This is a genomic window from Streptomyces sp. NPDC056527, from assembly GCF_042794475.1.
Taxonomy (GTDB): domain Bacteria; phylum Actinomycetota; class Actinomycetes; order Streptomycetales; family Streptomycetaceae; genus Streptomyces.
The window spans coordinates 85,049-141,569 of the sequence record NZ_JBHTTQ010000009.1; the positions used below are offsets into that span (position 1 = coordinate 85,049).

The 56,521-nt window shown below is 72.1% G+C and carries 50 protein-coding genes; 29 read left to right on the top strand and 21 right to left on the bottom strand.

The window, feature by feature from the left end; all coding sequences use genetic code 11:
• Positions 1 to 144: 144 nt before the first annotated feature.
• The 5 genes from ACFQ7Q_RS07815 to ACFQ7Q_RS07835 all read right to left on the bottom strand — a co-directional run bounded on the left by ACFQ7Q_RS07815 (position 145) and on the right by ACFQ7Q_RS07835 (position 3,664).
• Positions 145 to 1,290 carry a DUF475 domain-containing protein gene (locus ACFQ7Q_RS07815; RefSeq protein WP_383551083.1) on the bottom strand — a complete coding sequence of 382 codons (1,146 nt, stop codon included), beginning with the start codon at positions 1,288 to 1,290 and terminating at the stop codon, positions 145 to 147.
• Between the two features lie 30 nt (positions 1,291 to 1,320).
• Positions 1,321 to 1,896 (bottom strand): TerD family protein, encoded by a 576-nt coding sequence (locus ACFQ7Q_RS07820; protein WP_383551085.1) that lies wholly within the window; start codon positions 1,894 to 1,896, stop codon positions 1,321 to 1,323.
• A gap of 98 nt (positions 1,897 to 1,994) precedes the next feature.
• Positions 1,995 to 2,570, bottom strand: coding sequence for a TerD family protein (locus ACFQ7Q_RS07825; RefSeq protein WP_376437728.1), 576 nt, complete (start codon positions 2,568 to 2,570; stop codon positions 1,995 to 1,997).
• A 113-nt stretch (positions 2,571 to 2,683) separates the two neighbouring features.
• Positions 2,684 to 3,142: a peroxiredoxin gene (locus ACFQ7Q_RS07830; protein ID WP_383551087.1), complete on the bottom strand. Its 459-nt coding sequence runs from the start codon at positions 3,140 to 3,142 to the stop codon at positions 2,684 to 2,686.
• A gap of 99 nt (positions 3,143 to 3,241) precedes the next feature.
• Positions 3,242 to 3,664, bottom strand: a complete 423-nt coding sequence (locus ACFQ7Q_RS07835; RefSeq protein ID WP_137989507.1) for a DUF3052 domain-containing protein — start codon at positions 3,662 to 3,664, stop codon at positions 3,242 to 3,244.
• Positions 3,665 to 4,064: 400 nt separating this feature from the next.
• Here ACFQ7Q_RS07835 and aceE point away from each other — a divergent pair, with 400 nt between their 5' ends.
• Positions 4,065 to 6,797, top strand: a complete 2,733-nt coding sequence (gene aceE, locus ACFQ7Q_RS07840) for a pyruvate dehydrogenase (acetyl-transferring), homodimeric type (protein WP_383551090.1) — start codon at positions 4,065 to 4,067, stop codon at positions 6,795 to 6,797.
• A 63-nt stretch (positions 6,798 to 6,860) separates the two neighbouring features.
• Positions 6,861 to 7,712 (top strand): ion channel, encoded by an 852-nt coding sequence (locus ACFQ7Q_RS07845; RefSeq protein ID WP_383551092.1) that lies wholly within the window; start codon positions 6,861 to 6,863, stop codon positions 7,710 to 7,712.
• Here ACFQ7Q_RS07845 and ACFQ7Q_RS07850 read toward each other — a convergent pair.
• Positions 7,693 to 8,085, bottom strand: a complete 393-nt coding sequence (locus tag ACFQ7Q_RS07850; RefSeq protein WP_383551195.1) for a peptidase inhibitor family I36 protein — start codon at positions 8,083 to 8,085, stop codon at positions 7,693 to 7,695. The genes ACFQ7Q_RS07845 and ACFQ7Q_RS07850 overlap by 20 nt on opposite strands.
• Before the next feature lie 284 nt (positions 8,086 to 8,369).
• Complete coding sequence (locus ACFQ7Q_RS07855) at positions 8,370 to 9,992, bottom strand: MFS transporter (protein WP_383551094.1); 1,623 nt, start codon at positions 9,990 to 9,992, stop codon at positions 8,370 to 8,372.
• Positions 9,993 to 10,118: 126 nt separating this feature from the next.
• Between ACFQ7Q_RS07855 and ACFQ7Q_RS07860 the strand changes: the two genes are divergently transcribed.
• From ACFQ7Q_RS07860 to ACFQ7Q_RS07890, 7 genes are all read left to right on the top strand, one after another.
• On the top strand, positions 10,119 to 10,751 hold the full coding sequence (locus ACFQ7Q_RS07860) for a TetR family transcriptional regulator (RefSeq protein WP_383551096.1): 633 nt from the start codon (positions 10,119 to 10,121) through the stop codon (positions 10,749 to 10,751).
• A gap of 223 nt (positions 10,752 to 10,974) precedes the next feature.
• Positions 10,975 to 12,186: an alpha/beta hydrolase gene (locus ACFQ7Q_RS07865; RefSeq protein WP_383551098.1), complete on the top strand. Its 1,212-nt coding sequence runs from the start codon at positions 10,975 to 10,977 to the stop codon at positions 12,184 to 12,186.
• A 65-nt stretch (positions 12,187 to 12,251) separates the two neighbouring features.
• Positions 12,252 to 13,163, top strand: coding sequence for a DUF4429 domain-containing protein (locus ACFQ7Q_RS07870; protein WP_383551100.1), 912 nt, complete (start codon positions 12,252 to 12,254; stop codon positions 13,161 to 13,163).
• 438 nt (positions 13,164 to 13,601) lie between these two features.
• Complete coding sequence (locus tag ACFQ7Q_RS07875; RefSeq protein ID WP_383551102.1) at positions 13,602 to 14,912, top strand: sensor histidine kinase; 1,311 nt, start codon at positions 13,602 to 13,604, stop codon at positions 14,910 to 14,912.
• Positions 14,909 to 15,595 carry a response regulator transcription factor gene (locus ACFQ7Q_RS07880; protein WP_329120956.1) on the top strand — a complete coding sequence of 229 codons (687 nt, stop codon included), beginning with the start codon at positions 14,909 to 14,911 and terminating at the stop codon, positions 15,593 to 15,595. Before ACFQ7Q_RS07875 ends, ACFQ7Q_RS07880 begins: the two co-directional genes overlap by 4 nt.
• 436 nt (positions 15,596 to 16,031) lie before the next feature.
• Positions 16,032 to 17,012: an alpha/beta hydrolase gene (locus ACFQ7Q_RS07885; protein ID WP_383551105.1), complete on the top strand. Its 981-nt coding sequence runs from the start codon at positions 16,032 to 16,034 to the stop codon at positions 17,010 to 17,012.
• Positions 17,009 to 18,205 carry an acyltransferase gene (locus ACFQ7Q_RS07890; protein ID WP_383551106.1) on the top strand — a complete coding sequence of 399 codons (1,197 nt, stop codon included), beginning with the start codon at positions 17,009 to 17,011 and terminating at the stop codon, positions 18,203 to 18,205. The genes ACFQ7Q_RS07885 and ACFQ7Q_RS07890 overlap by 4 nt, the downstream gene beginning before the upstream one ends.
• Before the next feature lie 29 nt (positions 18,206 to 18,234).
• Here the strand turns inward: ACFQ7Q_RS07890 and ACFQ7Q_RS07895 are convergent, their stop codons facing one another.
• Both ACFQ7Q_RS07895 and ACFQ7Q_RS07900 read right to left on the bottom strand, forming a co-directional pair.
• Positions 18,235 to 19,251 (bottom strand): aldo/keto reductase, encoded by a 1,017-nt coding sequence (locus ACFQ7Q_RS07895; RefSeq protein WP_383551109.1) that lies wholly within the window; start codon positions 19,249 to 19,251, stop codon positions 18,235 to 18,237.
• Complete coding sequence (locus ACFQ7Q_RS07900; RefSeq protein WP_383551111.1) at positions 19,248 to 19,652, bottom strand: MerR family transcriptional regulator; 405 nt, start codon at positions 19,650 to 19,652, stop codon at positions 19,248 to 19,250. The genes ACFQ7Q_RS07895 and ACFQ7Q_RS07900 overlap by 4 nt, the downstream gene beginning before the upstream one ends.
• A 52-nt stretch (positions 19,653 to 19,704) precedes the next feature.
• Between ACFQ7Q_RS07900 and ACFQ7Q_RS07905 the strand changes: the two genes are divergently transcribed.
• Positions 19,705 to 20,526, top strand: a complete 822-nt coding sequence (locus tag ACFQ7Q_RS07905) for a serine hydrolase domain-containing protein (RefSeq protein ID WP_383551113.1) — start codon at positions 19,705 to 19,707, stop codon at positions 20,524 to 20,526.
• Positions 20,527 to 20,594: 68 nt separating this feature from the next.
• Here ACFQ7Q_RS07905 and ACFQ7Q_RS07910 read toward each other — a convergent pair whose 3' ends face one another.
• The 5 genes from ACFQ7Q_RS07910 to ACFQ7Q_RS07930 form a co-directional block, all read right to left on the bottom strand.
• Positions 20,595 to 21,353: a hypothetical protein gene (locus tag ACFQ7Q_RS07910; RefSeq protein WP_383551115.1), complete on the bottom strand. Its 759-nt coding sequence runs from the start codon at positions 21,351 to 21,353 to the stop codon at positions 20,595 to 20,597.
• Positions 21,350 to 22,768, bottom strand: coding sequence for an ATP-binding protein (locus ACFQ7Q_RS07915; protein WP_383551117.1), 1,419 nt, complete (start codon positions 22,766 to 22,768; stop codon positions 21,350 to 21,352). The genes ACFQ7Q_RS07910 and ACFQ7Q_RS07915 overlap by 4 nt, the downstream gene beginning before the upstream one ends.
• A gap of 26 nt (positions 22,769 to 22,794) precedes the next feature.
• Entirely contained in the window at positions 22,795 to 23,478 is a 684-nt protein-coding gene (locus tag ACFQ7Q_RS07920; protein WP_383551119.1) for a response regulator, read from the bottom strand.
• Positions 23,479 to 23,545: 67 nt separating this feature from the next.
• Entirely contained in the window at positions 23,546 to 25,216 is a 1,671-nt protein-coding gene (murJ, locus tag ACFQ7Q_RS07925) for a murein biosynthesis integral membrane protein MurJ (protein ID WP_383551121.1), read from the bottom strand.
• Entirely contained in the window at positions 25,213 to 26,391 is a 1,179-nt protein-coding gene (locus ACFQ7Q_RS07930) for a lipid II:glycine glycyltransferase FemX (protein WP_383551123.1), read from the bottom strand. Before ACFQ7Q_RS07930 ends, murJ begins: the two co-directional genes overlap by 4 nt.
• Positions 26,392 to 26,581: 190 nt before the next feature.
• On the opposite strand from ACFQ7Q_RS07930, the gene ACFQ7Q_RS07935 reads away from it, so the two are divergent.
• On the top strand, positions 26,582 to 27,778 hold the full coding sequence (locus tag ACFQ7Q_RS07935; protein ID WP_383551125.1) for an Ig-like domain-containing protein: 1,197 nt from the start codon (positions 26,582 to 26,584) through the stop codon (positions 27,776 to 27,778).
• Between the two features lie 160 nt (positions 27,779 to 27,938).
• Here the strand turns inward: ACFQ7Q_RS07935 and ACFQ7Q_RS07940 are convergent, their stop codons facing one another.
• The gene (locus ACFQ7Q_RS07940) at positions 27,939 to 28,598 is read right to left on the bottom strand and encodes a pirin family protein (protein ID WP_383551127.1); all 660 of its coding nucleotides are present in this window, start codon (positions 28,596 to 28,598) and stop codon (positions 27,939 to 27,941) included.
• Between the two features lie 220 nt (positions 28,599 to 28,818).
• On the opposite strand from ACFQ7Q_RS07940, the gene fasR reads away from it, so the two are divergent.
• The 5 genes from fasR (at position 28,819) to fabF (ending at position 33,753) form a co-directional block, all read left to right on the top strand.
• On the top strand, positions 28,819 to 30,000 hold the full coding sequence (gene fasR / locus ACFQ7Q_RS07945; RefSeq protein WP_376437667.1) for a fatty acid biosynthesis transcriptional regulator FasR: 1,182 nt from the start codon (positions 28,819 to 28,821) through the stop codon (positions 29,998 to 30,000).
• An 89-nt stretch (positions 30,001 to 30,089) separates the two neighbouring features.
• Positions 30,090 to 31,058, top strand: coding sequence for an ACP S-malonyltransferase (locus ACFQ7Q_RS07950; protein ID WP_383551130.1), 969 nt, complete (start codon positions 30,090 to 30,092; stop codon positions 31,056 to 31,058).
• Positions 31,059 to 31,074: 16 nt separating this feature from the next.
• Positions 31,075 to 32,106, top strand: coding sequence for a ketoacyl-ACP synthase III (locus ACFQ7Q_RS07955; protein WP_383551132.1), 1,032 nt, complete (start codon positions 31,075 to 31,077; stop codon positions 32,104 to 32,106).
• Between the two features lie 56 nt (positions 32,107 to 32,162).
• Positions 32,163 to 32,411, top strand: coding sequence for an acyl carrier protein (locus tag ACFQ7Q_RS07960; RefSeq protein WP_362366823.1), 249 nt, complete (start codon positions 32,163 to 32,165; stop codon positions 32,409 to 32,411).
• A 79-nt stretch (positions 32,412 to 32,490) separates the two neighbouring features.
• Positions 32,491 to 33,753 (top strand): beta-ketoacyl-ACP synthase II, encoded by a 1,263-nt coding sequence (gene fabF / locus ACFQ7Q_RS07965; RefSeq protein WP_383551134.1) that lies wholly within the window; start codon positions 32,491 to 32,493, stop codon positions 33,751 to 33,753.
• A 117-nt stretch (positions 33,754 to 33,870) separates the two neighbouring features.
• Here fabF and ACFQ7Q_RS07970 read toward each other — a convergent pair whose 3' ends face one another.
• On the bottom strand, positions 33,871 to 34,365 hold the full coding sequence (locus ACFQ7Q_RS07970; RefSeq protein ID WP_137989482.1) for a DUF3145 domain-containing protein: 495 nt from the start codon (positions 34,363 to 34,365) through the stop codon (positions 33,871 to 33,873).
• Between the two features lie 261 nt (positions 34,366 to 34,626).
• Between ACFQ7Q_RS07970 and ACFQ7Q_RS07975 the strand changes: the two genes are divergently transcribed.
• Both ACFQ7Q_RS07975 and ACFQ7Q_RS07980 read left to right on the top strand, forming a co-directional pair.
• On the top strand, positions 34,627 to 35,526 hold the full coding sequence (locus ACFQ7Q_RS07975; protein ID WP_383551136.1) for an SGNH/GDSL hydrolase family protein: 900 nt from the start codon (positions 34,627 to 34,629) through the stop codon (positions 35,524 to 35,526).
• 11 nt (positions 35,527 to 35,537) lie between these two features.
• Positions 35,538 to 36,470 (top strand): aldose epimerase family protein, encoded by a 933-nt coding sequence (locus ACFQ7Q_RS07980; protein ID WP_383551138.1) that lies wholly within the window; start codon positions 35,538 to 35,540, stop codon positions 36,468 to 36,470.
• Positions 36,471 to 36,530: 60 nt separating this feature from the next.
• Here ACFQ7Q_RS07980 and ACFQ7Q_RS07985 read toward each other — a convergent pair whose 3' ends face one another.
• Entirely contained in the window at positions 36,531 to 39,002 is a 2,472-nt protein-coding gene (locus ACFQ7Q_RS07985; protein WP_383551140.1) for a glycoside hydrolase family 3 protein, read from the bottom strand.
• A 156-nt stretch (positions 39,003 to 39,158) separates the two neighbouring features.
• On the opposite strand from ACFQ7Q_RS07985, the gene ACFQ7Q_RS07990 reads away from it, so the two are divergent.
• The 3 genes from ACFQ7Q_RS07990 (at position 39,159) to ACFQ7Q_RS08000 (ending at position 41,809) form a co-directional block, all read left to right on the top strand.
• Entirely contained in the window at positions 39,159 to 39,728 is a 570-nt protein-coding gene (locus tag ACFQ7Q_RS07990; RefSeq protein ID WP_383551197.1) for a TetR/AcrR family transcriptional regulator, read from the top strand.
• Positions 39,729 to 39,806: 78 nt separating this feature from the next.
• A complete protein-coding gene (locus tag ACFQ7Q_RS07995) occupies positions 39,807 to 41,048 on the top strand; it encodes a pyroglutamyl peptidase (protein WP_383551199.1) in 1,242 nt (413 codons plus the stop codon).
• 47 nt (positions 41,049 to 41,095) lie between these two features.
• Entirely contained in the window at positions 41,096 to 41,809 is a 714-nt protein-coding gene (locus tag ACFQ7Q_RS08000; RefSeq protein ID WP_383551142.1) for a carbon-nitrogen hydrolase family protein, read from the top strand.
• 79 nt (positions 41,810 to 41,888) lie between these two features.
• On the opposite strand, the gene ACFQ7Q_RS08005 is transcribed toward ACFQ7Q_RS08000, so the two are convergent.
• Positions 41,889 to 42,713, bottom strand: a complete 825-nt coding sequence (locus ACFQ7Q_RS08005) for an EI24 domain-containing protein (RefSeq protein WP_383551144.1) — start codon at positions 42,711 to 42,713, stop codon at positions 41,889 to 41,891.
• A gap of 99 nt (positions 42,714 to 42,812) precedes the next feature.
• Between ACFQ7Q_RS08005 and ACFQ7Q_RS08010 the strand changes: the two genes are divergently transcribed.
• Entirely contained in the window at positions 42,813 to 45,365 is a 2,553-nt protein-coding gene (locus ACFQ7Q_RS08010) for a M14 family zinc carboxypeptidase (protein WP_383551146.1), read from the top strand.
• A gap of 72 nt (positions 45,366 to 45,437) precedes the next feature.
• Here the strand turns inward: ACFQ7Q_RS08010 and ACFQ7Q_RS08015 are convergent, their stop codons facing one another.
• On the bottom strand, positions 45,438 to 45,860 hold the full coding sequence (locus ACFQ7Q_RS08015) for an organic hydroperoxide resistance protein (RefSeq protein ID WP_352189301.1): 423 nt from the start codon (positions 45,858 to 45,860) through the stop codon (positions 45,438 to 45,440).
• 63 nt (positions 45,861 to 45,923) lie between these two features.
• Positions 45,924 to 46,943, bottom strand: a complete 1,020-nt coding sequence (locus ACFQ7Q_RS08020) for an NADP-dependent oxidoreductase (RefSeq protein WP_383551148.1) — start codon at positions 46,941 to 46,943, stop codon at positions 45,924 to 45,926.
• A 94-nt stretch (positions 46,944 to 47,037) separates the two neighbouring features.
• Here ACFQ7Q_RS08020 and ACFQ7Q_RS08025 point away from each other — a divergent pair, with 94 nt between their 5' ends.
• Entirely contained in the window at positions 47,038 to 47,472 is a 435-nt protein-coding gene (locus ACFQ7Q_RS08025; protein WP_383551150.1) for a MarR family winged helix-turn-helix transcriptional regulator, read from the top strand.
• A 25-nt stretch (positions 47,473 to 47,497) separates the two neighbouring features.
• Here ACFQ7Q_RS08025 and ACFQ7Q_RS08030 read toward each other — a convergent pair whose 3' ends face one another.
• Positions 47,498 to 48,319 carry a hypothetical protein gene (locus tag ACFQ7Q_RS08030; protein WP_383551152.1) on the bottom strand — a complete coding sequence of 274 codons (822 nt, stop codon included), beginning with the start codon at positions 48,317 to 48,319 and terminating at the stop codon, positions 47,498 to 47,500.
• A gap of 122 nt (positions 48,320 to 48,441) precedes the next feature.
• Here ACFQ7Q_RS08030 and ACFQ7Q_RS08035 point away from each other — a divergent pair, with 122 nt between their 5' ends.
• From ACFQ7Q_RS08035 to ACFQ7Q_RS08060, 6 genes are all read left to right on the top strand, one after another.
• Positions 48,442 to 48,993 (top strand): hypothetical protein, encoded by a 552-nt coding sequence (locus ACFQ7Q_RS08035; RefSeq protein ID WP_383551154.1) that lies wholly within the window; start codon positions 48,442 to 48,444, stop codon positions 48,991 to 48,993.
• 522 nt (positions 48,994 to 49,515) lie between these two features.
• Positions 49,516 to 50,559: a rod shape-determining protein gene (locus ACFQ7Q_RS08040; protein ID WP_383551156.1), complete on the top strand. Its 1,044-nt coding sequence runs from the start codon at positions 49,516 to 49,518 to the stop codon at positions 50,557 to 50,559.
• 36 nt (positions 50,560 to 50,595) lie between these two features.
• Positions 50,596 to 52,119, top strand: coding sequence for a GAF domain-containing protein (locus ACFQ7Q_RS08045; RefSeq protein WP_383551158.1), 1,524 nt, complete (start codon positions 50,596 to 50,598; stop codon positions 52,117 to 52,119).
• Between the two features lie 147 nt (positions 52,120 to 52,266).
• Positions 52,267 to 53,454, top strand: a complete 1,188-nt coding sequence (locus ACFQ7Q_RS08050) for an MFS transporter (protein ID WP_383551201.1) — start codon at positions 52,267 to 52,269, stop codon at positions 53,452 to 53,454.
• 49 nt (positions 53,455 to 53,503) lie between these two features.
• On the top strand, positions 53,504 to 54,973 hold the full coding sequence (locus ACFQ7Q_RS08055) for an acyl-CoA synthetase (protein WP_383551160.1): 1,470 nt from the start codon (positions 53,504 to 53,506) through the stop codon (positions 54,971 to 54,973).
• Entirely contained in the window at positions 54,966 to 56,417 is a 1,452-nt protein-coding gene (locus tag ACFQ7Q_RS08060) for a carboxyl transferase domain-containing protein (protein WP_383551162.1), read from the top strand. The genes ACFQ7Q_RS08055 and ACFQ7Q_RS08060 overlap by 8 nt, the downstream gene beginning before the upstream one ends.
• Positions 56,418 to 56,521 lie beyond the last annotated feature (104 nt).

Consider the following 56,521-nt stretch of genomic DNA (forward strand, 5'->3'; position numbering starts at 1 on the left):
TACTCAGGGGGCGCCCCCCCCCGCAAAGCGCCCGCCCAACACGCCCTTGGGCCCCCACCCCCCTCTTGCTCCAAGCACTCCGGGGGGGGGGGGGCGGGGGCCCCCGCCCCCCCCGCAGTGAAGCGTTCCTCGTTGCCGGGGGTGTCACACCCCGGAAGTCACCTCGGTCTTGCCCGAGGAGTCAGCTTTTCCCTCGGCCGCCGCCAAGGCCCTGTTGCGGCGGACGGAGGACCAGAAGGACCAGCCGATCAGGGCGACGCCGATGAGGCCGGTGATGACCTCGGGGATCTGGTAGCGGATGGAGATCATGAGGATCACCGCGAGCGCGCCGATGGCGTAGTGGGCGCCGTGCTCCAGGTAGACGTAGTCGTCGAGGGTGCCCTGGCGGACCAGGTAGACCGTCAGCGAACGGACGTACATCGCGCCGACGCCGAGGCCGAGCGCCATGAGGACGATGTCGTTGGTGATGGCGAAGGCGCCGATGACACCGTCGAAGGAGAACGACGCGTCGAGGACCTCGAGGTAGAGGAACATGAAGAAGGCGGCCTTGCCGGCGAGCTGCACGACGCCGACCTTCTTGCCGGAGCGCTTGGCCTCTTCCTCGGCCTCGTGCTCGCGCTCCTCCTCCTCCTCCAGCTTGTTCTCGAAGTAGCCGGAGAGACCGCCGACGACGAGGTACGTGATGAGGCCGAAGACGCCCGAGAGCAGGACGGTCGCCGCCTTGTCGACGTGCGTGCCGCCGTGCTGGTGCGCCTGGGTCGCGAAGGTCATGGCGCTGATCGCCAGGACGATCAGGGCGATGCAGACCGACAGCATGTCGACCTTGCCGAGCTTGGCCAGCGGGCGTTCCAGCCAGCCGAGCCACTTGATGTCGCGGTCCTCGAAGATGAAGTCGAGGAAGATCATCAGCAGGAACATGCCGCCGAAGGCCGCGATCGACGGATGTGCGTCGGTCACGAGCTGCTCGTAGCGCTCGGCGTCGTTGAGAGCGAGATCGACGGCCTCGATGGGGCCGATCTTGGCGCTGATCGCGACGATCACGACGGGGAAGACCAGGCGCATGCCGAAGACGGCGATGAGCACACCGATGGTGAGGAAGATCTTCTGCCAGAAGGCATTCATCTTCTTCAGGATTCCGGCGTTGACCACCGCATTGTCGAAGGACAGCGAGATCTCGAGGATGCACAGGATCGCGACGATCCCGAACGCTTCCCACCCCCCGTAGAGCACCGCTGCGACCAGACCGAGCGCCGTGATGGCGAACGACCAGCCGAAGGTTTTCAGAACCACTGTCTACCCCATCGTTTTAAGTACGCGGCTTTACGAAACGTTGACCCCGAAGTCTAGAGCGATGCCCCGCAGGCCGGACGCGTACCCCTGCCCCACCGCCCGGAACTTCCATTCGCCGCCATACCGGTACAGCTCACCGAAGATCATCGCGGTCTCGGTGGAGGCGTCCTCGGAGAGGTCGTAGCGGGCGAGCTCCTGGCCGTCCGCCTGGTTCACCACACGGATGAAGGCGTTGCTGACCTGGCCGAACGTCTGGCCCCTGTTGTCCGCCTCGTGGATCGAGACCGGGAAGATGATCTTGTCGCAGTGGACCGGGACCTTGGTGAGGTCCACGATGAGCGACTCGTCGTCGCCGTCACCCTCGCCGGTGAGGTTGTCCCCGGTGTGTTCGACGGATCCCTCGGGGCTCTTCAGGTTGTTGTAGAAGACGAAGTACTCGTCGCCGAGCACCCGTCCCGACTGGCACAGCAGGGCGCTGGCGTCGAGGTCGAAGGGCGCTCCGGTGGTGGAGCGCGCGTCCCAGCCGAGGCCGACCAGCACCTGGGTGAGGTTGGGTGCGGCCTTGGAGAGGGAGACGTTGCCTCCCTTGGCGAGCGTGACGCCCATGTGTGGTTCCTCCCCGGTGAGTGCTGCTCGTGGAGCAGATGAGGCACGTCCGGCGCCGCACGGAGTGTGCGGCGCCGGACGGATCAGACGTGCGTGACTCAGACGTTGACGCCGAAGTCCGCCGCGATACCCCGCAGGCCGGAGGCATAGCCCTGGCCCACGGCGCGGAACTTCCACTCCGCGCCGTTGCGGTACAGCTCGCCGAAGACCATGGCGGTCTCGGTCGAGGCGTCCTCGGAGAGGTCGTACCGGGCGATCTCGGCACCGCCGGCCTGGTTCACGACGCGGATGAACGCGTTGCGGACCTGGCCGAAGGACTGCTGGCGGTTCTCGGCGTCGTAGATCGACACCGGGAAGACGATCTTGGCTACATCGGCGGGCACCGTGGCCAGGCTGACCTTGACCTGCTCGTCGTCGCCCTCGCCCTCGCCGGTGAGGTTGTCACCGGTGTGCTCGACCGAGCCGTCGGCGCTCTTCAGGTTGTTGAAGAACACGAAGTCCTGGTCGTTGCGGACCTTGCCCTCCGCGCTGACCAGAATGGCGCTGGCGTCGAGGTCGAAGTCCGTCCCGGTGGTGGTGCGGACGTCCCAGCCGAGACCGACGGTGACGTCGGTCAGGCCAGGGGCCTCCTTGGTCAGCGAGACGTTGCCGCCCTTGCTGAGGCTGACTCCCACGAGTCCCTCCATGTGGTTTTCAGGGGCAGCGCCCCCGTCGTGCGTTGGCATCGGATCAACGAGTGGATCCTAGTGACGGGTTCCCGGCCTGGACAGGCGATTCGCCCCGATGTTCAGAGAGTGTCGAGGGCCTTGACGTACTCGCCGAGATCCCGGGCGTCCGGAAGGGCGTTCACGACGGTCCAGCGCACGACGCCCTCCTTGTCGATGATGAAGGTGCCGCGCACGGCGCAGCCCTTCTCCTCGTCGAAGACGCCGTACGCGCGCGAGGCCTCGCCGTGCTTCCAGAAGTCGGAGAGCAGCGGGTACTCCAGGCCCTCCTGCTCGGCGAAGATGCGCAGGGTGTGGATGGAGTCGTTGGAGACCGCGAGGAGCTGGGTGTCGTCGTTGACGAACTTCGGCAGGTTGTCGCGAAGCTCGCACAGCTCGCCGGTGCAGACGCCGGTGAAGGCGAAGGGGTAGAAGAGCAGCACCACGTTCTTCTCTCCCTTGAAGTCGGAGAGCTTCACGGTGCGGCCGTGGTTGTCCTTGAGCTCGAACTCCGGGGCCTTGGTGCCGACCTCGATCGCCATGGCGTGCGCATCCCTTCACTGGACCGGACAGGTGAAAGGCCCAGCCTACGCACAGAGCCCCCGCCGGCTGTGCCGGCGGGGGCTCCTGCTGCTTGGGGATCAGCGCTTGGGGGCGACCAGTCGGCTGCCCGACCAGTCCTTGGCCACGCTGATGCTCTTGGTCTGGGAGAAGCCGGCGGTCTGCGCGGCGTCACTGATGTCGCTGGGCTCGACGTAGCCGTCTCGGCCCGTCTTCGGCGTCAGCAGCCATACGACCCCGCCGTCCTCCAGCAGGCCAATGGCATCGACCAGGGAGTCCGTCAGATCTCCGTCCTCGTCGCGGAACCAGAGCACGACGGCGTCAGCGACGTCGTCGTAGTCCTCGTCAGCGAGGTCCGACCCGATGATGGACTCGATGCCTTCGCGGAGATCGAAATCGACGTCGTCGTCGTAACCGATCTCCTGGACCACCTGTCCGGGCTCGAACCCCAGCCTCGCTGCCGGGTTGGTCCGCTCCTCCGCGTGGTCCGCGGTCGCGCTCACGGCTTGCCTCCTGATCATGTATCGGAAAATGCTTCGGCCACGCGCGTACGCGCGGCGCTGGCCGTAGTCCACACGGGCTGGGCGGATCGCGCAAGTACCCGGCCGCCGAGACCGCCGAAACGGTGACGTTTGGGGCCGTCTCGCCGCATCTTCCGGTCCGGTTCCACTTCGCTCCGTGACATATGGCACACGCTTCGTCCCATTTTGCGTTCTTCCGCGGCTTCAGTCTGCCGAACGTGATGACGAAACGCATGCGCGGGTTGGGCGTAAGGTTGCGATTTGACCCAACCAGGCGCCCAGCGGGGGTTACCACTCGGTAGAGATGACGTTTGACACCGACGGGGTACACGATGGACATCCCGGCATTCCCGTGGGCTCCACCGAACAGCGAAGGAACAGCGTGGCTTCCGGATCCGATCGCAACCCGATCATCATTGGCGGCCTTCCCAGCCAGGTCCCGGACTTCGATCCCGAAGAGACCCAGGAATGGCTCGACTCCCTCGACGCCGCCGTCGACGAGCGGGGTCGTGAGCGAGCCCGCTACCTGATGCTCCGCCTGATCGAGCGAGCCCGCGAGAAGCGCGTGGCCGTGCCCGAGATGCGCAGCACGGACTACGTCAACACGATCGCGACCAGGGACGAGCCGTTCTTCCCGGGCAACGAGGAGATCGAGCGCAAGGTCCTCAACGCGACCCGCTGGAACGCGGCCGTGATGGTCTCGCGCGCGCAGCGCCCGGGCATCGGGGTCGGCGGCCACATCGCCACCTTCGCCTCCTCCGCCTCGCTGTACGACGTCGGCTTCAACCACTTCTTCCGCGGCAAGGACGAGGGCGACGGCGGCGACCAGATCTTCTTCCAGGGCCATGCCTCCCCCGGCATCTACGCCCGCGCCTACCTCCTCGACCGGCTCAACGAGACCCAGCTCGACGCCTTCCGCCAGGAGAAGTCGAAGTTCCCGAACGGGCTCTCCTCGTACCCGCACCCGCGGCTGATGCCGGACTTCTGGGAGTTCCCGACCGTCTCGATGGGTCTCGGCCCGCTCGGCGCGATCTACCAGGCCCGGATGAACCGCTACATGGAGGCGCGCGGCATCGCCGACACCTCCAAGTCGCACGTCTGGGCCTTCCTCGGCGACGGCGAGATGGACGAGCCGGAGTCGCTCGGCCAGCTGTCCATCGCCGCCCGCGAGGGCCTGGACAACCTGACCTTCGTCGTCAACTGCAACCTGCAGCGGCTCGACGGCCCGGTGCGCGGCAACGGCAAGATCATCCAGGAGCTGGAGTCGCAGTTCCGCGGCGCCGGCTGGAACGTCATCAAGCTGATCTGGGACCGCTCCTGGGACCCGCTGCTCGCCCAGGACCGCGACGGCATCCTGGTCAACAAGCTGAACACCACGCCCGACGGCCAGTTCCAGACGTACGCGACGGAGACCGGCGCGTACATCCGCGACCACTTCTTCGGGGACGACCAGCGGCTGCGCTCGATGGTCGAGGGCATGTCGGACCACCAGATCCTGCACCTGGGCCGTGGCGGTCACGACCACAAGAAGATCTTCGCGGCCTTCGCGGCGGCCAAGGCCCACAAGGGCCAGCCGACGGTGGTGCTCGCGCAGACCGTCAAGGGCTGGACGCTGGGCCCGAACTTCGAGGGCCGCAACGCGACCCACCAGATGAAGAAGCTGACGGTCGACGACCTCAAGCGCTTCCGCGACCGGCTGCACATCCCGATCACCGACGCGCAGCTGGAGAGCGGTCTGCCGCCGTACTACCACCCGGGCCGGAACTCCGAGGAGATCCAGTACATGCACGACCGCCGCAAGGCGCTCGGCGGGTACGTCCCGACGCGTGTCGTGCGCGCGAAGCCGCTGGTCCTGCCCGAGGAGAAGACCTACGCCCCGGTGAAGAAGGGCTCCGGCCAGCAGTCGATCGCCACCACGATGGCGTTCGTCCGGCTGCTCAAGGACCTGATGCGGGACAAGGAGATCGGCAAGCGGTTCGTGCTGATCGCGCCGGACGAGTACCGCACGTTCGGCATGGACTCGTTCTTCCCGAGCGCCAAGATCTACAACCCGCTGGGCCAGCAGTACGAGGCCGTGGACCGCGAGCTGCTGCTCGCGTACAAGGAGTCCCCGACCGGCCAGATGCTGCACGACGGCATCTCCGAGGCCGGCTGCACGGCCTCGCTGATCGCGGCGGGTTCCGCCTACGCCACGCACGGCGAGCCGCTGATCCCGGTCTATGTCTTCTACTCGATGTTCGGTTTCCAGCGGACCGGCGACCAGTTCTGGCAGATGTCCGACCAGCTCGCGCGCGGCTTCGTGCTGGGTGCGACCGCCGGCCGTACGACGCTGACCGGCGAGGGCCTCCAGCACGCGGACGGCCACTCGCACCTGCTCGCCTCGACGAACCCGGGCTGTGTCGCCTACGACCCGGCCTTCGGCTTCGAGATCGCGCACATCGTCCAGGACGGCCTGAAGCGGATGTACGGGCCGAACGCCGAGGACATCTTCTACTACCTGACCGTCTACAACGAGCCGATCCAGCACCCGGCCGAGCCCGAGAACGTGGACGCCGAGGGCATCCTCAAGGGCATCTACCGCTACAAGGCGGGCGAGGCCGGCGCGATCCCCGCGCAGATCATGGCCTCCGGTGTCGCCGTGCCGTGGGCGGTCGAGGCGCAGCGGATCCTCGCCGAGGAGTGGAACGTACGGGCCGACGTCTGGTCCGCGACGTCCTGGAACGAGCTGCGCCGCGAGGCCGTCGAGGTCGACCGGCACAACCTGCTCCACCCGGACGAGGAGCAGCGCGTCCCGTACGTGACGCGGAAGCTGTCCTCGGCCCAGGGCCCGTTCGTCGCCGTCTCCGACTGGATGCGCTCGGTTCCGGACCAGATCTCCCGCTGGGTGCCGGGCACCTACACCTCGCTGGGCGCGGACGGCTTCGGCTTCGCGGACACCCGGGGTGCGGCCCGTCGGTTCTTCCACATCGACGCCCAGTCGATCGTGCTCGCCGTCCTCACCGAGCTCGCCCGCGAGGGCAAGGTCGACCGGTCGGTCCTGAAGCAGGCCGTGGACCGCTACCAACTGCTCGACGTGGCGGCCGCGGACCCGGGCCCCGCCGGCGGCGACGCGTAACGGCACGTCCGTGTGCGGGTGCGGGGGCGAATGGGCCCTCGCACCGGCCATACGATTCCCGGCATGAAGGAACGCTGGGAGAAGCGCACCCAGACGCCACTGCTGATCCTGGCAGTGGCGTTCGGCATTGCGTACGCCATTCCGATCGTGGCGCCGGATGCCGATCGCTGGGTCCATGAGCTGTGTCTGGCCATGGAGTGGGTGGTGTGGGGTGCGTTCGCCGTCGACTACGCCGTGCGGCTGACGCTCGCCCCGGCGAAGTGGCAGTTCGTACGCGGACATCCGCTCGACCTCCTCGCTGTCCTGCTCCCGCTCGTACAGCCGCTGCGGCTGCTGCGACTGGTCTCCACGCTCCTTCTGGTGGGGCGGCGGGCCCGGATGGCCCCGCAGATAACGCTCACCACGTATGTGGCGGGCGCGGTGGTCGGGCTGCTGATGTTCGGCTCGCTGGCCGTGCTGCACGTGGAGCGCACGGCTCCGAACGGCAACATCAAGACGCTCGGCGACGCGGTGTGGTGGTCGTTCACCACGATGACGACCGTCGGCTACGGCGACCACGCCCCGACCACGGGTCTCGGCCGAGTCCTCGCCGTGGGCCTGATGCTCTCGGGGATCGCCCTGCTCGGTGTGGTGACCGCCAACATCGCGGCCTGGTTCATCTCCCGCTTCGAGCGCGACGACGCGCAGGACCGCCGGCAGACGGAGCTCCTGGAGGCCCTGACCCGGGAGGTCCAGGAGCTGCGTGGCGAGGTGGCACGGCTCTCCGCGTCGGCCTCCTTGCCGGCCTCGGTGCCGGCATCCACGCCGGCCTCCTTGCCGGCCTCCGCGCCGGCCCCCACACCGGGCTCCTCGCCGATCTCCGCACCGGCCTCGGTGCCGCCGCAGGGCGAGATCCCTACCGCTCCCAGATCTTGAAGGCTCTGACCTGGTAGGGACTCTGGGGCACCCAGGTCCCGCGCCCGGGATAGGTCTCGAACTCCCCGGTCTCGGCGCACTCCGCGGACTGGTACGTCGTGACCGGCCGCCCGGTGCGGTTGGCGAGCGCCTGGGCGCTCGTGCCCGGCGGCAGGGCGACACAGCTCTCGATGTCCGTGTCGGCCAGCTCGTGCGTCCATGCCGTGCCACGGAAGTCCGCCCTGGGCCACAGGCACAACTGACCGGGCGCGCAGGCCCCGAGCTTGGGTGGCGGCGTGACCTGAGCCAGGCTGGTGGCCTCGGCCGAGTGGACCGTCGGAGCAGCTGCCGCGGGCAGGGCGGTGAGCAGGGCCGTGAGCAAGGTGGCGACCAGTGCGACCGGAAGGACGCGCTGGAGTGCGTGATGGCCGCGTGCGTGCAGGTGGCGTGCGTGATGGCCGTGTACGTGCCGGCCGTATGCGTGATCGCCCCGTGCATGCCGGTCGCGTGCGTGCTTCGTATACATGGCGGTGAACCCCCCGATTCCGTAACTCTCTGTGATCAGAACTCTGACGGAAATCACAGTGCGTTGGGAAGAGGCCAAAGCTCGGTTCACCCGAAGAGGTGACAGCCCCGCCGGACCGAGTCCGGCGGGGCTGTCGTTTCACCAGGCGGATGTCAGATGTGGGCGCCGCCCGCACCCGCCTCCGCGTTCGCGCCGCGCTTGGTGAGCGTGGCGACGCCGGCCGCGATGACGGCGACGACACCGGCGACGGTGAAGGCCAGACCCATGCCGTCCATGAAGGTGTCGTGGATGACGCCGCCGATCCGGTCGAGCAGGTCCGGGGTCATGCCGGGCGCCTTCGCGAGCTCCGGCGGGACCATTCCGAACTCGGCGGCCTGCTCCAGACCGGGCGCGGGCGGGCCCGGGATCCCGGCGGCCGTCCAGTTCAACGCGAACTCGCCGGAGACCTTGGAGGACATGACCGCGCCGAGCACGGCCGTACCGAGCGCGCCGCCGACCTGCATCGCGGCCTGCTGCAACCCGCCCGCGACACCGGAGAGCTCCAGCGGGGCGTTGCCGACGATCACCTCGGTGGCGCCGACCATGACCGGCGCGAGACCCAGGCCGAGCAGGGCGAACCAGAGGGACATCGCGAGCGTCCCGGTGCCCTCGGTGAGCGTGATCATGCCGAACATCGCGGCCGCGGTGCACACCATGCCGCCGACGAGCGGGATGCGCGGGCCGAACCTGGTGATCAGCACACCCGCGAGCGGCGAGGAGACGATCATCATCGCGGTCAGCGGCAGCAGGTGAAGTCCGGCGTCGATCGGGCCGAGCCCCTTCACGCCCTGGAGGTAGAAGGTCACGAAGAACAGGCCGCCCATGAACGCGAAGGCCATCAGGACCATCAGGACCACACCGGCCGAGAGCGGCACGGAGCGGAACATGCCCAGCGGGATGAGCGGCTCCTTGACCTTGGTCTCCCACAGGGCGAAGAGCGCGAACAGCAGGATCGCGCCGCCGATGCAGCCCCAGGTGTTGCCGCTCGCCCAGCCCCAGTCCGCACCGGCCTGGATGATGCCCCAGATGAGCGCTCCCATCGCGCCGGACAGCAGCAGGATGCCGAGGATGTCGAAGGAGCGGGGGGCGTTCTCGGCGCGGTGGTCCTTGAGGATCACCAGGCCGAGCACCAGCGCGAGGACACCGACCGGCACGTTGATGAAGAAGACGGACTGCCAGCTGACGTGCTCGACGAGGAATCCGCCGAGGATCGGGCCGCCGGCGGTGGAGGCACCGATGACCATGCCCCAGATGCCGATGGCCATGTTGAGCTTCTCGGCGGGGAAGGTGGCCCGCAGCAGGCCGAGCGCCGCCGGCATCAGCAGGGCGCCGAAGAGGCCCTGCAGCACACGGAAGGCGATCACGAACGCGATCGAGTCGGAGAGGCCGATCGCGCCCGAGGCGGCGGCGAAGCCGGCGATGCCTATGAGGAAGGTCTGGCGGTGGCCGAAGCGGTCACCGAGCTTGCCGGCCGTGATCAGGGCGACGGCGAGCGCCAGCAGATACCCGTTGGTGATCCACTGGAGCTGGTCGAGTGTGGCGCCGAGGTCGGCCTGGATGGCGGGGTTGGCGATGGCGACGATCGTGCCGTCGAGCGCGACCATCATCACGCCGACCGCCACGGCGAACAGCGTCAGCCAAGGGTGGCCTCGCAGGCCCTTCGCCGGAACCGGCGCGGGGCTCCGGTCACCCCCCTGACCCTGCGGGGCCTTTTCCACGGTGGTCTGACTAGTCATGCGGGTGAGACTAATGTCAGCCACTGACAATTGACAAAGTGATTCACACGACGGTAACTGTCACGTAGCTCACAGGTACCCTGAGCTGCACGAAGCCTTGGAAAGTGGCGAAAAGAGGGCCATGCGGTGACGGTTTCCGGTCTGCGGGAACGAAAGAAGCAGCGCACACGGGACGCGCTGCTGCGCGTCGCCCTCGAGCTGTTCACGACCCGGGGGTACGAGCAGACCACCGTCGACGAGATCGCCGACGCGGTCGAGGTCTCCCAACGCACCTTCTTCCGCTACTTCTCCTCCAAGGAGGAGGCCGCCTTCGCCGTCCAGCAGATGGTGGAGGAACGCTTCGTCCAGGCGCTGGCCGAACGGCCCGCCGAGGAGGGCCCGCTCGACGCGATGCGCAATGCCGTGCTCGCCGCCTGGGACACCATCGGCGAGGCGATCATGGAGGTCGTTCCCCTCGAGCTCTATCTGCGGACCTTCCAGATGATCGAGTCGACGCCCGCGCTGCTCGCCGTCCATCTGCGCCGCTCCAGCGAGATGGAGGAGGCCATCGCCCGACTGATCGCCGAGCGCGAGGGCCTGGACGTGGACGAGGACCCGCGCCCGCGGATCGTGGTGGCGGCTTTCAGCGGCGTCATGAAGGTGACCGGGCAGCTCTGGGGCCGGGGCGCGGACCCGACGCTGGAGGGGATGCGCGAGATGACCGAGTACTACCTGGACCACCTCGGCCCGGCCCTCGAACCGGAGTGGCGGAGCCGGTGACCGCGTAAGCGCGACACAGCCGATCACCGCGTGAGCGTGGCGGAGCCGGTGACTCCGTACGTGTGGACCGAGGCGACGCATCCGTACACGGCGCGGAGCCGTGGAATCCGGACGTGCGAGGCGTACACCTGCGCGCACGGAACGTCACGACGCCTCACCTCACAGGTGATCCACGTCACTCGCCCGCCCGGCGCCCCGCACCCGTCTCCTAGGGTGTGGCGCAGTGACTTCCTTCGACTCCTCCCCCACCCTCACCGTCTGGCGCATGACGCTCGCGCTGGCCGTGGTGTTCGTGCTCCTCGCGACCACCGGCTGGACGACCATCCAGCATCAGCGCGGGCCAGGAGAGTCGCGGCAGGCCGCGCTCGCCTCCTGGCTGCACGGCAGGATCGGCGACCGGACCCTTCCCGACCCGGCCGCTCCCGCCCGTACGATCGCCGCGTTCTTCGACTCGATAGGCCCCACGCAGGGCGCCTTCCTCGCCGAAGCGCACCCGCTCGTCGTCGGCAATCTCGACGGCGCCCCGGTCACCCTCCGCTACCGCGCCAACCGGCTCGCCCTCGCCCGCGCCCTCGACTCGGAGCGCGACAGGGTCGAGGACCCGAGGCTCAGCGCCGACGGCCGGCACGAGGCCCTGCGACGCGCGCACCGCTTCACCTCGTTGATGCGTCAGGACCGGCAGATCCTCGCCTTCGACCCGACCGGCGGCGGCCGGACGGCCGAGGTCCTCGGCGACCTGGAGCAGGCGCAGCGGGTCTCGGTGATCGTGCCCGGAGTCGACACCAATCTGCTGACCTTCCAGAAGACCACCCGCAGGTACACGGCTCCGGCGGGCATGGCGCAGGCGCTGTACGCCGCCCAGCGCCAGGCCGCCCCCGGCAGCCGTACGGCCGTCATCGCCTGGGCGGACTACACGGCCCCGGTCGGGGTCGGCATCGACGCCGCGATGGGGCGTCTCGCCACGGCGGGCGCGCTACGGCTCGTCGACATGGCCGACGCGCTGCCCGGCGCCTCCCGCGTCAGCCTGTTCTGCCACAGCTACGGCTCCGTGCTCTGCGGGGTCGCCGCCGCCCGGCTGCCCTCCCGGGTGACCGACGTGGCCGTCGCCGGAAGCCCCGGAATGCGGGTGGAGCGCGCGGCCGAACTGTCCACCCGGGCCCGGGTGTGGGCGATGCGGGACGCGGACGACTGGATCCAGGACGTACCGCACCTCGCGGTCGGCGGGGTCGGGCACGGGGCGGACCCGGTGGCGCCGGAGTTCGGTGCGCGGCTGCTCTCGGCGGCCGGTGCGAGCGGTCATACCGGCTATTTCGAGCCTGGCACCGAGAGCCTCCACAACTTCGCGGCGATAGGCGTTGGTGCGTACCAGAGCCTGGCCTGCGCGAGCGTCGACAGCGCCTGCCGCAGCGGAATCTCCGGCGCGGAAGGCGTCTGACGCGCGTAGAGCACGGCATTTCGGCCCCCCGTACAGGGGCGACGCGCGGGCGCACGCCGCATACGATGAGGCACATGGGTGATGTGCTGGCCGGAATTCATGCCACCTGGGAGTTCGAGAGCGACGCCGTCGTCATCCGCTTCGATCGGGGGATCCGCACACCGAAGCTGTTCCAGACGCTGCGTGAACGCCGTATCCCGCACGAGGCGTTGGCGCAGGTGAGGCTTGCCCCGGGCAAGCGGGGCACGGTCGTGCTGCACGCGGTGCCGAGACCGGGCGCCGATCCTCTGATGGAGGCGGCCGCGGGGCAGTTGAAGGAGGGGAGCGATCCGTACCGGCTGGTGCTGCCGGCCGAGCGGGAGACACTGGCGGAGTACTACCGGGACGAACTGCGGGCGATGCTCGGGCCGGAGGACGGGCTGTCTGACGGACTGTCGGACGGACTGTCGGACGGACTGTCGAACGGGTCGCCGTCGGACGGCTTCCTCGTGGCGGCGCCGGAGGGGCCGCAGTCCTTCAAGGCGTACGACGGGAAGGCGAGTTTCGACGGGACGTCTCAGGTGTCGTTCCGTTGGTTCTGGACGGGGGCGTCCTCGGAGAAGTGGAAGGCGGGCGACCAGACCTTTCCGGTACGGGAGCTCAGCGGGGTCGAGTGGCGCTCGCCGGACGTCTTCGACGGGTACCTGCGCCTGCTGCCCCGGTCCGGAGAACCCCGGCCGGCCCAGGCGGACCGCGACCCGGCGGCCGTCGTCTTCGGCCTCGGCTACGGCCCGGTCCACGAGTCCCTGCCGTTCGCCGCGGCGGTCCTGGCGGCGGTCCGCGGCGCGGGCCGGACGGCCGCGCTCCCGGAGGCGGAACTCCGCGACCCGGCGGGGGTCGCGGAGCGGATCCGGCATCTGGGGGAGCTGCACTCGGCGGGTCTGGTGACGGACGCGGAGTTCTCGGCGAAGAAGGCGGAGTTGCTGGCGGAGCTGTGAGGGCGCGGCGGGGCGGCGACGCGCCACTGCGCGGCGGGGCACGGCGTGGCACGGCATGACGGTGCGGCACGTCGGGCGGACGCCGCGGTGCGGCCAGGGCCGTGGACGGGGCCGCCCGCCGGGCCGCTCGGCGCGGCGGTCCCCAAGGGCCGCCAGGCGGGCGCCGCTGAGATCCGCCCATGGGCGTTCGCCCTGGGCGGGTAAGGCCCCGCCGACCTCGGCCCGGCCCGCGCGCCCGCCCGGCCTCGGCGGGGCATCGGACCGGCCCGCGCGCCCGCCCCGCTCGCCCACGCCCGGCCTCGGCCCGACCCACGCGCTCGCCACTCGCCTCGCCTCGGCCGTCACCCCCGCCCTCGCCGTCATACCCCGGTATCACCCCCCGACCGAGTCCTCGGTATGACGCCCCCCGCGTGTCCGGCTGCCTAACCTGGGCGGGCCATGAACAAGACACGCTCCCTCGGAGCCGACCGCCACGTCGCCCGGATCCTCGCGTCCGTCCGGGCAGTGACGCGGTCCTTCGGTACCGCCCTGGCGACCCCCACGGAGCCGAGCGCCCCGCTGCTCGCCGACGCGCGTTCACGCTGGCTGAGGCTGCTCCCCTACGGCATCGCGGTCGCCTTCGTCGCCTCGCTGCTCCCCGTCACCGTCACGGTGCTCCTCGACGACTACCAGGTCAACGGCGCCATCGCCGGTGCCCTCGCCACCGCCCAGACCGCGCCGCTGCTGCTCGCCGTGACCCGCCCGCTCCAGGCGTGGTGGATCATCGGCGTCGCCGATGTCGCCGGAGCGCTGGTGATGCTGGCCTCGGACGGGGTCGACGGCCGCAGCTGGCCGTGGACGCCGATGATCGTGGTCGGCTACCTCGCCCTGATGCTCGCGCTCGGGCTGCGCGAACCGCGCCGGACCCTGCTCGGCGTATGGCTGGCGACCGGGGCGGCCGGTTTCGTCCTCACCGCGGTCGCGCCGAAGAACGCCGACGGCATCCACATCCTCCTCTTCGTGCTGAGCGGAGGGATCCTGCTCCTCACCGCGGCGCTCCGGGAACGCGGGGACGCCGAGCGCCGCAGCGCCGCCGAACGGGCGCGCAGCACCCTCCTCGAGGAGCGGGCCAGGATCGCGCGCGAGTTGCACGACGTCGTCGCCCACCACATGTCCGTGATCACGGTCCAGGCGGACTCGGCGCCGTACCGGATCCCGGACCTTCCGGAGGCGGCGCGCGAGGAGTTCACCTCGATCGCCGCGAGCGCGCGGGAGTCGCTCGCCGAGATGCGACGGCTGCTCGTGGTGCTGCGCAGCGAGGGTACGGAGGGCGAACGGGCCCCGCAGCCCGGCCTCGACCGGGTGCAGCAACTGATCGAGGCGACGGTACGGGCGGGGGTGCCGGCCGAGTTGTCGCTGGCGGCCGACCTCGGCGACGTACCCCAGGCGGTGGATCTGTCGGCGTACCGGATCGTTCAGGAGGCGTTGGCGAACGTGGTCCGGCACGCGCCGGGAGCCGAGACCCGGGTCTCGATCCGCTCGGACGACGGCTGGTTGACGGTCCTGGTCGTCAACGCCCCTGTCGCCGGACGCCATTCGCCCCTCGAGGGCGGGGACGGGACCGGCCACGGGCTGATCGGAATGCGGGAACGCGTACGGTTGACCGGCGGCACGCTGGACACCGGGCCGCTGCCGGACGGCGGCTTCCGGGTCGCGGCCCGGCTCCCGCTGACCTCGAAGACCTCGCTGACCTCAAAGGACGTGTCTTGACCATCCGCGTGATCATCGTCGACGACCAGGCCATGGTGCGGGCGGGGTTCGCCGCACTCCTCGCGGCGCAGGCCGACATCGACGTGGTGGGCGAGGCGCCGGACGGGAAGCAGGGCGTGGAGGTGGCGCGGTCGACGCACCCGGACGTGGTGCTGATGGACGTACGGATGCCGGAGATGGACGGGCTCGCGGCGGCGCGGGAGATCCTGAACCCGCCGGTGGGGGTCACGCACCGTCCGAAGGTGCTGATGCTGACCACCTTCGACGTGGACGACTACGTGTACGAGGCGCTGCGCGCGGGCGCGTCGGGCTTCCTGCTGAAGGACGCGCCGCCGGCCGATCTGATCGCGGCGGTACGGGTGGTGGCGGCGGGCGAGGCGCTGCTGGCGCCGTCGGTGACGCGCCGGCTGATCGCCGACTTCGCCGCGTCGAAGCCGGCGCCGCGGGCGGACCGGGCGGCGCTGCGTCTCAACGGTCTGACGCCGCGTGAGACGGAGGTCCTGGAGCTGATCGCCCGGGGGCTCTCGAACCAGGAGATCGCGGACCGGCTGGTCCTGGCGGAGCAGACGGTCAAGACGCACATCGGGCGAGTGCTGGCCAAGCTGGATCTGCGTGACCGGGCGCAGGCGGTGATCTTCGCGTACGAGTCGGGGCTGGTGACACCGGGGGACGCGGGGCGCTGACGGGGGCGGCGCGGCGGGGCGAGTTCGGCCGCGCGGGGCCACTCCCCCACCCCGCACCCTTCCCGAAACCGGGGGCAAGCCCCCGGGCCCCCGCCACCCGAGTCCCGGGGTGCACGCGCCGCGCACGCAGGTCGGGGCGGGTTCCGTCCGGCGAACACGGGCGGGAAGCCGAGGCGGGCAGCCGAACCCCGGGACCCGCTGGGGCCCACCCCCTCCCCAACGCACCCTGACCCCGGGACCCGCTGGGGCCCGCCCCCTCCCCAACGCCCCCACCCACCGGGGGAAATCCCCACCCCCGGCCTGGTGCCTGCCCCTCGTCCACCCCCTACCCCGGTATCAACCGGGAGTTGGCCCCCCGGTGTGACGTGCCGTCCCCCGTCCTCTTCCTACCTTCCTCTCGCCACGGACGAGAGACACGAAGAGGGAGGGGCCCCATATGCGCCGCTACACGAGGACCTTGGTCGCCGCCGCGCTTGTCACGACGGTGATCGCCGGGACGGCCGGCTGGGCTTCCGCGAGTGCGCAGCAGGCAGTCACCGGGGCCCCGGTCGGCACGGAGGCCTGGCGGGCGGACGGACTGCCCGACCCGGAGCGGATGACGCCCTCCCAAGTCGCCGCGTTCTTCCGGGGCCTGACGCCCGGTCGGCAGCAGGCGCTCGTGCGCGAGCACCCTTCCGTCGTCGGCAACCTCGACGGCGCTCCGCTGCGACTGCGGTACGAGGCGAACGCCCGGACCCTCGGCGCCCAGTACGCCGGGCAGCAGGTCCTCGCCTCCGATCCGCGCGGCCGGGGCCAGATCGTCCTCGTCCACGGCGACCTGGCCGAGGCCGAGAGCGTGGCCGTGATCGTGCCCGGTTCGGACATCGACGCCGGGAACGTACGGCCCCTCAACGACATGGCCGAGTCCCTGCGTCGGGCCACGCACGGCCGCACCGCCGTCATCTCCTGGGCCGGCTACACCACCCCCGTCGGGGTCGGCCTCGACGCCGCCACCGGGGGCCTCGCCGAAGCCGGCGCGGAGCGGCTGACCCGGCTGACCGACGGCCTGGCCGCGACCGGGGTCCCCGCTCCGTCGGTCTTCTGCCACAGCTACGGCTCCGTCGTCTGCGGCCTGGCCGCCCAGGACCTCAAGGCCAAGGATCTCGTCGTCTTCGGCTCCCCCGGGATGCGCGCCGCGAACGTCGGCGAGCTGGGCACCTCCGCCCGGGTGTGGGCCGCCAAGGACCCGTCCGACTGGATCGACAGGGTCCCGAACGTCTCGTTCGTGGGCCTCGGGCACGGCGAGGACCCGGCCGACCCCGCGTTCGGCGCCCGGCGCGTCCCCGCCGACGACGCCCGTGGCCACAACGGCTACTTCGCGCCCGGCACGCAGTCCCTCCGTACCTTCGCCGCCATCGCCCAGGGGGATGTCCGATGAACGCGCTCGTCGAACGCATCGAGGCCCGCACCCCTGTCCACCGCGACCGGGCGATCGACGGGCTGCGCGCCCTCGCCCTGCTCGCGGTGCCCACGGGTCACTGGCTGCTCGGCGGGTTCACGCTCTCCTCCGACGGGGCGATCCACAACGCCAGCCCGCTCGGCACCTTCGGCGGACTCGCTCCCGTCAGCTGGATCCTGCAGATGCTGGGGATCTTCTTCCTCGTCGGCGGCTACGCCTCGGTGCTCTCGTACCGGAAGCGGAAGGGCTCCACCGGCGACTGGCTCAAGGGGCGCCTGGCCCGGCTCGGCCGGCCCGTCCTCGGGGTCACGGCCGTCTGGGCGGTCATGCTGCCGCTCCTCCACTACGGGTTCGGGGTGCCGGGCGACACGCTGCGGACGGCGTCCACGCTCGTGATCCAGCCGCTCTGGTTCGTTGGGGTGTACACGGTCGTCACGGCACTGACCCCCCTGTGCGTGCATGCCGCCCGCCGGGCGGGCGTGTGGGCGGCGGCCCCGCTGCTCGCCTCGGTCGCCGTCGTCGACTTCCTGCGCTACGGGCCGTACGCCGACGCCGTGCCGTCCTGGCTGAGCCTGCTCAACATCCTGCCCGGCTGGCTCTTCGCGTACCAGCTCGGTGTCTCCTGGGGCGAGGGCCGGGTCACCCGGCGGCACGCCTGGGGGCTGCTGCTCGGCGGCGCGGCGCTCTTCGCCGCCCTGCTGCTCGCCTTCGGCTACCCCGCGTCGATGGTCGGCGTCCCCGGCGAGGCCCGCACCAACTCCCACCCGCCGTCGCTGCTCGTCCTCGCCCTGGCCGCCGCGCAGAGCGGCGCGGCGATCCTGCTCCGCGACCGGCTCGGCAAGCTGCTGAAGCGGCCCGCGCTGTGGGCGCCGGTCGTCGTCGTCAACCTGTCCGCGATGACCATCCTGTGCTGGCACCAGACGGCGATGCTCGCCGCCGCGATCCCGGCCTCGTACGCCGGCGAGGTCCCGGGCCTGGTCGGCGCGCCCGACTCGGTGGGCTGGATCCTCGCCCGGCTGGCCTGGATGCCGCTGTTCGCGGGCCTGCTGGTCCTGATCGGACGGTACGCCCGAGGCTTCGAGTCCCCGTGGACGGGCACAGGCCGCACCCGGCGCACCGCGGCGGGCCTCCTCGCGGCGGGCTTCGCGGTCTTCGCCCTGGGACTGGCGTGAGGGGCCCCCGGGAGGGAGCCCCCCACCGGCTACTCCCGCGCCGCCGACGTGGACCTCATGTCCGGGTAGCGGTCCCCCGCCACCTGCGCCGCGATCGGCTCCAACTCCGCCAGTTCCCGCTCGGTCAGGGTGATCCGGGTCGCCGCCGCGTTCTCCTCCAGGCGGGTGCGCTTGCGGGTGCCCGGGATCGGGACGACCGTCAGGCCGTGGACCGAGGCCCGCTGCTGGACCCACGCCAGGGCGATCTGGGCCGCCGACACCCCGTGCGCCGCCGCGATCTTCTGGACCGGCTCCAGGAGCGCCGCGTTCTTCGCCGCGTTCTCGCCCGTGAAGCGGGGCTGGTACTGACGGAAGTCGCCGCCCGACAGGTCCTTCGACGCGTCCGCGAAGGCGCCCGTCAGGAAGCCACGGCCCAGCGGGGAGTACGGCACGAAGGTCACGCCCAGCTCGGCCGCCGCGCCCACCGCGCTGCGCTCCACGTCGCGGGAGAAGAGGGACCACTCCGACTGGAGGGCGGCGATCGGGTGCACCGCGTACGCCTCGACCAGCTCCGCGCCGGTCACCTCGCTCAGGCCGAGCTGCTTGACCTTGCCCTCCTGTACGAGCTCCGCCATCGCCCCGACCGACTCCGCGAGGGGGATCTCCGGGTCGCGCCGGTGCATGTAGTAGAGGTCGATCGTCTCGATGCCGAGGCGGCGCAGGCTCGCCTCCACGGCCTGGCGGATGTACGCGCGGTCGTTGCGGATCCCCCGGTAGTGCGGGTCGTCGGCGCGTCGCTCGATGGCGAACTTGGTGGCGAGGGTGATCTCGTCGCGGTGCGCGGCGACGAACGGCGCCAGGAACTCCTCGTTGGCACCGCTGCCGTAGACGTCCGCGGTGTCGATCAGGGTGACGCCGGCCTCCAGGGCCGCGTCGAGGGTGTCGCGGGCGGCGGCCTCGTCGGTGTCGCCGTAGAACTCGCTGATGCCCATGGCCCCGAAGCCCTGGACGCCGATCTCGGGTCCGTCCTGGCCGCCGAGCCGTACGGTGTCGATCCTGGTGGTCATGAGGTCATGCCTCCGCTTGTGGTTCCGCAGATGGTTCCGTAGTGCCCGATCTTGATGTCGAGCACGGCGAGCGCGTCCTGGAGCTCGGTGATCCGGGCGAGGACGTCCCGGCGGGTGCTCTCCAGGAGCTCGCGCCGTTCGTCCCGGGTGTGATCGCCCTCCCGCACCAGTTCCGCGTACCGCACCATCCCCGCGACCGGCATCCCGGTCAGCCGGAGCTTGCCGACGAACGCCAGCCAGTCCAGGTCGCGCTGGGAGAAGCGGCGCTGGCCGGTGTGCGAACGGTCGACGTGCGGCATCAGCCCGATCCGCTCGTACCAACGCAGGGTGTGAGCCGACAGCCCGGTCAGGGCGGCCACCTCGCTGATGGTGTAGCGGGCGCTGCTCTCGATCACGCTCATGGTCTCCACGCTAGAACCCTAGAGTGCACTCGAAGCAAGTAGGCTCGGTCACATGTTCCTGCAGAGCCTGGCGATGATCGAGAACTGGCCCGTCCCCACCGCGGCAGCCGCCGTCGTGCGCGCGGACGGCACCCTGGCCGGGTCCCACGGCCCCACCGGACAGCGGTTCCCGCTCGCCTCCGTCACCAAGCCGCTGGCGGCCTACGCCGTCCTCGTCGCGTACGAGGAGGGGGCGATCGACCTCGACGAGCCCGCCGGGCCGGAGGGTGCGACCGTCCGCCATCTGCTGGCCCACACCTCGGGTCTGGCCTTCGACGAGCCGCGGATCATGGCCGCGCCCGGCACCCGCCGGATCTACTCCAACACCGGGTTCGAGGCGCTCGGCGACCATGTCGCCAAGGCGACGGACATCCCGTTCGCCGAGTATCTGCACCAGGCCGTCCTGGAGCCGTTGGGGATGACCTCGACGTCGCTGGAGGGCTCCCCCGCCAAGGACGGCGTCTCGACGGTCGACGACCTGGTGCGGTTCGCGGCGGAGGTGCAGGCGCCCCGGCTGCTCGACGCGCGTACGGTGCTCGACGCGATGACGGTGACGTACCCCGGTCTGACCGGCATCCTGCCCGGCTACGGCCACCAGCGGCCGAACGACTGGGGACTCGGCTTCGAGATCCGGGACTCCAAGTCGCCGCACTGGACGGGTGATTCGTCCTCGCCGCGTACGTTCGGGCACTTCGGGCAGTCGGGCACGTTCCTGTGGATCGACCCGGACGCGCGCGCCGCGTGCGTGGCGCTGACGGACCGGGCCTTCGGGCCGTGGGCGGTCGAGGCGTGGCCGCCGTTCACGGACGCGGTGCTCGCGGAGCTCAGGGCGTAGGCGACTCGGAGCGGACCCGAGGCGCAGCGGCGCGGAACTCGGGCGTCCGGGCGACGCGGAGCGGAAGCTCAGGGCGTAGCCGTGTGCCGTGGCGGCGGTGGCGTCGTGGAGGGCCTCGGCCGCGTGGCGCCCGAGGCACCCGTGCCGCCGCTGCCCTTCCGGTCCGTACCGTGCGGCGTGGTCTCCGTGCCGTCCGGGCCGTCGGACGCGTCCTTCACGGCGGAGCCGACCCGGACGTCGTCGCAGCGCTCGGCGGAGAGTGCGCCGTCCGGTCCCGTCAGGACGACGGGCGCCAAGCCGTCGGTCTCCTCGTTGTAGGCGACCGTGCACACCAGTTGGCGAATCGCGGCACCGTCCAGTTCGTCGACGCGGAAGGGGAGCCGGATCCGCAGCGTGCGCCCGCCGTTCGCGTCGGTCGGGTCGGGATTCGGCAGGATCTGCGGAATCTCCTTGTCCGTCCAGCCGCCCGGCCCCGGCAGCCGGGTGGCGAGGCCGGCCGCCCTCTCGTCCTTGTTCGGGCCTTCCAGCAGCGCGGCGAGTGCCCTGGAGCCGACGATCCCGCTGCCGAGCGGGTAGGTGGGCGGCGGCTTGCCGAACGGCATCCGGTAGTCCTCCCAGCCGTCGATCGGCCCGCCCGTCTCGCGGGCGACCGGCATCAGCCTGCCGTCGGCGTCGACGTAGAAGAGCAGCATCCGGCCGCTTTCACCCGGGGCGACCGCGACGGTCGCCGGTCCGCCGACCTCCACGACGTCGCTCTGCCGTATGCCGCAGCCCGTGAGCACGAGCCCGCCCGCGACGAGCGCGCCGAGCCGGGTCGCGCGCCTCATCGCGGGATCCTGACCGTGAAGACGGCTCCGCCGTCGGGCTGGTTCGCGGCCGTGACGGTTCCGCCGTGCAGCCGGATGTTCTCCAGGGTGATGGCGAGGCCGAGTCCGCTTCCGGCGGAGCGGGCACGGGCGGGGTCCGCCTTGAAGAAGCGGTCGAACACGTGCGGCAGGGCCGCTTCGGCGATGCCCGGCCCCCGGTCGGCGACCTCGGTCACCAGCCAGTCGTGCTCGGCCCACATCCGCACGGTCACCGGCGGTGCGCCGTGCTTCAGCGCGTTGCCGACGAGGTTGGCCACGACGAGGTCGAAGCGGCGCGGGTCGAGCCGGGCGCGTACGCCGACGGGCAGTTCGGCGCGGACGAGGGCGGGGTCGGTCCAGTGGCGGTGCTGGAGGGTCTTGCGGATGCTGTCGGCCGCGTCCACCTCGTCCAGGTGGAGTTCGGCGGCGCGCGCGTCGAAGCGGGAGATCTCCATGAGGTCCTCCACGAGTACGGCGAGCTTGCCGGTCTCGGCGCTGATCAGCCGCACCGCCCTGGCCGTGTCGGTGTCGAGGCCGTCGGCGTCCTCGTCGAGGACCTCGGTGACGGCGAGCATCCCGGCGAGCGGGGTCCGCAGCTCGTGGGAGACGTCGGAGGCGAAGCGGCGCGCGCGGGCCTCGGCGTTCCGGAGCTCGACGACGGAGCGTTCGAGCGCGGCGGCGGATTCGTTGAAGGCGTGGGCGAGGTCGGCGAGTTCGTCGCTGCCCTTGGCGTGGATACGGGTGTCGAGCCGGCCGCGCCCCATGGAGTCGGCGGCGCGCCGCAGCTCCCGTACCGGCCGGAGCACGCTGCGGGCGGCCAGCAGGGCCGGGATCAGGGCGACGGCGAGGGCGGGCAGGGCTCCGTCACGGGCGGCGAGGACCATCGCCTCGACGTTGGCCTCCTCCTCGTCGAGTTCCATGACGGCGTAGAGCACGACGCCGGTGCGGTGGACGGCGGTGGCGGGGGTGTGCGCCCTGAAGACGGTGGGGACGGCGATGGCGAGGTAGGGCCTGCCGTTCTTGACCACCCGCTGGAAGCTCCCGTGGGCGGAGTCCTTGGCGCGGGCGCGGAGTTCGGGCGTGATGACGGTGGATCTGGGGCGGTCGCTGGAGGAGACGCTGACGTTCCCGTACTCGGCGTAGACGCGCCAGGGGCGGGGTTTGCCCTGCCGGGCGATCCGGAGGAGATCGCCGCGCAGGGACTCGGCCTTGAGCGGCAGGTCGACGGTGATGCTGTCCACCTGCTCGCGGAAGGCGGAGACGGCGGTGTTCTGGGCCTGTTCGAGGATGGCGTTGCGGGCGGCGCGGTAGGTGAGGGCGGCGGTGGTGCCGCAGCCGACGGCGGCCACGAGGAGGAAGGCGAGGACGAGCCGGGTGCGGAGCCCGAAGGGCCTCATGCGGCGTCGCAGGGCGCGGCGGCGGCTCACAGCGGCCCGAAGCGGTAGCCGAAGCCGCGCAGGGTCTGTATGTAGCGGGGGGCGCCGGGGGTGTCCTCGATCTTGTTGCGCAGGCGGCGGACACAGGCGTCCACGAGGCGGGCGTCGCCGTGGTAGCTGTGCTCCCAGACGTGTTCGAGGAGTTGCTGACGGCTGAAGACCTGCTCGGGGGCGGCGGTCAGATGGAGCAGGAGCTTGAGTTCGGAGGGGGCGAGGGCGAGGCGCTCGCCGGACTTGGCGACGGTGAGGCCGACCCGGTCGATGGCGAGCTCGCCGTGGAACTCGACGGCGGGCCGCCCGGCGCCGGGCTCCTCGATGCGCCGGAGCACGGCCCGGATGCGGGCTTCGATGACCTCGGTGCGGGCGGGCTTGACGATGTAGTCGTCGGCTCCGGCCTCCAGGCCGACGACGACGTCGAAGTCGTCACCGCGCGCGGTGAGCATGATGATCGGCAGCTGGCTGGTCTCGCGGACCTGGCGGCAGACCTGGACGCCGTTCATGCCGGGCAGCATCAGATCGAGCAGCAGCAGATCGGGCCGGAACTCCCCGAGCAGGGCGAGCCCGGACTCCCCGGTCGCGGCGGTCCGCACCTCGTGCCCGCGGCGCCGGAGCCCGAGTTCGACCCCTTCGCGGACGGAGGGGTCGTCTTCTATGAGGAGCACGCGAGGCATTCGAGAAGTATCCCAAGGTGGGTCGAAGGGCTCCCCCGCGGGGGAAAGGGCAGGGCGGGGAGGGGCGTCAGCGGCGTCGGGCGAGGGCGCGCATGCGGTGGCGCGCGCCCGCCAAAAAGGCCTGCACTTCGGTGAGCTTGAGCGGGCGGGCCAGCAGGGCGAAGACCGCGAGGATGGTGAGGCCGCCGGCCGCGCCCGCCGCGGGAGCGCCCGCGGGGGCGGTCGCGCGGGCGACGAGCAGTCCGAGCGCGGCCGCGGGTACGGCCGCCACCAGCAGCCGCGCGAACGCGGACCCGGCCCGTTCCCGGCGCCCCGTCTCGGACCCGGCCCGTTCCCGGCCCGTCCCGGACCCGGCCAGCCGTCGGCGCAGCACGTACGCCGTCAGCGCCCAGCCCACCCACAGCGCCAGGGAGTACGCCGCCGCCACACCCGCCACCGCCCACGTCGGCGGGAGAACCGCGTACGCGGTCAGGGACAGGCCCGCGTTGAGGCCGGTGATCACCAGGTTCAGCAGGAACGGCGTGCGGGTGTCGCGCAGGGAGTAGAAGGCGCGGGTGCAGACGTACTGACCGGAGAAGGCGATCAGGCCCGGCGCGAACGCCATCAGGATCCAGGCCATCGCCCGGACGTCGTCGGCGCCGGTGACGCCGTGCTGGAAGACGACGCTCATCAGCGGCACCGCGAGCGCGAACAGCGCGCACGCCGCCGGTATGACGGCCGCCGCGCTGGTCCGGAGCGCGTACGAGACGTCCTTCCGTACCCCGGCCAGGTCGCCGTCCGCCGCGGCACCGCTCATCCGGGTCAGCAGGGCGGTCATCAGGGAGACGGTGACGATGCCGTGCGGCACGGCCCACAGCAGATACGCGTTGTTGTACGCGGCGAAGCCGAAGCCCCCGCCGGCCCCCAGCTCCTCCGCCCGCGTCCCCGCGGCCGTCGCCAGCTTCGTCGTCACCCAGTACGCGGCCTGGTTGGTGAGGACGAGCAGCACCAGCCACCCGGCCGACCGCAGCGGTGTCGTGAGTCCGCTGCCCCGCCAGTCGAAGCGCGGGCGCCAGCGGAAGCCGGCCGCCCGCAGGGACGGGACGAGCGCGAGGGCCTGGACCGCGATGCCGGCCGTCGTGCCCCAGCCCAGCAGCGCCGTCTCCCGGCCGTTCAGCTCCCCGCCGTCGGCCGTCACCAGGAACAGCGCGAAGACGGCGATGACGACGACGTTGTTGAGGACCGGTGTCCACATCATCGCGCCGAACCTGCCCCGCGCGTTCAGCACCTGGCCGAGCAGGGTGAAGAGCCCCAGGAAGAAGATCTGCGGCAGGCAGTACCGGGCGAAGGCGACCGTCATCGACTCCTGGGCGCCGGTGTAGTCGGTGTACGCGTCGACGACGGCGGGCGCCGCGAGCACCGCGCCCGCCGTCAGCACGAGCAGCGCGAGGACGCAGACCGTCAGGAGACGGTCGGTGTAGGCGACGCCCCCGTCCTTGTGCTCCTTGGCCGCCTTGACCAGTTCGGGGACGAAGACGGCGTTGAGTGCGCCGCCCAGGAGCAGCATGTAGACGATGGTGGGGATCGAGTTGCCGACCGCGTACCCGTCGGCGATCCCACCGATGCCGAGGGCCGCGGCGACGATCGCCGAGCGGAAGAAGCCGGTGGCGCGCGAGACCAGCGACCCGGCGGCCATCAGCGCGCCGCTGCGCAGCATCGAGGGTGTGCGCGGCTTCGACTCCGTGAGCGTCGCCGTCATCGGCGGGCCATGTACGCCTGGAACGCCCGGTACAGCGCGTGGTTCGTCGTGCCGCCCAACGGTGTCTCCCACTCCCCCAGCGTCTCGACGGCCTGTCCGCCCGTGCCGAGCTTCCAGCGCAGCAGACCATGGGCGCGGTCGTCCGGGTCAAGGGTGGAGGGTATCCCGCGCATGTCGTAGACCTCGGCCCCGGCGGCGTGGGCGTCGCGCATCATGCGCCACTGCAGGGCGTTGGAGGGGCGCACCTCGCGGCGGTGGTCGGCGGAGGCGCCGGTCTGGTACCAGACCCGCCGCCCCACCGTGATCATCGTGTGGGCCGCGAGGGTCTCGCCCTCGTGGCGGGCGAGGTAGAGCCTCATCCGGCCGGGCTCCTCGGCGTTGAGGACCGCGTACTGCCGCTCGTAGTAGGCGAGTGAGCGGCCGAGCCGGAAGCCGTCGCGCTGTTCGGTGATCCCCAGGAGCCGGTAGAACTCGGGCAGGTCGGCGGCCGAGCCGACGACGATCTCGACGCCGGACCTGCGGGCCTTGCGGACGTTGCGCCGCCACTCCTGGTTGAGGCCGTTCCAGAGGTCGTCCGTGGTGCGGCCGGCGAGCGGCACCCGGTAGACGTGCCGGGGCTGGGCGTCGGCGCCGTCGGAGTCGCTGGTGGAGTCGCCGCCGCAGCGGCGCCAGCCGCGGGAGCGGAGCCGTTCGGCGACGGCGGTGCCGAGGGGGTCGACCTCGTCGGCGAGGACGTCGGCGAGGCGACGGCCGGGTCCGGTGTGCGTCTTGAGGGTGCGGGCGTTCCAGCGGCGGAACGCGGGCGCGGGCCCGATGCGTACGGCGAAGGCGCCGGCGGCCCGGAGGTGCTGGAGCAGCGGGGTGAGCCAGCCGTCCATGTCGGGGTCGGACCAGTCGGCGACGGGCCCTTCGGGGAGGTAGGCGAAGTACTTGCGGGTGCCGGGGAACGGGCGCAGCAGGACCAGGGCGACACCGGTGAGCGTGCCGTCACCCGGCCCCCAGCCGAGGAACTGCGGACGCCAGCCGTCCTTGACGTCCGCCCAGGACGGCAGTTGGAGGAAGCTGGGGCCGTGCCCCGCGCCCGCCGTCGCGAGGAAGGTGCGGTACGTGTGAGGGGTGACGGGCTCCAGCCGGGTGGTCCGCGGGGGTGCGGCCGTCACGAGCAGGGCTGACACAACGTGAGCCTCCTTGTTCCGCCCCTCGGTCGTGGGGCGCACAGGAGCCTCACAGCGATCCTTGACCGTGCCGCGCGTCGGGTGTGACCGGACGATGACCGTTCTTCTCCAGCCCTTGTCACAAAGGGTTCGGCGTGCTTTCGGCGGCCTACAGTCCGGGCATCCCACATCTTTTCCGGAGGCTTCCGTGATGTCCGTACGCACCCGTGCCCGCACCCGAATACGCCCGGCTCTGGCGGCCCTTGCCCTCTGCGGCTCGCTCACCGCCTGTTCGGCGGGGGCGGTGGGCGCGCCTCGCGCGGCGGACGGTACGAAGGCCCCGGATGCCCGGGACGTGCCGGCGAAGGTGACCGTGGCGACCCCGGCGGCCGGGCGGACGGTGACCGTGACGGCCACCGGCGGCACCCTGACGACGGTGAAGGTCGTGGACACGGACGGCGGTGTGCTGGCGGGCCGTACCGCGGCGGGCGGGGTGTCGTGGGTCTCGGACCGCAAGGCGGCGCCGGGCACGTCGTACCGCGTGGAGGCGACGGCCCGTACGGCCGGGGGCAAGGAGACGACGACCCGGTCGACGTTCTCGACGCCGAAGGCCGCACTGGTCAACAAGCTGACGCTGGCGCCCGGGAAGAACAGCACGGTCGGGATCGGCCAGCCGCTCTCGATCGTCTTCGACCGGCCGGTGACCAACAAGGCGGACGTGGAGAAGCAGCTCAAGGTGACGACGTCGAACGGGACGGTCGGATCCTGGGGCTGGCTGAAGGACTGGTCGGGCAAGGACCGGGTGGACTGGCGGCCGCGGGAGTACTGGAAGCCGGGTACGAAGATCACGCTGGACGCGACGCTCAACGGGACGGACTCGGGCGGCGGGTGGTTCGTACGGGACTACCGCACGGGCTTCACGGTCGGAGGTGGGGCGCAGGTGGTGAAAGTCGACCTCGACCGGAAGCAGTTGGTGCTGGAGAGGGACGGGCGAGCGGTGCGCACGATTCCCGTGTCGGGCGGGACGCCCGGCGGCGACAAGCGCTCGTGGCGGGGGACGGCGGTGCTGATGGCGAAGGAGGGCACGATCAACATGAACTCGGAGACGGTCGGGCTCGGCGACGCCTACGACAAGATGGTCGACCACTCGATGCGGCTGACCTGGTCGGGCATGTACGCCCACGCGGCGCCGTGGAACGCGCAGTACTTCGGCCGTGCGAACCGCAGCTCCGGCTGCATCGGCATGAGCGACGCCGACGCGGCCTGGTTCTACGCCCAGGTCCGCCCGGGCGACCCCTTCGAGATCCGCGGCGCGGACACGAAGGGAACGGTGGCGGAGGGGAACGGCTACGGGGCGTGGAACGTGAGCTGGGAGGGCTGGCGCGCGAAGAGCGCGGTGGGCCGCTGACGCGGCGGGGCAGGGGGCGGGGATACGCGGTGTGCGGGCCCGGCCGCCCGCCGCGTGCCCCCGCCCCGGCGCCGGTACGCGGTGTGCGGGCCCGGCGGCCCGCCGCGTACCCATGCCCCGGCGCCGCCCGAGGGCGCCGTCGTGTCCGGTGCGGGTCGGCTCAGGGGCCGCGCATCTCCCAGAGGAGGAGTTCCGCGTTCGACGTGGCCATGATCGCGAGGTCGCGGGCGGCGGTGATGCGGGCGGCATCGCCGGGCGCCAGTTCCTCGCCGGCCAGGCGGACCGTGCCGCGCGCCACGTGGGCGTAGACGAAGTCCGCGTCCGGGACGGCGGTCCGTTCGCCGGACTCCAGGCGGCGGACATGGAGCATCGAGGCCGCCTCGGGGAGCGCGTACGGGGTGGAGTCGGCGATGCCCCGCACGATCTCGTATGAGGGGTCACCGCCCGGCTCCAGCGGTGCGAGCCACATCTGGACGAAGACGAGCGGCACGTCGCCGTCGTTGCGCTCCTCGTGCCGCACGCCCGCCGCCGAGCCGAGCCGCTGGACGTCCCCGGGGCGCACGACGGTGGTGTGACCGGTCGAGTCACGGTGGGTCAGTTCGCCCTCCACGACCCAGGTGACGATCTCGGTGTGACTGTGCGGGTGCTCGTCGAACCCGGCGCCGGGAGCGAGCCGCTCCTCGTTGCAGGCGAGGATCGCGCCGAAGCGGAGGTTGTCGGGGTCGTAGTGCGCGCCGAAGGAGAGGGCGTGGCGGGTCTCGATCCCGGCCGCGAGGTCGCCGCCGGGGTAGCGGTCGGCGGCGCGCTGAATACGAATCACGGGGTCACGGTATCCCCGGCCCCGCCGGTTGCGGGCCTTCGTTCCGCGGAGGCGCGATGGCGAGGAGGGCCCACGGCACAGGTCCCCGCCCCCGTGCACGCTGCGCCACCCGTACGGGCCGGTGGTCGGGGTGTGCCGACACGGGACCGGCGAGACCCGGTGGGACGCATCGTCGCACCCGGAGCCGCATGCCCGTGGCCCGATGAGGCACCCTTAGTCCGTGTCTGAACCGACGAACGCCTCCCATCCTCACTCCGCGACCCTGAAGCGCCTCGAGCAGTCCTCCGGGCGGCTCGCCGCCAACGCCATCGCGCGCATGGACGAGACGCTGCCGTGGTACCGGGCGATGCCGCCCGAGAACCGGTCGTGGATCGGTCTGGTCGCCCAGGCCGGTATCGCCGCGTTCACCGAGTGGTTCCGGCACCCGGAGACCCCGCAGGCCATCTCCACCGACGTCTTCGGCACGGCGCCCCGCGAGCTGACCCGCGCGATCACCCTGCGCCAGACCGTCGAGATGGTCCGCACCACCATCGAGGTCATGGAGACCGCGATCGAGGAGGTCGCCGCCCCCGGCGACGAGTCGATCCTCCGCGAGGCGCTGCTCGTCTACGCCCGCGAGATCGCCTTCGCGACCGCCCAGGTCTACGCCCAGGCCGCCGAGGCCCGCGGCGCCTGGGACGCCCGCCTGGAGTCCCTGGTCGTCAACGCGGTCCTCTCCGGTGAGGCCGACGAGGGCGCCGTCTCCCGGGCCGCCGCCCTCGGCTGGAACTCCCCCGAGCACGTCTGCGTCGTCCTCGGCACCGCCCCCGACGGCGACAGCGAGCTGACCGTCGAGGCGATCCGCCGCGCCGCCCGCCACGCCAAGCTGCAGGTCCTCACCGGCGTCCTCGGCGACCGGCTCGTCGTCATCGCCGGCGGCAACGACAACCCGCTGGCCGTGGCGAAGGCCCTGATCGGCCCGTACGCCGCCGGGCCGGTCGTCGCCGGCCCCGTCGTCCCCGACCTGCTCGCCGCGACCCGCTCCGCGCAGGCCGCCGCGGCCGGGCTCAAGGCATGTTCGGCGTGGCAGGACGCCCCCCGCCCGGTTCTGGCGGACGATCTTCTTCCGGAGCGCGCCATCGCCTCCGACCCCTCGGCCCGCGAGCAACTGGTGGAGGAGATCTACAGACCGCTGGAGGAAGCGGGCTCGGCGCTCCTGGAAACACTGAGTGTCTATCTGGAGCAGGCGAGCAGCCTGGAGGGCGCCGCACGGATGCTCTTCGTCCATCCCAACACCGTGCGCTACCGGCTTCGACGTGTGACAGACGTCACCGGATGGTCACCCTCCGATGTCCGCTCCGCGTTCACGCTGCGGATCGCCCTGATCCTGGGGCGCTTGGCCGACGGAGATTCGCAGTCCTAGACTTTTGTCGAACACCAACAATTCCCCTGACGGTTCTTCGTCCTAGTCCCCACGGGCGCTCGGAGCCGTCCCCAAGAGAGAGTGTGAGGGTGCTCGTACTCGTCGCTCCCGGCCAAGGCGCCCAGACGCCCGGCTTCCTGACTCCCTGGCTCGAACTCCCCGGTGCCGCAGACCGCCTCGCGGCCTGGTCCGAGGCCATCGGGCTCGACCTCGCCCACTACGGCACGAAGGCGGACGCGGACGAGATCCGTGACACCGCTGTCGCCCAGCCGCTGCTCGTGGCCGCCGGACTGCTGTCCGCCGCCGCGCTGACCGAAGGGGCTGCCCAGAGGGCATCCGACGAGGGTGGTGGTGGGCGACGGGCGGGCGTCTCCCCCGGCGCCGTCGCCGGTCACAGCGTCGGCGAGATCACCGCGGCCGCGTTCGCCGGCGTCCTCGACGACACCGCCGCCCTGAGTCTCGTACGGACGCGTGGTCTGGCGATGGCCGAGGCCGCCGCGATCACCGAGACCGGCATGTCGGCGCTGCTCGGCGGCGACCCCGAAGTGACGGTTCCGCACCTCGAGAAGCTCGGCCTGACCCCGGCCAACGTCAACGGCGCCGGCCAGATCGTGGCCGCCGGCACCCTGGAGCAGCTGGCCGCCCTGGAGGCGGACAAGCCCGAGGGTGTCCGCCGGGTCGTCCCGCTGAAGGTCGCCGGCGCGTTCCACACGCACCACATGGCACCCGCGGTGGCGAAGCTGGAGGCCGCCGCGAAGGAGCTGACCGTGGCCGCCCCGACGGTGCGCTACGTCTCCAACAAGGACGGCCGGGTCGTCACGGAGGGCGCGGAGGTCATCGCGCGCCTGGTCGGCCAGGTCGCCAACCCGGTCCGCTGGGACCTGTGCATGGAGACCTTCAAGGAACTGGGCGCCACCGCGCTGATCGAGGTGTGCCCCGGCGGCACCCTGACCGGTCTCGCCAAGCGCGCCCTGCCGGGCGTCCCCACCGTCGCCCTGAAGACCCCCGACGACCTCGACGCGGCCCGCACGCTCGTCGCCGAGCACGCTGCAGCCTGATAAGGAGCCGTAGAGCATGTCGAAGATCAAGCCCAGCAAGGGCGCCCCGTACGCACGGATCTTGGGTGTCGGCGGCTACCGCCCCACCCGGGTCGTGCCGAACGAGGTGATCCTCGAGACGATCGACTCGTCCGACGAGTGGATCCGCTCGCGCTCCGGCATCGCCACCCGTCACTGGGCCTCCCCCGAGGAGACCGTGACCGCGATGTCCGTCGAGGCCTCCGGGAAGGCCATCGCCGACGCGGGGATCGCCCCGGAGCAGATCGGCGCCGTCGTCGTCTCCACTGTCTCGCACTTCAAGCAGACCCCGGCCGTCGCCACCGAGATCGCCGACAAGATCGGCGCGGGCAAGCCGGCCGCGTTCGACATCTCCGCCGGCTGCGCGGGCTTCGGCTACGGCCTGACCCTCGCCAAGGGCATGATCGTCGAGGGTTCCGCCGAGTACGTCCTCGTAATCGGCGTCGAGCGGCTGAGCGACCTGACCGACCTGGAGGACCGTGCCACGGCCTTCCTGTTCGGCGACGGCGCCGGCGCGGTCGTGGTCGGCCCCTCCGACGAGCCGCACATCGGCCCCACGGTGTGGGGTTCGGAGGGCGACAAGTCCGAGACGATCAAGCAGACCGTCCCGTGGAACGAGTTCCAGGTGGGCGACGTCTCGAAGCTCCCCCTCAACCAGCAGGGCGAGATCAAGTTCCCCGCCATCACGCAGGAGGGTCAGGCGGTCTTCCGCTGGGCCGTCTTCGAGATGGCGAAGGTCGCCCAGCAGGCGCTGGACGCCGCCGGAATCACGGCGGACGACCTGGACGTCTTCATCCCGCACCAGGCGAACATGCGGATCATCGACTCGATGGTGAAGACTCTGAAGCTGCCGGAGCACGTGACGGTCGCCCGTGACGTCGAGACCACCGGCAACACCTCGGCCGCCTCGATTCCGCTCGCGATGGAGCGGCTCCTGGCGACCGGGAAGGCGAAGAGCGGCGACACCGCGCTCGTCATCGGCTTCGGGGCGGGTCTCGTCTACGCCGCGACGGTCGTTACCCTCCCCTAGGCACTCCGGGTCCTCCGGAAGCCCCTTACCTAAGCAATCACAGAAGGAGCGCCACCATGGCCGCCACCCAGGAAGAGATCGTCGAAGGTCTCGCCGAGATCGTGAACGAGATCGCCGGCATCCCGACCGAGGACGTCGCGCTCGAGAAGTCCTTCACGGACGACCTCGACGTCGACTCGCTGTCCATGGTCGAGGTCGTTGTCGCCGCCGAAGAGCGCTTCGACGTCAAGATCCCGGACGAGGACGTCAAGAACCTCAAGACGGTCGGCGACGCGACCGCCTACATCCTGAAGCACCAGGGCTGATTCGGCCCCTGCTGACTCGGTCAGCCACCCGGCGGTGGCGCCGTTTTTCGACCATCACACACGTGGAGAAAGAATTCCTGTGAGCTCGACCAATCGCACCGTGGTCGTCACCGGTATCGGCGCAACCACACCGCTGGGTGGCGACTCCGCATCGACCTGGGAAGGTCTGATCGCGGGACGCTCCGGCGTCAAGCCCCTCGAGGGCGAACGATTCGCCGAACTGCCCGTCCAGATCGCGGCGCTCGCCGCCGTCGACCCGGGCGACGTTCTGCCCCGCCCGCTCGCCCGCAAGCTGGACCGCTCGGCGCAGTTCGCGCTGATCGCGGCCCGCGAGGCGTGGGCCGACGCGGGCTACACCGCCCCGGCCGGCGAGGACGAGACGATCGCGCCCGAGCGGCTCGGTTCCGTCATCGCCTCCGGCATCGGCGGTGTCACGACTCTGCTCGACCAGTACGACGTGCTGAAGGACAAGGGCGTTCGCCGTGTCTCCCCGCACACCGTGCCCATGCTCATGCCGAACAGCCCCTCCGCCAACGTCGGTCTGGAGGTGAACGCCCGGGCGGGCGTCCACACCCCGGTCTCCGCGTGCGCGTCGGGTGCCGAGGCGATCGGCTACGCCGTCGAGATGATCCGTACCGGCCGGGCCGACGTGGTCGTGGCCGGCGGCACGGAGGCGGCGATCCACCCGCTGCCGATCGCCGCGTTCGCCAACATGATGGCGATGTCCAAGAACAACGACGAGCCGACGAAGGCCTCGCGTCCGTACGACACGGGCCGTGACGGCTTCGTGCTCGGCGAGGGCGCGGGCGTGGTGATCCTCGAGTCCGAGGAGCACGCGAAGGCCCGTGGCGCCCGCGTCTACTGCGAGGTGCTGGGCCAGGGCCTCTCGGCCGACAGCCACCACATCGCGCAGCCCGAGCCGACCGGCCGGGGTATCGCCGCGGCGATGCAGAACCTGCTGGACGCGACGGACCTGAAGCCCTCCGAGGTCGTCCACCTCAACGCGCACGCGACGTCGACGCCGCAGGGTGACGTGGCGGAGATCAAGGCGCTGCGCAAGGTGCTGGGCGACGACCTGGACCACGTCGCGATCTCGGCGACGAAGTCGATGACGGGTCACCTCCTGGGCGGCGCGGGCGGCATCGAGACCGTCGCGACGGTCCTGGCGCTCCACCACCGTCTGGCCCCGCCGACGATCAACGTCGACGACCTGGACCCGGCCGTCGACGCGGACATCGTCCGCGACGAGCCCCGCGACCTCCCGCAGGGCACGATCGCCGCGATCAACAACTCGTTCGGCTTCGGCGGCCACAACGTGGTCCTGGCGTTCCGCACGGTCTGACCCACACACGACGAAGGCCCACCCCACGACCGGGGTGGGCCTTCGTCGTGTCCGCCGGGCGGAGTGCGGCGTGTCGGGGGGCGAGGTGGCCGTCCCGCGCGCTTCCGGACCTGGGCTTCAGACCACCTGGTGGAGCCAGCGGACGGGGGCGCCCTCGCCCGCGTAGCGGAACGGCTCCAGCTCGTCGTCCCAGGGCTTGCCGAGGAGCTTGGCGATCTCAGCCTCGAGTTCCGTCTCGCCGCGCACCGAGCGGGCCAGTGCGGCGCGCAGGCGGTCCTCCGGGATCAGGATGTCGCCGTGCATTCCGGTGACGGCATGGAAGATGCCCAGCTCCGGCGTGGCGCTGTAGCGCTCGCCCTCGGCGGTGGGGCAGGGTTCCGCGGTGACCTCGAAGCGGAGCATCTGCCAGCCGCGCAGGGCGGAGGCGAGCTTGGAGGCGGTGCCGGTCTCGCCCTGCCAGGAGAACTCGGCTCTCCAGGTGCCGGGGGACGCCGGCTGGCGGATCCAGTCGAGCTGGACTCTCGCACCGAGGACACCCGCGACCGCCCATTCGACGTGCGGGCACAGCGCGCGCGGTGCGGAGTGAACGTACAGGACTCCACGTGTCGTCACCGGGACCTCCAGTGTGGGACGAGGTTCGCCTTTCCCAGCGGCCTCAGTAAACAGCATCGGGAGTAAAACTCCACAAAAGGGACAGCATGTGACGTGATGTAATTTACCGGAGCCGATTGGCAAAGGTGCCTCTGGTTCGACGGGGGAAAAGCTACCGTGCCGCACCGCCCTTGGGGTGACGTACGGTCGGTCCGGGGGTGGGTGGACACCAAGCTTTCACTCGCCAGGACGCCGAACGGACACCGGAGGAGGGGCCGAGCAATGCGCGGCAGACAACGTTTTCGTGCCACCGTCGCCTCCGCCGCGGCCGCACTGCTGCTGGGCGCCGGCACTCTGACGGGATGTGAGACGGCCGGCCCCGCGGCGACCGCCGCTCCGAAGCCCAGACCGACACCCAGGCCCACGCCCGTCTGGGACCGCTCCCCCGCCTCCGTCGCGGCCGTCGGCGACTCCATCACCCGCGCCTTCGACGCCTGCTCGGTCCTGTCGGACTGCCCCGAGGTCTCCTGGGCGACCGGCACGGACTCCACCGTCAACAGCCTCGCCCTGCGGCTCCTCGGGGCGAAGGGCACGGCCGCGCGCAGTTGGAACCTGGCGCGGACCGGGGCGCGGATGGCGGAGCTCCCGGCCCAGATGGCACGGGCGGCCGCCGAGAAGCCCGAGCTGGTGACGGTGATGATGGGCGCGAACGACGCCTGCCGGGACCGGGCCGAACTGATGACCCCGGTCGAGGAGTTCCGGGCGGACTTCGAGGCCTCCCTCGCCGAGCTGCGGAAGACGGCGCCGAAGGCGCAGGTGTACGTGTCGAGCGTGCCGGACCTGAAGCGTCTGTGGGCGCAGGGCAAGGACAGCCCGATGGGCCGCCAGGTCTGGAAGCTGGGGATCTGCGCCTCGATGCTGGCCGACGCGGAGGATCTGAGCGAGCCGGCCGAGCAGCGCCGGACGCGGGTGCGGGACCGGGTGGTGGCGTACAACGCGGTCCTGAAGGAGGTCTGCGCGAAGGACCTGCGCTGCCGGTACGACGGCGGCGCGGTGTTCGGCTTCCGCTTCGACGGCGAGCAGCTCAGCCCGTGGGACTGGTTCCACCCGAGCAAGGACGGCCAGGCGCGCCTCGCGGAGATCGCGCATCGGCAGGTGACGGCTCCGGAGCCGCCCGCGTAGGGTTCCGGATCATGAGGATCACGAGTGAGCCCTTCGGTTCGGTCGACGGTACGGGCGTCACGCGCTGGACGCTCCAGCGGGGCGCCGTGCGGGTACGGGTGCTGACGTACGGCGGCATCGTGCAGTCGGTCGAGACGCCGGACCGGGACGGTGTCCCGGACGACGTGGCCCTCGGTTTCCCCGATCTGGAGGGGTATCTGAAGCGTCCGGAGCCGTACTTCGGCGCTCTGGTGGGGCGTTACGCCAATCGGATCGCGGGCGGGGCCTTCACCCTGGACGGCACGGTCCACCGACTGCCCCGCAACGGCGGGCCGAACTGTCTGCACGGCGGGGAGCGCGGCTTCGACAAGCGGGTGTGGGACGCGGAGGAGGTCGAGTCCGGGGTACGGCTGTCCCGGGTGAGCCCGGACGGCGAGGAGGGCTTCCCCGGCCGCCTGGAGGTCTCGGTGACGTACACGCTCGACGCCGACGGGGCGCTGCGGATCGGCTACCGGGCGGAGACGGACGCCCCGACGGTGGTGGCGCTGACGAACCACTCGTACTGGCGGCTGGGCGACGGGCCCCAGGAGCTGCGGGTGGCGGCCTCGCGCTTCACGCCGACCGACGGGACGGGCATCCCTACAGGGGCGTTCGCCGAGGTGGCGGGCACGGAGCTGGACTTCCGCGCCGGCAGGCCGCTCACGATCCCGCTGGACCACAACTTCGTCCTGGACGGCGAGGGTTCGGCGGTCGCCGAGCTGTACGCGCCGGGGAGCGGCCGTACGGTGACGGTGGAGACCACCGAGCCCGGGCTTCAGGTCTACGCCGGCCCGGAGCTGGGCGGCGTCGCCCTGGAGGCGCAGGCCTTCCCCGACTCGCCGAACCGGCCGGAGTTCCCGTCGACGGTCCTGCGCCCGGGTGAGGCGTACGACTCGACCACCGTCTTCCGGTTCGGGACGCGCTGACCGACGGAGTGAAGCCCCGGGACGGCTGTCAGGTTCCGCCCCGGGGCCGATCATGGGAGGTCAGACCTCCAGCGTGGCCGTCAGGTGCGCCTCGGCGAGCGAGTGCGCGGCCCTGACCTCGTACGTACCGGGGACGAAGGCCCAGCCGTCGGTCTCCTCGTCCCAGATCTCGAAGGCGCGGCGCGGCAGCGGGATCTCGACCTCGACGGACTCGCCCGCGCCCGCTTCGACGGAGCCGAAGCCGGCCAGCCACCGCGCGGGGCGCTCCACCGTCGCGTCCTGCGCGCCGATCGACGCGGTCGCCGTCGGGGCCAGGTAGATCTGGACGACCTCGCGGCCGGTGCGGGTGCCGGTGTTGGTGATCCGGACCCTCGCCGTCTCCGGGGTGACCTCCAGGGAGTCGTAGGTCCACGTGGTGTAGCCGAGACCGTGGCCGAAGGCGTACGCGGGGGTGACGCCCGCCTTGTCCCAGGCGCGGTAGCCGATGAACACGCCCTCGGTGTAGGCGAGTTTCCCGTCGGTCGGGGTGACCTCGGTCACGGGGACGTCGGCGAGGGCGACGGGCCAGGTGGTGGGGAGCCGGCCGCCGGGCTCGGCGGCGCCGGTGAGGACGTCCGCGAGCGCGGCGCCGCCCTCCTGGCCGGGGAACCAGCTGAGCAGGATCGCGGCGACGTCGTCGCGCCAGGGCATCTCGACCGGGGAGCCGGCGTTGACGACGACGACGGTGTTGGGGTTGGCGGCGGCCACGGCACGGACGAGGTCGTCCTGGCGGCCGGGGAGGGCGAGGTCCTTGCGGTCGAAGCCCTCGGACTCGACGCGCTCGGTGGTGGCGACGACCACGACGGCGGTGTCGGCGGCTCGGGCGGCCTCGACGGCTTCGGCGATCAGTTCGTCGGGGTCACGGCGCGGACCGAGGTGGACGAAGGAGAACATGACGGCCGGCAGCGGGGCCGCGAACTCCTTGTCCAAGGGGTGGAGGAGCGACACCTCGACGGTCTCGCCCGCGGTGAGGGTGACCCTGGCGCGCTCGACGGGGGCGCCGAAGAACGCCTCGAAGGGGTCGGTCTCCGGGCCCATCGCCTGGACGCCGTCGAAGACGGTCTCGCCGGCGACGGCGAGGGTGAAGGCGCCGAGGCCGCGGGTGCCGAAGGAGTGCTCGCCGGACTCCCGCGGGGTGAACGTACCGGTGACCTCGATGGAGGCGAGGGCCTCGTGGGTGACGCCGGCCGGGAGGTCGTCGCCGATCCACTGGACCTGGCCGTTGGGCAGGCTGCCCTCGCCGAGGACGGTGCCGTCGGCGTCGCGGCAGACGGCCCGGAGGGTGAAGCCGGACGAGACCGAGCCGGCGGGGGTGAGTTCGTCGCTGGGGTCGGCGCCGACGGTGAAGGTGAGGGCGCCCTCGGCGAGGGCGGCGGTGAGGCCGTCGAGCGGGGAGACCGTGTGGTCGGGGAAGACCTGGGCGGAGCCGCCGCCGAGGACGCGGGCGTCGCGGGCGCCGGCTCCGGAGAGGGCGACGGTGCCGCCCGCGGCCAGCGGCAGCGCGTCGTTCTCGTTGCGTACGAGGACGAAGCCCCGGTGGGCGATCTCGCGGGCGAGTGCCTCGCCGTCGATCGTCCCGGGCTGTTCGGTGACGACCGGCGGGGCGCCTTCGAGGGCGCCGACGCGGGCGGCGAGCCGCAGGACGTTCCGTACGGCGGCGTCGACCGTGGACTCCTCGACCTCGCCGGCCCGGACGGCGGCGGCGAGCGCCTCGCCGTAGACGGTCTGCGGGCCGGGCATGGCGACGTCGAGGCCGCCCTCGATGTCGCCCTTGGTGGAGCGGGCGGCCATCCAGTCGGAGACGTTGCAGCCGTCGAAGCCCCACTCGCCGCGCAGGACCTCGTTGACGAGATGGCGGTGCTCGGTCATGGTCACGCCGTTGACCTGGTTGTAGGCGGTCATGATGCCCCAGGGGTGAGCGTTCTTGACGATGGCCTCGAAGGGTGCGAGGTAGAGCTCGCGCAGCGGGCGCGGGGCGACCGTGTTGTCGACGGTGAAGCGGTCGGTCTCGGCGTCGTTGCCCACGAAGTGCTTGACGGTGGTGCCGACGCCGCCGTCCTGGACTCCCTGGACGTAGCCGGTGCCGATCTCGCCGGTGAGGTACGGGTCCTCGGAGTAGCACTCGAAGTGGCGGCCGCCCAGCGGAGTGCGGTGCAGGTTGACGGTCGGGGCGAGCAGGACGTGGACGCCCTTGCGGCGGGCCTCCTGGGCGAGGAGCCGGCCGGCGCGGCGGGCGAGGGAGGGGTCCCAGGCGGCGGCGAGCGCGGTCGGGGACGGCAGGGCGATGGAGGGGTCGTCGGCGGTCCAGCGGACGCCCCGGACGCCGATCGGGCCGTCGGACATGACCAGGGAGGCCAGCCCGATCTCGGGCAGGGCCGGGAGCGACCACATGTCCTGGCCGGCGAGCAGCCGCGCCTTGGTGTCCAGGTCGAGCTTGCCGAGCGCCGCCTCGACGGCCTGTTCCCGAACGGTCTCCGCGCTGATCTCCGCCATGGCCGTGCCTCCTCGTTGAAGTCGTTGTGGCGCCCATGGTGGACCGGTTACCTGTAGATCGGTAGGTTACGTTACCGTTTCGTAATCTTGAGATGCCGTACGGTCCTGGGGGAAAGGACTTCCGGCAGGTTGCGACAGGGAGAGGGGGCCACGGCGATGGTGCGGGCCAGGAGCGAGGAGCGGCGGGCGGACATCGTGGGCGCGGCCCTCGAAGTGATCGCCGAGCGTGGCTACCGGGGCGCGTCACTCGGCGCCGTCGCCGAGCGCGTCGGCCTGACGCAGCAGGGGCTCCTGCACTACTTCCCCACGAAGGAGGCCCTGCTCGTCGCGGTCCTCGCGGAGCGCGACAAGTGGGACACGAGCGGGGCCGGGTCGCGCGAGGGCTGGCGGCTCGATCTGCTCGACTCGCTCGTCGAGTACAACGCCATGCGGCCGGGGATCGTGCAGACCTTCTCGGCCCTGCTCGGCGAGAGCGTGACCGAGGAGCATCCGGCGCGCGCGTTCTTCACCGAGCGCTACACCCAGGTCCGCGACGAGATGGCGAACGTCCTGCGCATGGAGTTCGGCGAGCGCCTGCCGAGCGGGCTGACCCCGGAGCGGGCGGCGCCGATCCTGACGGCCGTGATGGACGGACTGCAGTACCAGTGGTTGCTCGACCCGGCGACGGTCGACATGCCGGAGGCGTTCCGGGACTTTCTGCGCCTTCTGTACGGCGGCGACAAGTGAGGGCCCTGTAGCGGGAGTTGCGGGTGAGTCGGGATACTGCGCGGGCCGGTTCCCGACCCGACGGAGGGCTCGCCTGTGCTGTCCCGGATACGCCATGCCTCGCTCGGCCTCGCCCTGATCACCGCCACGCTGGTCGCGGCGACACCTCCCGCGTCCGCCGACGCCGACGCGGCCTGCTCGTGCACCGTCGAGGAGGCCCGGCTCGACCGCGCCGCGCCCCAGGAGATCCTGCGGCGCGCCGGATTCGACTCCGTGGCACCGGAGTTCGCCCGCGCGCTCGCCGGCGCCGGCTCGTACCGGGAGGCCGAGGGGACGGTCGCACGGCACGGGGAACGGCTCTGGCGGGACGCGGTCGACCGGGCACAGGGCCGTCGCGTCCGGGGCGATCTGAGCCGGGACGACGATCGACCGCTGTACTGGGCACGGCTGGGTCTGACTCGTGAACTGCGCTCCTGGCAGCCGGAGTTCGCGCTCACCGACGAGGGACGGGCCCGGCTGCTCGACCGGCTCGAACGCTCCTCGCGCGGCCAGGACGCCGTCCGCTTCCCGGCCGGCAAGGGCGTGAAGCGGATCCTGATGACCGGGTTCGACCCGTTCACGCTCGACCGGGACGTGCGGATCAGCAACCCGTCCGGGGCCACCGCGCTCGCCCTGGACGGCACCTGGATCCGCACGTCCGACGGGAGCCTCGCCCGGATCGAGACGGCCGTCTTCCCGGTCCGCTGGCAGGACTTCGCCGAGGGGACCGTCGAGCGGACGCTCCGGGACCAGCTGCCGAAGGCCGACCTCTTCACCACGGTCAGCCAGGGCCGGATCGGCCGCTTCGACATCGAGCGGTTCAACGGTGCCTGGCGGGGCGGATTCCCCGACAACGAGAACCTTTCGCGCACGGAGACCGTCCCGGTCGCCGACGCTGCCACCCAGCCCCAGTGGACGGCGACCACCCTCCCGTACGCCTCGATCGTCGCCGCGAGCACCGGGCGCTTCCCGGTGTACGACAACACGGCGGTGACCGAGATCCCGGCCGGGTCGAGCACTCCCGTATCCCGCCCGGGAGGTCCGACACCGGGCTCCACGGCGCGCTCCGGCGGCGGCGGGGACTACCTCTCCAACGAGATCGCCTACCGCGCGACCCTGCTGCGCGACCGGCTCGGACTGCGGGAGCTTCCCGGCGGCCATGTCCACACCCCGGTCCTGCAGTTCGGCGCGGGCAACACGGACCCGGCGACGGGCGCGGTCACCGACCCGGAGTTCGTACGCAACCGGCTGGACATCATCGCCCAGGTCCGGGCGATCATCGCCGTGGCCGCCGCTCGGTAGCCGTCCCGGGGTTCCCCGTCGGCAGGGCGCGCGAGATGATGACGGTCATGATCGTCGCAGCAGCGCAGTTCGCCCCGGTCGCCGGGGACATCGACGCCAACGTCCGCACCGTCGCCGGGCTGATCAGGGCGGCGGGCGCCGACGGCGCACGGCTGGTCGTCTTCGCCGAGCTCTGCCTGACCGGCTACGAACCCAGCCTCGTCCGGGACACTCCGGCGCTGGTGCTCTCCGAGGACGACGAGCGCCTCGAAGCGGTCCGGGAGGCCTGCCGCGCGGCCGGTGCGGCGGCGGTCGTCAACGGGCCGGTGCGCACCGCCGACGGCGGGATCGGGGTGACCTCGCTGGTGATCGGAGCGGACGGCTCGCTGCTCACCCGCTACGACAAGCGGCATCTGTACGGCGTCGAGCAGGAGATCTTCGCGCCGGGCGGGACGGACGGCCGCTTCACCCTCGACGGGGTGCGGTTCGCGACGGCCACCTGCTACGACAACCGGTTCCCGGAGCTCGCGCGGCGGGCCGCCGCCGACGGCTGCACGGTCTATCTGGCGAGCTCGGTGCTGGCCGCCGACAACGACTCGTTCGAGAAGGTCTATCCGGTACGGGCCCGGGACTTCGGCCTGTACGTGGTGCTCGGCAACGCACTGGGGGCCAACGAGGACGGTGTGGCCTGCGGCGCCGCCGGAGCGTGGGGCCCGGACGGCGAGCGCGTCGCCGACGCGGGGAGCGAAGAGGCGGGGTACGCGCTCGCCGAGGTCGGCTGAGCCCCGGAGGGTTCACCGTCCGGGGTCTTCCGTTCGGATCAGGCCGGATCAGAGCCCGGCGAGATCCGAAGGGGACGCCCTAGCCCTTCCGGTACGGGTTGCCCGGCGTCGGGACCGGAGCGGGCGCCGCCGGGGCCGGGGCCGCGGCCGGCTCGGCGTCGTCCGCGTTCTCCCCGCGCAGGTCCCGGACCATCAGCGTCGCGCCCGCGACCGCGCCCGGCATCAGGAACACGGCCACGAACGGCACCAGGAACGACAGGGTCAGCGGGACGCCGAAGCCCAGGGTCAGCATGCGGCGGCCGCGCAGCAGCCGCAGCCGCTCCTTCAGCTCGACGCTGCGGCGCTGGAGGGCGACGGCGGTCAGTTCCTCGGCGAGGAAGAAGCCGGAGACGCAGAAGCCGATCACCGGCACGACGGTCTGTCCGACGACGGGGATGAAGCCGCAGGCGAAGAGCAGCACGCCGTACAACGCGACCCGCAGCACGACCTTGAGGCTGTCGCGTGCGGAGATCCACAGCTCGCGCCAGAGCGGCAGGCCCGACTCCGGGACCTCGCCGCCCTCACTGCGGTCGACCTCCTCGGACAGTGACTCGTAGAAGGGCTGGCCGACCAGCAGGGTCACGGCGGTGAAGGTGACGACCGCGAGGAAGAGCCCGAAGCCGAAGGTCAGGACGGTCAGGGTGGTGCGCAGGAGCCCCTGCCAGGGCGAGGACCAGTCGTCGGCGAACGGGGTCGCCCAGGCCGTCAGGTCGTCCGCCCCGTAGCCGAGGCCGACGAGCGCGCCGATGTACAGCACGAGGGTCACGAGACCGGGGAGCAGCCCGAACCCGAACCATCGACCGTGCCGGCCCACCCACTTCTGACCCTGTACCAGATAACCGAGACCGGCCCCGAAATCACGCATGGGATCACCCTATCGGGCCTGCGTCGGAGGCCCTCTTGTTGTCCGGGGCACGACAGGGTAGACCCCTGCGTACTGATCACTTACGGAGGTTGCGTACGTATGGCGAAACCCGGACCCGTCCTGATCACCACCGTCAGCGGCGCGCTCCTCGGCGCGCTGGTCCTCACCGCGCTGCCCGCGAGCGCCGCGCCCGGTCCCTTCGCGCACGGGCACGGCAGCGCGTCCGAGCCCGGGCCCTTACGCGAAGGGGCCGGGCGTGACACCGCGGCGCCGCCGCGCACGTTCGCGCCGCGCTCCTCCCTCACCCCTGCCGACACCCCGCTCCGCACGGGCGACGGCTATCCGCGGCGGACGGACCTCGCCGTCCCGCCCGTCGACCCGGCCGACAAGTCGATCAAGCTGGGGCTCGCGCCGTACCACTCCCTCGCCCCGCGTCTCAACGCGCTGCAGAAGCTGGGGAACCGGGTGAGCGTCGAGGTCGCCGGGTGGTCGGCGGGCGGGCACGAGCTGTATCTGGTGACCGTCACCGCCCCGGAGAGCGCCCGCGAGACCCGCGAGCAGGAGCGGATGCGCGAGCGGATCGAGAACGCGCCCGCCGCCGCGGCGAAGGACACCCGGCTGAAGGCCGCGTACAAGACGCCCGTCTTCATCAACAACAACATCCACGGCAACGAGTGGGAGGGCACGGACGCCGCCCTGGAGCTCATCGAGGAGCTGGCCACCGCCACCGACCGCAAGACCGCCGGACTGCTCGCGAGGACCCGGGTCTATCTGAACGTCACCGCCAACCCCGACGGCCGGATCGCCGGCACCCGCGCCAACGGCAACGGCTTCGACCTCAACCGGGACTTCGTCACCGCGTCCCAGCCCGAGGCCCGCGCGATCCGGCGGATCGCCATCGACAAGCAGCCGGCCGTGATGCTGGATCTGCACGGGTACGTCAACGGCACGCTGATCGAGCCGACGACGCCGCCGCACGGCGAGAACTACGAGTACGACCTGTTCCTGAAGAACGCCTACGCCAACGCGCTCGGCATGGAGAAGGCGGTCAACGGACTCGGCTACACGCCCGCGAAGGACGGGGTCCGTCCGGCGGTCATCCCCTTCCGCGACGAGCAGGAGGGCTGGGACGACTGGCCGCCGATCTTCACCCCGCAGTACATGCCGTTCCAGGGCGCCGTGGCCGCGCACACCATCGAGTTCCCGATGACGGTGAACAACCAGGCGTACGACACGCTGCCCGAGGCGGAGCTGCGCCGCCGGGCGGCGATCAACGTCGACATCGCGGGCGCGGCGATGCGCGCCACGCTCGACCACACGGACACGCACCGCGCGTCGGTGCTCGCCGACCAGATCGAGACGTTCCGGCGGGGCGCGGCGGGCGAGGCGCAGCGGCCGGTCTCCGAGGAGACGGTGCCCGGGGTGCCGGGGATCGGTCCGGAGGACGTGTACACGACCACGTTCCCGCGCGCGTACGTCATTCCGGCGGGCGGGAGCTGGGGGCACCCCCGGACGAAGTCCGGGGGAGCCTCGGCGGTGGCCGCGGCACGGCTCGTGGACCATCTGGTCGCCAACGACGTGCGGGTCGGGCGGGCCGTCGACGGCTCGTACGTCGTCGACATGCGCCAGCCCAAGCGCGGGATGGCGAACGTGATCCTGGCGGAGGGCCGCGACATCAGCGCGGACGTGTCGACGATGTACGACATCTCGGGCTGGAGCCTCGGGCTGCTGTGGGGCGCGACGGTGCGCAGGATCGAGCACGGTCCGGTGCCTCGCGTGGTGCGGCCGGTCCACGCCGCGGCCCCCACGGGCTCGGTCGCGCCCTTCGGGGACCTGCTGTTGCGGCTCGACGACCCGAAGGAGCTGGCCGCGGTGAACGCGCTGCTGGCGCAGGGGGTGAGGGTGCGCCGGACGGCCGACGGCGCGGCGATGGTGCCGGCGTCGGCGCGGGGCGCGGCGCGGGTGCTCGCGGACCGGTACGGGGTGGTGTTCCGGGCCACGAAGGAGCGGGGCGCGGCGCCGCTGGAGCGGACCAGGGTCGCCGCCTCGGTGACGGCCGGTGAGCTGTTCGCACTGCGCGAGATGGGCTTCGAGGTCGTCCCGGTCTCGACGGAGATCCTGAACGCGGGCTTCGACTGGTCGACGGCCGACGTGCTGTTCGTGTCGCGGGGTCTGGAGTACGGGAAGCTCACGCCGGCCGCGCGGGATGCGCTGCGGGCGAGCGGTGCGGGTGTGGTGGGGATCGGCTCGGCGGGCGCGGCGTTCAACGCGGCGGCGGGGCTGCTCCCGGCCACGGCGGTGGCGGGCAACGGGGACGCGAACGGTGTCGTGACGGTCCGCAACGCGGGCGGCGCGATCACGGGCGGCGCTCCCGGGCACAGCTTCGTCTACGCGCCGCTGTGGTTCACGGGGCTGGGAGCGGGGGTGCGGACCGAGCAGTCCTACGCGGCGGCCGATCCGCTCGTCTCCGGGCACTGGCGGCCGCTCGCGGACGGCCGGGGCGGTCCGGGGGACGCGGCCGGGCAGGCGTCTGTGGTCAGCGGGACGGCGGCGCACGGTGCGCCGGTGGTCCTGTTCGGCACGGAGCCGCTCTTCCGGGACCACCCGAAGGGCGCGTTCGCGCAGGTCGGCCGGGCTCTGCTGACGCGCTGACCGGTGCCCTGACGCAAGAGGGCCGCACCCCGGTCGGTCGGGGTGCGGCCCACATCAAGCGTACGCGCAAAATCAGACGGCCAGTTCGACCGTGATGTTGCCGCGGGTCGCCTTGGAGTACGGGCAGACCTGGTGGGCCTTCTCGATCAGGCTCTTCGCGGTCTCGACATCCACGTTCGGGATGGTCGCCGAGATCTTGACGATGATGCCGAAGCCGTCGTCGTTCTTGCCGATGCCGACCTCGGCGGTGACGGTCGAGCCCGAGATGTCGGCGTTCTCGTTACGGGCCACGACGCCCAGCGCGCCCTGGAAGCAGGCGCTGTACCCGGCGGCGAAGAGCTGCTCGGGGTTGGTGCCGGCACCGGAGCCACCCATGGCCTTCGGCGGGTTCACGACGACATCGAGCTGACCGTCGTCGGTGGCCACACGGCCGTCGCGCCCGTTCTCGGCGGTGGCGACGGCGGTGTACAGGACGTCGGACTGCTGAATGGACATGCGGGTCTTCCTTCTGCTGGTTCGCCGCGACTCGCGCCCACGATCGCGACGGCTGAGGGAAGACTAGCCGGTCACCGAAACGATCATCTTTCCGGTGTTGTCCCCGCGGAGCAGGCCGAGGAAGGCGTCCACGCTGTTCTCGATGCCCTCGACGACGGTCTCGTTGTACTTCAGCTCGCCGGAGCGCAGCCAGCCGCCGACCTCCTGGACGAACTGCTGCTGCAGGCCGTAGTGGTCGCCGACGAGGACGCCCTGGAGGCGCAGCCGCTTGCCGATGATCATGGCCATGTTGCGCGGACCCGGCACCGGCTCGGTGTCGTTGTACTGCGCGATCATGCCGCAGATGGTGGCGCGGCCGTGCACGTTGAGCGAGGAGATCGCGGCTTCGAGGTGGTCGCCGCCGACGTTGTCGAAGTAGACGTCGATGCCGTCCGGGGCGGCCTCACGGAGCTGGTCCTTGACCGGGCCGTTCTTGTAGTTGAAGGCGGCGTCGAAGCCGTACTCCTCGATGAGGAGCTTGACCTTCTCGTCGGAGCCGGCGGAGCCGATGACCCGGGAGGCGCCCTTGAGCTTCGCCATCTGGCCGACCTGGCCGCCGACGGCACCGGCCGCGCCGGAGACGAAGACCGCGTCGCCCTCCTTGAAGGAGGCGACCTCGAAGAGTCCGGCGTAGGCGGTGAGGCCCGTCATGCCGAGGACGCCGAGGTAGCTGGAGAGGGGGGCCAGCTCCGGGTCGACCTTGGTGGCGTGCTGGGCGGGCACGTCGGCGTACTCGCGCCAGCCGAGACCGTGCAGGACGTGGTCGCCGACGGCGAAGCCCTCCGCGTTGGACGCGATGACCTGGCCGACCGCGCCGCCGTCCATGGGGTGGTCGAGCTTGAACGGCGGGATGTACGACTTCACGTCGTTCATCCGGCCGCGCATGTACGGGTCGACCGAGAAGTGCAGGTTCTTGACCAGGATCCGGCCCTCGGCGGGCTCGGTGACGGGGGTCTCACGGAGCGCGAAGTCCGCGGGGGTCGGCCAGCCGTGCGGACGGGCGACGAGGTGCCACTCACGGCTGGACGCGGGGATTACGGACATCGGTACGGCCTCCTGGAACAGAATGTTTCACTACCTGAAACAACCATGCTCCTGGATATTTCATGTTGTCAAGCATCTGGGTAGGATGGAGCCCATGGCCACCTCACCCTCAGACCCCCTCACCCGCGAAGTCGTCGAGCTGATCGGCACGGTCGTGGCGCGGTACTACGCGGAGTACGAGCAGGCGGCCGCGGAGCACGCGCTGACCGGCGCCCAGGCGAGGGTCCTCGGACTGCTCACCCTGGAGCCGGTCCCGATGCGGAAGATCGCCCAGAAGCTGAAGTGCGAGCCGTCGAACGTCACCGGAATCATCGACCGGCTCGAATCGCGCGGCCTGGTGGAGCGCCGCCCCGACCCGGCCGACCGCCGCGTCAAGCTGGCCGCGCCGACCCCGGAGGGCCTGGACACCGCCGGCCGACTGCGCGACTCGCTGGACTTCGCGCGCGAGCCGCTCGGACAGCTCACGGCGGACGAGCGCGCGCTGCTGCGGGATCTGCTGAAGCGCATGCTGGGCGAGGACGTGGGCTGACGCCTGCTCCGCACCCGGGGAGCCCCTAGACGCAGAAGAAGATGATCCACGTGCACGTCGGCGTCGGAGACGGCGTGGGGCTGGGCGTGGGGGCCGTCGGCGAACCGCCGGGCGGGGTCGCGGTGGCGCTTCCGGAGCCGGTCGGCGTGGGACCGGTCTGCGAGGACGAGGCGGAGGGCGAGCCGGACGGCGCACCGCCCGGGGGCCCGCCTCCGGAGCCCTGCGAGCCGCCGCCACCGCCCGAGCCGCCGGAGCCCTGACCACCGGACCCCTGACCGGGTATGCCCGTGTGGCCGGGCGCGGGCGCGTCCGAGTCCTTGGGGGTGGCGGACTTCGTCACCGTGACCGGGGTCGGCCCTTCCGGGGCCGTCACGCTGTCCGAGGGGAGCGGCGGCAGCGAGGTCTCGACGACCTCCTCCTCCTGTACGGCGGTGGCGGCGCCGCCCTCGTCCTCGGGTTCGAGGGCCAGTTTCGCCACGCTCAGGGCACCCGCCGCGAGGACGATGCCGAGCGTGCCCACCAGGACGTTGCGCCCCCTGCGGCTGCGCGCCCGCCGGTTGCGGCGGGCACCGCTCCGCCCCGACGCCGCGCCGCGGCGGGCGGCGGCCCGACCTCCGGGAGCGGGCGTGCGCGGCGGCTCGAGCGGGTCCAGTTCGTAGATGTGCTCGGCCCGCTCCTGGTACTCCACACGCGCAGGGGGCTCGACGTACTCGACGCGCTGGGCCGCGACGGCGCGCGCGGCGACCGGCTGGGGGGTCTCGTACCGCAGCTCCTCGACGGGGGTCCCGCATCCGGCGCAGGCGAGTGCGCCGTTGAGGTGCCGTCGGCACTGGTGGCAGTAGTCCATGGCTGCCGCAGAGTATGTGTCGACAGGACACCAGAGGTAGGCGGGAACGTGAGGATCCTGTGAGGAAACCCCAGGTCGACGGCGTGTCGTCGTGATTCTCCCGCTTCGGGCAGGATGGGCTCATGAGACCGTCCGAGCCTTTCGGGCCACGCGAGTTCCAGCTTGTCCTGCTGCGCCGTATGGCCGACCACCAGCCGGATCTGGTCGAGGAAGCACTCAGGTCGCTGGGGGCGACACGGGCCGAGTCGCGCGAGGCGAACCGCCGCTGGCAGGCGTGGGCGCACGGCCGCCGGGGCCCTGGGGAGGCGGCCCGCTACCGCTCCGTCCTGGGGGAGCCCGTGGCGCGCCGCGCGGTCCCCCGGCTGGACGCCGAGCTCCTGGAGTGGGAGCTCCCGCTCTGGCCGGAGCTGCGCTGGCAGGTGATCGTGGGAAGGCCGACGGCGGTCTGGGGCAGCGGACTGGTCCGCGCGCCCGGCTCCCCCATCCCCGAACTGCGCACCGAGGCCGATCTGCACCCCTGGAGCTGCACCCTCCCCGAGGTCGGCAACGCCTTCCCTCCGGCCCAGGCCCGGGACGGCAGCGCCCCCACCCGCCTCCGCCTGGACTTCACCCTCCCCGACGGAACCCCCCGAGCCGCCGAGTTCACCTGGGGCCTCCTGCAACGCCTGCTCTGACGCCCGCCCCGCCCGCCGGCGCGGGCCGGGGGCCTGGGGCCGGGGCCTGGGGCCGGGCGGCGCGGGCCGGGGGCTGGGGCCCGGGGGCTGGGGCCGCGCGGCCGGAGGCGGCGCGGGCCGCGCGCACCGCCCCGCCGCCGCGTTTCGAGCGCGGGCCGCGCGCCCGCCGCACCCCGAGCGACCCACATGACGTCCGAGCCGAACTCACCCACGCCGGCCCCCGCCCCGACGCCCGGGCCGCGCTCGGCACCCAGGCACCGCCCGGCACCCGGACCGCGCCCCAGCGCCCGGCGGCGCACCCGTCGCGCCGAGTCCGCGTCCCGGACCACGAGCGGGCCGAGCTCCTGCCGTGGCGAGCTCGCGCCCGCTCGTGTCGACCCGCCGTCAGGCGGCATCGCACCCCCGGGCGGCGCAGCCCAGCGCGCGGCTTGGCGGTGGGGGTCGCACGATGCGAACAGAACGCCGAAGCAAACCGGCGTACCACCCTCGCTCGTGCCAGCACCGCACTCCGGAGGATCTGCCGTGACCGTCAGCCTTGAGCAGCTGCGTCGTTGCCATGTCGCCGTCGACCTAGGGGCCGCCCGGACCCGGGTCTTCGTCAAGGGCGCCGGGCTCGTCGTCGACGAGCCCAGTGTCGCCGCTGTGAACACCCGTACCGGCGCGCTGATCGCCGTCGGCGCACTCGCCGAGAAGATGACCGGCCGCACCCCCGACTACATCCGCGTCGTCCGCCCCGTATCCGGCGGCACCGTCGTCGACATCGAGATGGCCCAGCGGATGCTGCGCCACCTCCTCGGCGAGAAGCTCCGTCGCCAACTGCGCCGCAAGCCGCGGCTGCGCGCCGCCGCCAGCACCCCGCACGACAGCGACCCGCTCGCCCAGCGCGCCGCCGTGGAGACCCTCGTCGGGCTCGGCGCCCGGCGGGTCGAACTGGTCGACACCCTGATCGCGGCGGCCGTGGGCTGCGGACTCCCCGTCGAGCAGCCCACCGCGACCATGATCATGGTCTGCGGCGCGGCGACCACCCAGGTCGCCGTGCTCTCCCTGGGCTCCATCGTCACCGCCGAGCGGATCCCGGTGGGCGGCGACGCGATCGACCACGCGGTCATCCAGCACCTGCGCCACCAGCACGAGCTGATGCTGCCCAGCCAGTCCGTCCGTCCGCTGCAACTCGCCCTCAGCGGCAACGGTCTGACCCTCCAGGGCCCGAGCTCCACCGAGATCCACGGCCGCGACGTGGCCACCGGCCTCGCCCGTTCGGTGACCGTCGACACCGCCGCGGTACGCGACGCGATCCACACCCCGCTGACCGCCGTCCTCGACGGCATCGGCAAGATCCTGCGGGAGTGCCCGCCCGACCTCGTCGCCGACCTCGCCGAGCGCGGCATCATGATGGTCGGCGGCAGCGCCCTGCTCCCCGGGCTCGACCAGATGCTCCGCGAGGCGACCGGCATGCCGGTGCACATCGCCGAGCGGCCGGACGTCTGCGCGATCCTCGGGCTCGGCGCGATGCTGGAGGGCAGGATCCAGCCGATGGTCCTCGACCCGCTGGCCGACTCCGAATGATCGTCACAACCCTCCCATTTGTACGACAATAAGCGCATGTCACTCATGGACCAGGACGACCCGGCTCCCCGTCTGCCGATGCTTCTGGAAGCGGTCCTGAGTGTCGGCACCGATCTCGAACTGCGGACCACGCTCCAGCACATCGTGGACTCCGCGGTCGACCTGACCGGCGCGCGCTACGGAGCGCTCGGGGTCGTCGACCCCGAGCGCCACCGGCTCACCGAACTCTTCACGGCCGGGATGACGCAGGCCGAGCGGCAGCGCATCCCCCGGCTCCCCGACGGCCACACCGGGCTCCTCGGCGTCCTCCTCCACGACCCGCAGCCGCTGCGGCTCGACGACCTGACGGCCGATCCGCGCTCCAGCGGGGTCCCGGAGGGCCATCCCGCGATGCACTCGTTCCTCGGTGTCCCGATCCGCGTCCACACGGAGGTGTTCGGCAATCTCTATCTCACCGAGAAGCGCGAGGGGAGCTTCACCGAGGAGGACCTCGCACTGCTGCGGGTCCTCGCCTCGCAGGCCAGCATCGCCATCGGCAACGCCCGGCTGTACGAGACCGCCCGTCAGCGGGAGCGCTGGATCGAGGGCGCGGCGGCGGTGACGACGGCCCTGCTCACCCGCAAGCCGGCGGAGGACGCGCTGATGACGGTCGCCGAGCGGGCCCGGCTGCTCGCGGACGCCTCGGCCGGGGTCGTCCTGCAGCCCACCGAGGAGGGCGGGATGGAGATCGTGGCCGCCTCGACGGTCGGCGACCCGGGCGACCTGGTCGGCACGACGATCGCGCCGGGCTCGCCCGTCCTCGTGCAACTGCTCGGCGGTGAGCCGGTCTTCTTGGAGGACTCGGCCACCGACCCACGGATGACCACCCACGTGCGCTCCCGGTTCGGGCCGTCGATGATGCTGCCGCTGCAGAGCGGCGGCCGGCTCATCGGCACCCTCGCCCTCCCCCGGCGGCGCGGCGGGCGCCCGTACACGGCGGTGGACCGCCTCCTCGCCTCGCAGTTCGCCTCCCAGGCCGCCCTCGCCCTGGTCCTCGCGGACGCGCAGCACGACCGCGAGCAGCTGGCGGTGTACGAGGACCGCGACCGGATCGCCCGGGACCTGCACGACCTCGTCGTCCAGCGGCTGTTCGCCACCGAGATGATGCTGGAGTCGACGCGGCGGCGCGCGGCGGAGTCGACCGACGAGAGCGCGTTGCTGGGGCGGGCGGTGGACGAGCTGGACTCCACCATCCAGGAGGTGCGGACGACCATCTTCGCCCTCCAGCAGCCGCCCGCCGACGCGCCGACGACCTTCCGGGGGCGGGTGCTGCGCGAGACGGGCGGCGCGGCGGTCCTGCTGGGCTTCCAGCCCTCGGTGCACTTCTCAGGCGCGGTCGACACGCTCATCGAGGAGGCCGACGCCGAACGGATCCTCTCCGTGCTGCGCGGCGCGCTGGCGGCGGCCCACCGCCGGGAGGGGGTCGCCGCGATCACGGTCGAGGTGGCGGCGACCCAGGAGGGCCCGCACCTGGTGGTGGCGGACGACGGCCGCCCGCCCACGACGGTGAACTGGCCGTAGCCGGCGCACCCCACGATCGTGGACCGGCCCGGGCCGCCGCCCGCCCCGTACGGCCCAATCCGGCGCGCCCCGACCGGCGGCGCGACATTGACTGATCACGTGGACTCCCTCGAGAAGCCCTCCGGCACCGCCTACCGGAACCTGGTCATGGCCACGATCGGATTCACGCTCACCTTCTGGGCGTGGAACCTGATCGCGCCGCTGGCCGGGGACTACGGAGACCGGCTGAACCTCAGCTCGTTCCAGCAGTCGCTGCTCGTCGCCGTCCCGGTCCTGGTCGGCTCCCTGGGCCGGATCCCGGCCGGCGCGCTCACCGACCGCTACGGCGCCAAGGTGATGTTCCCCCTCGTCGCGGCGCTCACGATCGTGCCCGTGCTGCTGCTGATCCCGGCGAAGAACTCCTTCGGCGCGATGCTCGCCGTCGGTTTCCTCCTCGGCCTCGGCGGGACGACCTTCGCCATCGGCATCCCTCTGGTCAACTCCTGGTTCCCACCGGCCAAGCGGGGCCTGGCGCTCGGGGTCTTCGGCATGGGCATGGGCGGTGTCGCGCTCTCCGGCTACTTCACCCCGCGCATGGCCAAACACGGGGAGAACCTGCCGTTCGTCGTCGTCGCGATCGCCCTCGCCGCGTACGCCGCCCTCGCCCTGTTCCTGATCACCGACCGCCCCGACCGGCCGGTGCCCACGGCTTCCCTCGCGTCCCGGCTGGGCAGGGCGGGCAGGCTGCGGGTGACCTGGGAACTGTCGGCGCTGTACGCCATCGGCTTCGGCGGCATCGTCGCGTTCGGGGTGTACCTGCCGACGTATCTGAAGACCTGGTACGAGCTCGACCCGACCGACGCCGGCACCAAGGCCGCCGGTTTCGCCCTCGTCACCGTCGTCTTCCGGCCGATCGGCGGCTGGCTCTCGGACCGGATCCACCCGGCCCTCGTCACCGCCGGCGCGCTCGGCTTCGCCGCCGTCTTCGCCATCGTCCAGGCCTTCGACCCGCCGCTGAATCCGGGCGGCACGATCGCCCTGCTCTGCATGGCAGCCGGACTCGGCACGGCGAGCGGCTCGGTCTTCGCGCTGGTCTCCCAGGTGACCCCACAGCCGCAGGTCGGCAGCGTCACCGGCATCGTCGGCGCGATGGGCGGGCTCGGCGGGTTCGTGCCGCCGCTCGTGATGGGCGCGATCTACAGCGCCAAGGACTCCTATTCGATCGGCTTCATGCTCCTGTCCGACCTGGCCCTCGCCGGCTGTGTCTACGCGTACGGGCGGATGCGGACGCTCCGGCCGACCGAGGACGGCGGTGGCTCCCCCGAGGTGAGCAAGGTCGCAGCGCGCCCCTCCTGAGTCGGGGGAAGAATGCCTCTCGCATCCCGCTACGCGAGGAGGACGACCGTTGAGCGCGCTCTTCCCGGCCCTGGTGGCCGGCTCGGACCGACCCGCACTGCGCTTCGGCGCGGACGCCCTGACGTACGAGGAACTGGCCGAGGCCGCCGGGGCCTTGGCGGCACGGATCGCGGACGCGGGGCGGGTCGCCGTCTGGGCCACGCCGACCGCCCGGACGGCGGTCGCGGTGGTGGCCGCGTTTCTGGCCGACGTACCGGCGATCCCGCTCAACCCGCGCACCGGGGAGCGGGAGCTGGCGCACATCCTCGGCGACAGCACTCCGAGCGTGGTCCTGGCGGGGCCGGAGGACGTTCTGCCGGCGGGACTCGCGGAACTGCCGCGGATCGACGTCGGGACGACGGTGACGCACGTCGGCCCGGTCCCCTCGGCCCTCACCGGCGGGTCGGACGGATCCGAGTCGCCCGCCCTGATCGTCTACACCTCCGGCACCACCGGACCGCCCAAGGGCGTCGTCCTCTCCCAGCGGGCGATCGCCGCCTCCCTCGACGCCCTGGAGGAGGCCTGGGCGTGGACCGAGGACGACGTCCTCGTGCACGCGCTGCCGCTGTTCCACGTCCACGGGCTCATCCTGGGGGTCCTCGGCCCGCTGCGGCGCGGCGGATCGGTCCGCCATCTCGGCACGTTCTCGACGGAGGGCGTGGCCCGGGAGCTCGGCGCGGGCGGCGGCACGATGCTGTTCGGTGTGCCGACCATGTACCACCGGATCGCGGACGCGCTGGAGGACGATCCGGCGCTGGTACGGGCGCTGGCCGAGGCGCGGCTGCTGGTCTCGGGATCGGCGGCGCTGCCGGTCCACGACCACGAGCGGATCACGGCGGCGACGGGCCGGACGGTGATCGAGCGGTACGGAATGACGGAGACGCTGATGAACACGTCCGTCCCCGTGGGCTCCCGCCCGCGCCCCGGGTCCGTCGGGCTGCCGCTGCGGGGCGTGGGGCTGCGCCTGGTGGAGGAGGACGGCACGGAGTTGGGGGCGTACGACGGGGAGAGCGTCGGCGAGATCCAGGTCAGGGGCCCGAACCTCTTCTCCGCGTATCTGAACAGGCCGGACGCGACGGCGGCCGCGTTCGACGGGGACTGGTTCCGGACCGGGGACATGGCGGTCCGTGAACCCGACGGGTACGTACGGATCGTGGGCCGCAAGGCCACCGATCTGATCAAGAGCGGCGGCTACAAGATAGGCGCCGGCGAGATAGAGAACGCGCTCCTGGACCATCCGGCGGTGCGGGAGGCCGCCGTGACCGGCGCGCCGGACCCGGACCTCGGGGAGCGGATCGTGGCGTGGGTGGTGCTGGCGGACGCGGAGAAGCCGCCGACGGCACAGGAGCTGGCGGATCACGTCGCCGGGCTCCTCGCCCCGCACAAGCGTCCGCGCACCGTCCACTTCCTCCGCGCGCTGCCCCGCAACGACATGGGCAAGCTCCTGAAGAAGGCACTCCCGGAGGCCCTCCATGGCTGAGCGCCTCACGGCCCGTCAGGTGATCGCGCTGGTCACCGACGACTTCACCCCGCTGCGGACCCCGGCCACCGTCGCGCCGCTCCCGGACGGTCCGATCGGCTGGGCCGGATACGACGCCTCACGCGCGCGTGCCGCCGCGAGGACCGGCGAGGAGGAGTCCGTCCTGTACGGCGGGGCGACGATCGACGGTCGCCGGGTGGTCGTGGTCGCCTTCGAGTTCGGCTTCCTCGGCGGTTCGCTGGGACAGGCGGCCGGCGACCGGCTCGTCGCCGCGTACCGCGCCGCGCTCGCGGACCGGGTCCCGCTGGTGTCGCTCGTGGCGACGGGCGGCAGCCGGATGCAGGAGGGCATGATCGCCCTGGCCCAGCTCCAGCGGGTGGCGGAGGCGACCGTACGGCTACGGGACGCCGGCGTCCCCCATGTCGCGGTGCTGCGCGACCCGTCCACCGGCGGCGGCTGGGCCACGGTGGGCGCGGGCGCGGACGTCGTGCTCGCCCTCCCCTCAGCCCAGGTGGCCTTCGCCGGCTCGCGGGTCCGTCCGCAGGACGCCGACCCGACCGCGTACACGGCGGAGAGCCAGTGGGAGTACGGGCACGTGGACGCGCTCGTCGAACCGGAGGACCTGCGACCGACGCTCGCCCTGTGGCTGCGGCTGCTGAGGGACGGCGAGCCCGCCGACGCGGCATCCGACGGCACGACCCCCGGCAAGACCGCCGGCGATGCGTCCGGCGGTGCCCACTCCGGGGCGCCCGCCGCACCGTCCGCCGCGTCGGTCGGGGAGGCTCCCGCCGCCGCTCCCCCGCCCGGCGCGCTCGCCGAGGCCGCCGCGCCCGGCAGCGGCTGGGAGGCCGTGGTGCGGGCCCGGTCCGCCGAACGGCCCCGCTCCGGGGCCTATCTGGACGCCTACTTCACCGTCCGGGCGGCCATCCGCGGGGACCGGGCGGGCGGGGTGGACCCCGGGGTGGAGTGCGGGTTCGGACTCCACGAGGGACGGACCGTCGCGTACGCCGCGCAGGACGGGACGGCGACGCGCCCCGCGGGCTTCCGGACCGTCGCCCGGCTCGTCCGGCTGGCGGACCGGCTCGGGATCCCCGTGCTGACACTTATCGACACTCCCGGAGCGGCCAACGACGCCGAGGCCGAGCGTGCCGGGGCGGGTCCGGCGATCGCGGACGCGTTCACCGCGGTCGCCGCGGCGCGGGTCCCGGTGACCTCGCTCCTGGTCGGCGAGGGCGGCTCGGGCGGGGCCCTCGCGCTGGCCGCGCCGGGCAACACCTGGGCCACGCCGGACAGTTACTTCTCCGTCATCGCCCCCGAGCTCGCCTCGGCGATCCTCAAGAGGGAGGCCGACCAGGCCCCGGTCACCGCCGATCAGCTCCGGCTGCGCCCCCAGGACCTGGTGGAGCTGGGCGTCGTGCGCGGGATCGTGTCGCGCGGCGGGTGACGGCCGGACGCGAGGAGTCCCGGCACGGCCGCACGCCGGGCGCGGGGGCCCCGCGGAACCCGGCGGACAGGGGGAGAGGAAACCCCCCCCCCCGCGGATATAAA

Excerpts from the sequence above, each read along its gene's own strand:
- ACFQ7Q_RS07820 (WP_383551085.1), bottom strand. The coding sequence starts at position 1,896 with ATGGGCGTCACGCTCGCCAAGGGAGGCAACGTCTCCCTCTCCAAGGCC.
- ACFQ7Q_RS07830 (WP_383551087.1), bottom strand. The coding sequence starts at position 3,142 with ATGGCGATCGAGGTCGGCACCAAGGCCCCGGAGTTCGAGCTCAAGGAC.
- ACFQ7Q_RS07845 (WP_383551092.1), top strand. The coding sequence starts at position 6,861 with ATGAAGGAACGCTGGGAGAAGCGCACCCAGACGCCACTGCTGATCCTG.
- ACFQ7Q_RS07855 (WP_383551094.1), bottom strand. The coding sequence starts at position 9,992 with ATGACTAGTCAGACCACCGTGGAAAAGGCCCCGCAGGGTCAGGGGGGT.
- ACFQ7Q_RS07870 (WP_383551100.1), top strand. The coding sequence starts at position 12,252 with ATGAGGCACATGGGTGATGTGCTGGCCGGAATTCATGCCACCTGGGAG.
- ACFQ7Q_RS07875 (WP_383551102.1), top strand. The coding sequence starts at position 13,602 with ATGAACAAGACACGCTCCCTCGGAGCCGACCGCCACGTCGCCCGGATC.
- ACFQ7Q_RS07885 (WP_383551105.1), top strand. The coding sequence starts at position 16,032 with ATGCGCCGCTACACGAGGACCTTGGTCGCCGCCGCGCTTGTCACGACG.
- ACFQ7Q_RS07890 (WP_383551106.1), top strand. The coding sequence starts at position 17,009 with ATGAACGCGCTCGTCGAACGCATCGAGGCCCGCACCCCTGTCCACCGC.
- ACFQ7Q_RS07895 (WP_383551109.1), bottom strand. The coding sequence starts at position 19,251 with ATGACCACCAGGATCGACACCGTACGGCTCGGCGGCCAGGACGGACCC.
- ACFQ7Q_RS07900 (WP_383551111.1), bottom strand. The coding sequence starts at position 19,652 with ATGAGCGTGATCGAGAGCAGCGCCCGCTACACCATCAGCGAGGTGGCC.
- ACFQ7Q_RS07905 (WP_383551113.1), top strand. The coding sequence starts at position 19,705 with ATGTTCCTGCAGAGCCTGGCGATGATCGAGAACTGGCCCGTCCCCACC.
- ACFQ7Q_RS07910 (WP_383551115.1), bottom strand. The coding sequence starts at position 21,353 with ATGAGGCGCGCGACCCGGCTCGGCGCGCTCGTCGCGGGCGGGCTCGTG.
- ACFQ7Q_RS07915 (WP_383551117.1), bottom strand. The coding sequence starts at position 22,768 with ATGAGGCCCTTCGGGCTCCGCACCCGGCTCGTCCTCGCCTTCCTCCTC.
- ACFQ7Q_RS07920 (WP_383551119.1), bottom strand. The coding sequence starts at position 23,478 with ATGCCTCGCGTGCTCCTCATAGAAGACGACCCCTCCGTCCGCGAAGGG.
- murJ (WP_383551121.1), bottom strand. The coding sequence starts at position 25,216 with ATGACGGCGACGCTCACGGAGTCGAAGCCGCGCACACCCTCGATGCTG.
- ACFQ7Q_RS07935 (WP_383551125.1), top strand. The coding sequence starts at position 26,582 with ATGTCCGTACGCACCCGTGCCCGCACCCGAATACGCCCGGCTCTGGCG.
- ACFQ7Q_RS07955 (WP_383551132.1), top strand. The coding sequence starts at position 31,075 with ATGTCGAAGATCAAGCCCAGCAAGGGCGCCCCGTACGCACGGATCTTG.
- ACFQ7Q_RS07960 (WP_362366823.1), top strand. The coding sequence starts at position 32,163 with ATGGCCGCCACCCAGGAAGAGATCGTCGAAGGTCTCGCCGAGATCGTG.
- ACFQ7Q_RS07975 (WP_383551136.1), top strand. The coding sequence starts at position 34,627 with ATGCGCGGCAGACAACGTTTTCGTGCCACCGTCGCCTCCGCCGCGGCC.
- ACFQ7Q_RS07980 (WP_383551138.1), top strand. The coding sequence starts at position 35,538 with ATGAGGATCACGAGTGAGCCCTTCGGTTCGGTCGACGGTACGGGCGTC.
- ACFQ7Q_RS07985 (WP_383551140.1), bottom strand. The coding sequence starts at position 39,002 with ATGGCGGAGATCAGCGCGGAGACCGTTCGGGAACAGGCCGTCGAGGCG.
- ACFQ7Q_RS07990 (WP_383551197.1), top strand. The coding sequence starts at position 39,159 with ATGGTGCGGGCCAGGAGCGAGGAGCGGCGGGCGGACATCGTGGGCGCG.
- ACFQ7Q_RS08000 (WP_383551142.1), top strand. The coding sequence starts at position 41,096 with ATGATCGTCGCAGCAGCGCAGTTCGCCCCGGTCGCCGGGGACATCGAC.
- ACFQ7Q_RS08005 (WP_383551144.1), bottom strand. The coding sequence starts at position 42,713 with ATGCGTGATTTCGGGGCCGGTCTCGGTTATCTGGTACAGGGTCAGAAG.
- ACFQ7Q_RS08010 (WP_383551146.1), top strand. The coding sequence starts at position 42,813 with ATGGCGAAACCCGGACCCGTCCTGATCACCACCGTCAGCGGCGCGCTC.
- ACFQ7Q_RS08015 (WP_352189301.1), bottom strand. The coding sequence starts at position 45,860 with ATGTCCATTCAGCAGTCCGACGTCCTGTACACCGCCGTCGCCACCGCC.
- ACFQ7Q_RS08020 (WP_383551148.1), bottom strand. The coding sequence starts at position 46,943 with ATGTCCGTAATCCCCGCGTCCAGCCGTGAGTGGCACCTCGTCGCCCGT.
- ACFQ7Q_RS08025 (WP_383551150.1), top strand. The coding sequence starts at position 47,038 with ATGGCCACCTCACCCTCAGACCCCCTCACCCGCGAAGTCGTCGAGCTG.
- ACFQ7Q_RS08030 (WP_383551152.1), bottom strand. The coding sequence starts at position 48,319 with ATGGACTACTGCCACCAGTGCCGACGGCACCTCAACGGCGCACTCGCC.
- ACFQ7Q_RS08035 (WP_383551154.1), top strand. The coding sequence starts at position 48,442 with ATGAGACCGTCCGAGCCTTTCGGGCCACGCGAGTTCCAGCTTGTCCTG.
- ACFQ7Q_RS08045 (WP_383551158.1), top strand. The coding sequence starts at position 50,596 with ATGTCACTCATGGACCAGGACGACCCGGCTCCCCGTCTGCCGATGCTT.
- ACFQ7Q_RS08050 (WP_383551201.1), top strand. The coding sequence starts at position 52,267 with ATGGCCACGATCGGATTCACGCTCACCTTCTGGGCGTGGAACCTGATC.
- ACFQ7Q_RS08060 (WP_383551162.1), top strand. The coding sequence starts at position 54,966 with ATGGCTGAGCGCCTCACGGCCCGTCAGGTGATCGCGCTGGTCACCGAC.